General features: G+C 39.7%; 56 protein-coding genes, 2 tRNA genes, 1 other RNA gene and 3 pseudogenes (1 of these 62 only partly in view). 23 read left to right on the top strand and 39 right to left on the bottom strand.

From position 1 onward, the window contains the following. On the top strand, positions 1-110 hold the end of the coding sequence (locus Bra60_RS05510; RefSeq protein WP_078688854.1) for a M23 family metallopeptidase. Its footprint begins 1,879 nt before the window's first position; 110 of the gene's 1,989 nt are visible here — the last part of the coding sequence; the start codon falls outside the window, past its left edge; the stop codon is at positions 108-110. A 578-nt stretch (positions 111-688) separates the two neighbouring features. Here Bra60_RS05510 and Bra60_RS05515 read toward each other — a convergent pair. The 3 genes from Bra60_RS05515 to Bra60_RS05525 form a co-directional block, all read right to left on the bottom strand. Continuing rightward, positions 689-2,107: a sensor histidine kinase gene (locus tag Bra60_RS05515; RefSeq protein WP_078688855.1), complete on the bottom strand. Its 1,419-nt coding sequence runs from the start codon at positions 2,105-2,107 to the stop codon at positions 689-691. Positions 2,108-2,323: 216 nt separating this feature from the next. After that, positions 2,324-2,878 (bottom strand): sigma-70 family RNA polymerase sigma factor, encoded by a 555-nt coding sequence (locus tag Bra60_RS05520; RefSeq protein WP_078688856.1) that lies wholly within the window; start codon positions 2,876-2,878, stop codon positions 2,324-2,326. Further along, positions 2,875-3,090, bottom strand: coding sequence for a NepR family anti-sigma factor (locus Bra60_RS05525; protein ID WP_078698138.1), 216 nt, complete (start codon positions 3,088-3,090; stop codon positions 2,875-2,877). The genes Bra60_RS05520 and Bra60_RS05525 overlap by 4 nt, the downstream gene beginning before the upstream one ends. 162 nt (positions 3,091-3,252) lie before the next feature. Here Bra60_RS05525 and Bra60_RS05530 point away from each other — a divergent pair, with 162 nt between their 5' ends. From Bra60_RS05530 to Bra60_RS05545, 4 genes are all read left to right on the top strand, one after another. Beyond that, positions 3,253-4,047, top strand: coding sequence for a response regulator (locus Bra60_RS05530; protein ID WP_078688858.1), 795 nt, complete (start codon positions 3,253-3,255; stop codon positions 4,045-4,047). Between the two features lie 15 nt (positions 4,048-4,062). Then, a complete protein-coding gene (locus Bra60_RS05535; RefSeq protein WP_078688859.1) occupies positions 4,063-5,076 on the top strand; it encodes a PAS domain-containing sensor histidine kinase in 1,014 nt (337 codons plus the stop codon). A 342-nt stretch (positions 5,077-5,418) separates the two neighbouring features. Then, the gene (locus Bra60_RS05540) at positions 5,419-5,712 is read left to right on the top strand and encodes a hypothetical protein (protein ID WP_035006614.1); all 294 of its coding nucleotides are present in this window, start codon (positions 5,419-5,421) and stop codon (positions 5,710-5,712) included. Between the two features lie 126 nt (positions 5,713-5,838). Continuing rightward, positions 5,839-6,258 carry a hypothetical protein gene (locus Bra60_RS05545; RefSeq protein WP_078688861.1) on the top strand — a complete coding sequence of 140 codons (420 nt, stop codon included), beginning with the start codon at positions 5,839-5,841 and terminating at the stop codon, positions 6,256-6,258. 62 nt (positions 6,259-6,320) lie between these two features. Here the strand turns inward: Bra60_RS05545 and Bra60_RS05550 are convergent. Beyond that, positions 6,321-6,953: pseudogene (locus tag Bra60_RS05550) on the bottom strand (DUF4167 domain-containing protein); the annotation flags it as partial. A gap of 838 nt (positions 6,954-7,791) precedes the next feature. Here Bra60_RS05550 and Bra60_RS05560 point away from each other — a divergent pair. Then, entirely contained in the window at positions 7,792-8,709 is a 918-nt protein-coding gene (locus Bra60_RS05560; RefSeq protein ID WP_078688864.1) for a formate dehydrogenase accessory protein FdhE, read from the top strand. A 243-nt stretch (positions 8,710-8,952) separates the two neighbouring features. On the opposite strand, the gene Bra60_RS05565 is transcribed toward Bra60_RS05560, so the two are convergent. The 21 genes and pseudogenes from Bra60_RS05565 to infA all read right to left on the bottom strand — a co-directional run bounded on the left by Bra60_RS05565 (position 8,953) and on the right by infA (position 28,887). Continuing rightward, entirely contained in the window at positions 8,953-9,402 is a 450-nt protein-coding gene (locus tag Bra60_RS05565; protein WP_078698139.1) for a hypothetical protein, read from the bottom strand. Between the two features lie 469 nt (positions 9,403-9,871). Then, positions 9,872-10,123: a hypothetical protein gene (locus tag Bra60_RS05570; protein WP_035006609.1), complete on the bottom strand. Its 252-nt coding sequence runs from the start codon at positions 10,121-10,123 to the stop codon at positions 9,872-9,874. Next, entirely contained in the window at positions 10,120-10,782 is a 663-nt protein-coding gene (locus tag Bra60_RS05575) for a lysozyme (protein WP_078688866.1), read from the bottom strand. The genes Bra60_RS05570 and Bra60_RS05575 overlap by 4 nt, the downstream gene beginning before the upstream one ends. 101 nt (positions 10,783-10,883) lie before the next feature. Continuing rightward, entirely contained in the window at positions 10,884-11,147 is a 264-nt protein-coding gene (locus Bra60_RS05580) for a hypothetical protein (protein WP_035006607.1), read from the bottom strand. 552 nt (positions 11,148-11,699) lie between these two features. Beyond that, the gene (locus Bra60_RS05585; protein WP_035006606.1) at positions 11,700-12,689 is read right to left on the bottom strand and encodes a phage tail protein; all 990 of its coding nucleotides are present in this window, start codon (positions 12,687-12,689) and stop codon (positions 11,700-11,702) included. 5 nt (positions 12,690-12,694) lie between these two features. After that, entirely contained in the window at positions 12,695-13,810 is a 1,116-nt protein-coding gene (locus Bra60_RS05590) for a tail fiber domain-containing protein (protein ID WP_078688867.1), read from the bottom strand. Positions 13,811-13,814: 4 nt separating this feature from the next. Then, positions 13,815-14,291, bottom strand: a pseudogene (locus Bra60_RS05595) (hypothetical protein); the annotation flags it as partial. A 366-nt stretch (positions 14,292-14,657) separates the two neighbouring features. Next, positions 14,658-16,121 carry a hypothetical protein gene (locus Bra60_RS05600; protein WP_078688868.1) on the bottom strand — a complete coding sequence of 488 codons (1,464 nt, stop codon included), beginning with the start codon at positions 16,119-16,121 and terminating at the stop codon, positions 14,658-14,660. After that, positions 16,122-16,838: a phage adaptor protein gene (locus Bra60_RS05605; protein ID WP_236823914.1), complete on the bottom strand. Its 717-nt coding sequence runs from the start codon at positions 16,836-16,838 to the stop codon at positions 16,122-16,124. A gap of 68 nt (positions 16,839-16,906) precedes the next feature. Next, a complete protein-coding gene (locus tag Bra60_RS05610) occupies positions 16,907-18,037 on the bottom strand; it encodes a N4-gp56 family major capsid protein (RefSeq protein ID WP_035006602.1) in 1,131 nt (376 codons plus the stop codon). A gap of 126 nt (positions 18,038-18,163) precedes the next feature. After that, positions 18,164-19,033 carry a hypothetical protein gene (locus tag Bra60_RS05615; RefSeq protein ID WP_078698140.1) on the bottom strand — a complete coding sequence of 290 codons (870 nt, stop codon included), beginning with the start codon at positions 19,031-19,033 and terminating at the stop codon, positions 18,164-18,166. Positions 19,034-19,262: 229 nt separating this feature from the next. Beyond that, entirely contained in the window at positions 19,263-21,059 is a 1,797-nt protein-coding gene (locus Bra60_RS05620; RefSeq protein ID WP_078698141.1) for a portal protein, read from the bottom strand. Beyond that, a complete protein-coding gene (locus tag Bra60_RS05625) occupies positions 21,059-22,387 on the bottom strand; it encodes a PBSX family phage terminase large subunit (protein ID WP_078698142.1) in 1,329 nt (442 codons plus the stop codon). Before Bra60_RS05625 ends, Bra60_RS05620 begins: the two co-directional genes overlap by 1 nt. A gap of 678 nt (positions 22,388-23,065) precedes the next feature. Then, a complete protein-coding gene (locus Bra60_RS05630) occupies positions 23,066-23,383 on the bottom strand; it encodes a hypothetical protein (RefSeq protein ID WP_035006598.1) in 318 nt (105 codons plus the stop codon). A 542-nt stretch (positions 23,384-23,925) separates the two neighbouring features. Then, positions 23,926-26,526: an ATP-dependent chaperone ClpB gene (gene clpB, locus Bra60_RS05635; RefSeq protein ID WP_078688872.1), complete on the bottom strand. Its 2,601-nt coding sequence runs from the start codon at positions 26,524-26,526 to the stop codon at positions 23,926-23,928. A gap of 149 nt (positions 26,527-26,675) precedes the next feature. Continuing rightward, positions 26,676-26,840, bottom strand: coding sequence for a hypothetical protein (locus Bra60_RS05640; RefSeq protein ID WP_153300887.1), 165 nt, complete (start codon positions 26,838-26,840; stop codon positions 26,676-26,678). A 4-nt stretch (positions 26,841-26,844) separates the two neighbouring features. Then, positions 26,845-27,015, bottom strand: coding sequence for a hypothetical protein (locus Bra60_RS07155; protein WP_153300888.1), 171 nt, complete (start codon positions 27,013-27,015; stop codon positions 26,845-26,847). A gap of 21 nt (positions 27,016-27,036) precedes the next feature. Next, complete coding sequence (locus Bra60_RS07160) at positions 27,037-27,207, bottom strand: hypothetical protein (protein WP_153300888.1); 171 nt, start codon at positions 27,205-27,207, stop codon at positions 27,037-27,039. A 309-nt stretch (positions 27,208-27,516) separates the two neighbouring features. Beyond that, the gene (yacG, locus tag Bra60_RS05645) at positions 27,517-27,738 is read right to left on the bottom strand and encodes a DNA gyrase inhibitor YacG (protein ID WP_035006595.1); all 222 of its coding nucleotides are present in this window, start codon (positions 27,736-27,738) and stop codon (positions 27,517-27,519) included. Between the two features lie 73 nt (positions 27,739-27,811). Beyond that, the gene (locus Bra60_RS05650; protein ID WP_078688874.1) at positions 27,812-28,462 is read right to left on the bottom strand and encodes a Maf family nucleotide pyrophosphatase; all 651 of its coding nucleotides are present in this window, start codon (positions 28,460-28,462) and stop codon (positions 27,812-27,814) included. A 206-nt stretch (positions 28,463-28,668) separates the two neighbouring features. Continuing rightward, entirely contained in the window at positions 28,669-28,887 is a 219-nt protein-coding gene (gene infA, locus Bra60_RS05655; RefSeq protein ID WP_013545481.1) for a translation initiation factor IF-1, read from the bottom strand. Between the two features lie 482 nt (positions 28,888-29,369). Here infA and purE point away from each other — a divergent pair, with 482 nt between their 5' ends. The 7 genes from purE to Bra60_RS05690 all read left to right on the top strand — a co-directional run bounded on the left by purE (position 29,370) and on the right by Bra60_RS05690 (position 34,265). Next, positions 29,370-29,879: a 5-(carboxyamino)imidazole ribonucleotide mutase gene (gene purE / locus Bra60_RS05660; protein WP_078688875.1), complete on the top strand. Its 510-nt coding sequence runs from the start codon at positions 29,370-29,372 to the stop codon at positions 29,877-29,879. Between the two features lie 92 nt (positions 29,880-29,971). Further along, entirely contained in the window at positions 29,972-31,087 is a 1,116-nt protein-coding gene (locus Bra60_RS05665; protein WP_078698143.1) for a 5-(carboxyamino)imidazole ribonucleotide synthase, read from the top strand. Between the two features lie 399 nt (positions 31,088-31,486). Then, positions 31,487-31,612, top strand: a complete 126-nt coding sequence (gene ykgO, locus Bra60_RS05670) for a type B 50S ribosomal protein L36 (RefSeq protein WP_078689063.1) — start codon at positions 31,487-31,489, stop codon at positions 31,610-31,612. Continuing rightward, positions 31,612-32,469, top strand: coding sequence for a tetratricopeptide repeat protein (locus tag Bra60_RS05675; protein ID WP_153300889.1), 858 nt, complete (start codon positions 31,612-31,614; stop codon positions 32,467-32,469). Before ykgO ends, Bra60_RS05675 begins: the two co-directional genes overlap by 1 nt. 62 nt (positions 32,470-32,531) lie before the next feature. Further along, positions 32,532-32,692, top strand: a non-coding RNA gene (gene ssrS, locus Bra60_RS05680) — 6S RNA. A gap of 82 nt (positions 32,693-32,774) precedes the next feature. Continuing rightward, positions 32,775-33,383 (top strand): 5-formyltetrahydrofolate cyclo-ligase, encoded by a 609-nt coding sequence (locus Bra60_RS05685; RefSeq protein WP_078688877.1) that lies wholly within the window; start codon positions 32,775-32,777, stop codon positions 33,381-33,383. Positions 33,384-33,401: 18 nt separating this feature from the next. Continuing rightward, entirely contained in the window at positions 33,402-34,265 is an 864-nt protein-coding gene (locus Bra60_RS05690) for a TIGR00282 family metallophosphoesterase (protein WP_078689065.1), read from the top strand. Between the two features lie 612 nt (positions 34,266-34,877). Here the strand turns inward: Bra60_RS05690 and murA are convergent. Both murA and Bra60_RS07355 read right to left on the bottom strand, forming a co-directional pair. Next, positions 34,878-36,170 carry a UDP-N-acetylglucosamine 1-carboxyvinyltransferase gene (gene murA, locus Bra60_RS05695; protein WP_078688878.1) on the bottom strand — a complete coding sequence of 431 codons (1,293 nt, stop codon included), beginning with the start codon at positions 36,168-36,170 and terminating at the stop codon, positions 34,878-34,880. 171 nt (positions 36,171-36,341) lie between these two features. Then, positions 36,342-36,494 (bottom strand): hypothetical protein, encoded by a 153-nt coding sequence (locus Bra60_RS07355; RefSeq protein ID WP_167884996.1) that lies wholly within the window; start codon positions 36,492-36,494, stop codon positions 36,342-36,344. A 198-nt stretch (positions 36,495-36,692) separates the two neighbouring features. On the opposite strand from Bra60_RS07355, the gene Bra60_RS05700 reads away from it, so the two are divergent. Beyond that, a tRNA-Thr gene (locus Bra60_RS05700) sits at positions 36,693-36,767 on the top strand. A gap of 207 nt (positions 36,768-36,974) precedes the next feature. Here Bra60_RS05700 and Bra60_RS05705 read toward each other — a convergent pair. The 4 genes from Bra60_RS05705 to Bra60_RS05725 form a co-directional block, all read right to left on the bottom strand. Continuing rightward, positions 36,975-37,592, bottom strand: a complete 618-nt coding sequence (locus Bra60_RS05705) for a lambda exonuclease family protein (protein WP_078673983.1) — start codon at positions 37,590-37,592, stop codon at positions 36,975-36,977. Positions 37,593-38,082: 490 nt separating this feature from the next. Continuing rightward, positions 38,083-38,274 carry a hypothetical protein gene (locus Bra60_RS05715; RefSeq protein WP_078689066.1) on the bottom strand — a complete coding sequence of 64 codons (192 nt, stop codon included), beginning with the start codon at positions 38,272-38,274 and terminating at the stop codon, positions 38,083-38,085. A 10-nt stretch (positions 38,275-38,284) separates the two neighbouring features. Beyond that, a complete protein-coding gene (locus Bra60_RS05720; protein ID WP_078688880.1) occupies positions 38,285-38,674 on the bottom strand; it encodes a hypothetical protein in 390 nt (129 codons plus the stop codon). 304 nt (positions 38,675-38,978) lie between these two features. Next, positions 38,979-39,299, bottom strand: a complete 321-nt coding sequence (locus Bra60_RS05725; RefSeq protein ID WP_078688881.1) for a helix-turn-helix transcriptional regulator — start codon at positions 39,297-39,299, stop codon at positions 38,979-38,981. A 458-nt stretch (positions 39,300-39,757) separates the two neighbouring features. Here Bra60_RS05725 and Bra60_RS05730 point away from each other — a divergent pair, with 458 nt between their 5' ends. Beyond that, a complete protein-coding gene (locus tag Bra60_RS05730) occupies positions 39,758-40,885 on the top strand; it encodes a YdaU family protein (protein WP_078688882.1) in 1,128 nt (375 codons plus the stop codon). A gap of 22 nt (positions 40,886-40,907) precedes the next feature. Next, the gene (locus tag Bra60_RS05735; protein WP_236823915.1) at positions 40,908-42,947 is read left to right on the top strand and encodes a toprim domain-containing protein; all 2,040 of its coding nucleotides are present in this window, start codon (positions 40,908-40,910) and stop codon (positions 42,945-42,947) included. 82 nt (positions 42,948-43,029) lie between these two features. On the opposite strand, the gene Bra60_RS07690 is transcribed toward Bra60_RS05735, so the two are convergent. Both Bra60_RS07690 and Bra60_RS07620 read right to left on the bottom strand, forming a co-directional pair. Further along, the gene (locus Bra60_RS07690) at positions 43,030-43,158 is read right to left on the bottom strand and encodes a hypothetical protein (protein ID WP_256385653.1); all 129 of its coding nucleotides are present in this window, start codon (positions 43,156-43,158) and stop codon (positions 43,030-43,032) included. A gap of 120 nt (positions 43,159-43,278) precedes the next feature. Continuing rightward, the gene (locus tag Bra60_RS07620) at positions 43,279-43,419 is read right to left on the bottom strand and encodes a hypothetical protein (protein ID WP_236823984.1); all 141 of its coding nucleotides are present in this window, start codon (positions 43,417-43,419) and stop codon (positions 43,279-43,281) included. Here Bra60_RS07620 and Bra60_RS05740 point away from each other — a divergent pair. After that, positions 43,418-43,921 (top strand): hypothetical protein, encoded by a 504-nt coding sequence (locus Bra60_RS05740; protein WP_236823979.1) that lies wholly within the window; start codon positions 43,418-43,420, stop codon positions 43,919-43,921. The two genes, Bra60_RS07620 and Bra60_RS05740, sit on opposite strands and share 2 nt — an antisense overlap. 715 nt (positions 43,922-44,636) lie before the next feature. Here the strand turns inward: Bra60_RS05740 and Bra60_RS05745 are convergent. Continuing rightward, positions 44,637-44,721, bottom strand: a tRNA-Leu gene (locus Bra60_RS05745). 170 nt (positions 44,722-44,891) lie between these two features. Between Bra60_RS05745 and Bra60_RS05750 the strand changes: the two genes are divergently transcribed. The 4 genes from Bra60_RS05750 (at position 44,892) to dut (ending at position 48,510) form a co-directional block, all read left to right on the top strand. Further along, complete coding sequence (locus tag Bra60_RS05750; RefSeq protein ID WP_035006581.1) at positions 44,892-45,500, top strand: YqaA family protein; 609 nt, start codon at positions 44,892-44,894, stop codon at positions 45,498-45,500. Positions 45,501-45,512: 12 nt separating this feature from the next. Next, entirely contained in the window at positions 45,513-46,067 is a 555-nt protein-coding gene (locus Bra60_RS05755; RefSeq protein ID WP_078688884.1) for a disulfide bond formation protein B, read from the top strand. A 726-nt stretch (positions 46,068-46,793) separates the two neighbouring features. Beyond that, a complete protein-coding gene (locus Bra60_RS05760) occupies positions 46,794-47,591 on the top strand; it encodes a hypothetical protein (protein WP_078688885.1) in 798 nt (265 codons plus the stop codon). A 367-nt stretch (positions 47,592-47,958) separates the two neighbouring features. After that, positions 47,959-48,510 carry a dUTP diphosphatase gene (gene dut, locus Bra60_RS05765; RefSeq protein WP_035006576.1) on the top strand — a complete coding sequence of 184 codons (552 nt, stop codon included), beginning with the start codon at positions 47,959-47,961 and terminating at the stop codon, positions 48,508-48,510. A gap of 455 nt (positions 48,511-48,965) precedes the next feature. Here dut and Bra60_RS05770 read toward each other — a convergent pair whose 3' ends face one another. Continuing rightward, the gene (locus Bra60_RS05770) at positions 48,966-49,442 is read right to left on the bottom strand and encodes a biopolymer transporter ExbD (protein ID WP_078688886.1); all 477 of its coding nucleotides are present in this window, start codon (positions 49,440-49,442) and stop codon (positions 48,966-48,968) included. After that, positions 49,423-50,247 (bottom strand): tonB-system energizer ExbB, encoded by an 825-nt coding sequence (gene exbB / locus Bra60_RS05775; protein ID WP_078688887.1) that lies wholly within the window; start codon positions 50,245-50,247, stop codon positions 49,423-49,425. The genes Bra60_RS05770 and exbB overlap by 20 nt, the downstream gene beginning before the upstream one ends. A 459-nt stretch (positions 50,248-50,706) precedes the next feature. On the opposite strand from exbB, the gene Bra60_RS05780 reads away from it, so the two are divergent. Further along, positions 50,707-51,027, top strand: a complete 321-nt coding sequence (locus Bra60_RS05780) for a DUF883 family protein (RefSeq protein WP_035006790.1) — start codon at positions 50,707-50,709, stop codon at positions 51,025-51,027. 3 nt (positions 51,028-51,030) lie between these two features. After that, the gene (locus tag Bra60_RS05785) at positions 51,031-51,468 is read left to right on the top strand and encodes a phage holin family protein (protein ID WP_078688888.1); all 438 of its coding nucleotides are present in this window, start codon (positions 51,031-51,033) and stop codon (positions 51,466-51,468) included. A gap of 614 nt (positions 51,469-52,082) precedes the next feature. Here Bra60_RS05785 and glmM read toward each other — a convergent pair. The 3 genes and pseudogenes from glmM to tilS form a co-directional block, all read right to left on the bottom strand. Next, complete coding sequence (glmM, locus tag Bra60_RS05790) at positions 52,083-53,438, bottom strand: phosphoglucosamine mutase (RefSeq protein ID WP_078673995.1); 1,356 nt, start codon at positions 53,436-53,438, stop codon at positions 52,083-52,085. A 523-nt stretch (positions 53,439-53,961) separates the two neighbouring features. Further along, the gene (ftsH, locus tag Bra60_RS05795; protein WP_078688889.1) at positions 53,962-56,052 is read right to left on the bottom strand and encodes an ATP-dependent zinc metalloprotease FtsH; all 2,091 of its coding nucleotides are present in this window, start codon (positions 56,050-56,052) and stop codon (positions 53,962-53,964) included. A 151-nt stretch (positions 56,053-56,203) separates the two neighbouring features. Beyond that, positions 56,204-57,666, bottom strand: a pseudogene (gene tilS / locus Bra60_RS07625) (tRNA lysidine(34) synthetase TilS). Positions 57,667-57,671 lie beyond the last annotated feature (5 nt).

The following is a 57,671-nucleotide window of genomic DNA, read 5'->3' on the forward strand; positions in this document are numbered from 1 at the left end:
TGCCTGATAGTAAATCTTTAAAAGACAAAGATCTACAAGCATTTCTGAAAGAAAAGAAAAATATTGATTCCTTAATATACAGCGTAACACAGCCAGAAAATGCATCTTAATTGATTCATATATCAGGCAAACTACTGTTTTTCTACGAGAGGACATCACTGATATTGTTGTATCGATTAATCGTTTAAGTCAAAGATAAAGTTTTAAAAGATTAAATAAAGAAAATAGTATAGAAATATTCCTTTGAAGAATCTCAGTTCATTTTTTACGATAGAGATCCAACAGTTCATCATACCCCTATAGATCATAGTGAATTCTCCTGTATCATTGCGATTCAGTAGAAACATTTTTCACTTGCTCTCATGAGAAAAAAGAGAAGAAAGTAAAAACTGTATTTTGAAAAACGCTTTTCAAGATTTCTTTTCTCCTTCTCTTTGATCAAAGACAAATTCTGTAAAAGAGAGGACTAAAGAAATTTTTTGGGAGCAATTCAGTAAAACTCTTCTTGTACTCCTAACCTGTATATGAGAGCTTTAACGAATTGTTATGATTGCATACTGTCGATGGTTTGAGAACTTTTTTCGCCAAATTTTATCATGTTTTTTACAGAGAGTTTTATTGAGAAATTTCAATGCTTGTATCAATGAAAATTTTGATCAAAGAATATAATCTCTTTTAAAAGAGAGCATTAAAAACGCTCCGAACAGTTTCCTATGATCTTTGTCAAAGGAATGATCACCTTTGTTCCTCCTAAAGCAGATGTTTCAAACAGTGCTTTCTCACCAAATTGCATACAAAGCTGTTCTATAACCAAACGACCAAGTCCCGTTTTTAGCTCTGCATTTTGACTGCACATCCCCACGCCATCATCTTCAACGATCAGAGCCATTTTTCCATTCTTCTGAGGTCCACAAAAAATATAAATATTCCCATGGCGTTTATCAGGAAAAGCATGTTTTAAAGAATTTGTAAGCAATTCACCCAGAATAATTCCGAGCGTTGTAGCATCTCTTGAAGATAATCGGCAGTCTTTGAAATCCTTATGAAGAGTGATATTTTCACGTAATTCAAATGGTATAGCCAATTCAACATCATGCACAACCAAATTAAGAAAATCTGCCAATAATGTTGTCTCCATATCATCGCTCAAACGCAAACGACGATGCGCTGCTGATATTGTTTGGATGCGATCTCGTGCTGCTCCCAAAACAGAACGAACCTCTTCATTCTTGCTTCGATTTAATTGCAAACCAAGCAAAGAAGAAACCGTACCCAGGGAATTGCCAATGCGGTGGCTCGCGTCCTGTAACAACATTTCAACACGACAACGTTCTTTTTCCGCATAATTACGAGCCTTTTCCAACTCCTGTGTTCGTTCCTTGACACGAGCTTCAAGAGCTGCATTCTCACTATGAAGAAGTAACTGATAGGTTTTTAAAGACTGAATATCGGATCGAAAACGGTTAATCACAAAATAGGCAGAAATAAAAGTGCTCACAACAGACACAATAGCAGCCAGAGTCAAAGCAGCACGCATGAGCGCTATATCTTCACGTTTTTTTTGTCGTTCAATATCATCGCCATCGATAAAATTGGCCATTAATTGAACCAAACTTGTGACTTGAGTTGTCTTAACTTCAGGAAACGCCGAAGAATGAACGGATTGACCAGAAGATGCCTCAAGAGCAATCATATGGTCCTTCATAATTGCTGTACGTGCTTTGATCTCTTTTTTAAAAGCTGTAAACCAAGTATACCATTGTGAATGAGAATGAACAAGAAGGGCAATATAATTGAGAATATCATCAAGATGAAGAACCGCTGTTTCAAAGCGCACTTTATCTTCCACCCGACGATTTTTTTCATAGCTTCGATTTGCTGCAGCCATATCGATTAAACTAATAAGGGCTAAATCTGCTTGTTCACGCAATTCTGAGCTTGTATCCAACTGTGAAATTTCCTGATCAACAGCATTGGATAATAGAATAATAAAGGTCGAAGCCAAAAAAGCCATGAAAAGAGAAACAATAATTGCTCCCCACCGCCAACGTGATGTTGTTGAACCAGAAATGGGTATTTTAGAAGACAAATTCGCCTTTGTTATCATATACTTTCCATCAATGAATCCAAAAATCAGCACTCTTCAGTTTAGAAAAAAATTATTTTATTTCTTTAAGAGTTGAAGAAAGAGAGTTATTTTCCATATCCTCGTTTTTGCTCTTGTTCCTAGAAGGCGAGATAAAAGGCTCTGCGCATTCTCACAATTTTGATTTCTCTGTAGCGATAACAATAATAAACCATGTTCTCACCCATCATTATTTTCCTAATCACTAAAAGAACATAAGATGCTTCCAGCCGAACAAAGATCGGGACCATAATGAGTATCACCATCAACTTCGAGAAGCTTTTGCAAACGATTGCGTGCACGACTTACACGACTTTTAACTGTTCCAATAGCGCAATTGCAAATAGCTGCAGCATCTTCATAAGAAAAACCAGAGGCCCCAATTAAAATGATTGCCTCTCTTTGTTCAGCTGATAATGTGTTTAAGGCTTTTTTAAAGTCATGCAAATCGAGCGTCCCATATTGGGAAGGATGAACAGCTATATTTTGAGTGAAAACACCATCGCTATCTTGCACTTCTCTTCCTCTTTTCCGCATTTGACTATAAAATTCATTGCGCAAAATCGTAAAAAGCCATGCTTTTATATTGGTACCAATTTCAAAACTTTCTTGCTTAGCCCACGCCTTCATAAGGGTATCCTGTACCAAATCTTCAGCTCTATCATGCGTGCCACTTAAAGAAACAGCAAAAGCCCGTAAAGCTGGTAAAACAAAAAGCAATTCTTGTTTAAAATCTTTTGAGCTCTGCGTCATAAGGGATCAAACCTTTTTTCTTCAGAATGAAGACTATCTTGTTCTGCTTGTTCTAATTTGTCCAAAAGCTCCAGCAAACGTAGGGGAAGTGGCTCTTCTTGAATTTGCATATAAAATTGACGCAATTTTAGTGCTATTTCACTGTTTGTGCCGAGAAGATCATCTTCAAATGTAAAATAATCGGTGAGATTTTTTTCACCAAAGTTGTTCATTTTTTAGCCCCTTAACCTATATAGTAGTGAAAGAAGATTTTTCTCTTTAAAGTTGTAAATATAGTCCCTCCTAAAAAGTTCCAGACCGAAAGCAGGAACTTTTTTATCCATAAGGGATTGAAAAAATAAAAGTGCTTTCGCAAGCTGAAGGAGTTTTAAATCATGTCCCTATCACAACGCATCGCCCCTCATCTTCCTTATCTGAGACGATTTGCTCGATCCATCACAGGCAACCAAACTTCTGGTGATGCCTATGTCGCAGCCATGTTAGAAGCGCTCATTGTTGATTTTTCTATTTTCCCCCAAACGTCCAGTGATCGCATTGGAACGTATCAACTCTTTTGTCACCTTTTTGATCAAACGACGCCCAATATTGCTGAGCCATTGCCGCAATTCGGTTTTGAACAAAAAGCCAGCGCTCAATTATCTTATCTCACTCCCCGTGCACGACAAGCTTTCTTGCTCATTGCTGTTGAAGGATTTAATGAAAGTGAAGCAGGAGAAATCATGAAAATTGATAAACAAAAGTTTCATGAGCTCCTCAGCCAAGCCTCTTTTGATATTTCTCAACAAATTGCGACACAAGTTATGATTATTGAGGATGAACCTCTCATTGCCATGGATATTGAACAAATGGTGGAAAGCCTTGGACATCAAGTGATAGGAATCGCAAGAACCCATAATGAAGCTGTTGTCATGTATCATCAGAAAAAACCACGCCTCATTTTAGCTGATATTCAATTAGCCGATAACAGTTCTGGAATTGATGCAGTCAACGATATTTTAAAAAATGATTGTATCCCAGTGATCTTTATTACGGCTTTTCCTGAAAGATTGCTCACTGGAGAACGGCCAGAACCAACCTTTTTGGTCACCAAACCCTTTAATCCTAATATGGTAAAGGCCCTTATCTCACAAGCTTTATTTTTCCAAGAGAATGCGTCTAAAGCAGCCTAACAGAAGGGAATGATTATGTTCGTGCCCCCTGTTTCCACCACATCTATAGATAGATCACACCTCAGCGCTTTACTGCAAGCAATCCGTGGCGCTGATATTTGTGTTTTATATCAAACAACAAATCTGATCTATTTATGGGCAGAAAACCTGCCGCAACCTTTGAAAAAAAAATGGCGAGTTGGATGTCGTGACAGTGATTTTTTCTCAGTCGATCTTGCGGACAATATGGAGACCATCAAACTGCAAGTTTTATCAACAGGGAAAACACAGGCTATTGAAGCACGATTTGAAGATATGTCCAAACAAACCATTTGGTATAAATTTTCTATTGATTGCCACCGGAATGAAAATGGAAAAATCATTGGTATCATCACTACAGGCGTTGATATTTCAGGTCTACGCCGTCGCGAACAAGTGCTTAAAATATTACTACGGGAAGTCAGTCATCGTTCTAAAAATCTTTTAGCAATTATCCAAAGTATTGCAACCCAAACTGCCCGTTATACAGAATCGCTGCAAACCTTCTTACGAAAATTTCAGGGACGTCTTCATTCTCTTTCTCATTCTCAAGATCTGATTACCGACTCTGACTGGCGTGGTGCTCAATTTCATGAATTGGTAAAAACACAAATTTTAAACTATTTAGTAAAAGAAAAGGCGCGTTTTTCCATCAAGGGTATTGATCCTTATCTTTTTCCAAATGCAGTTTTGCATATTGGATTAGCTTTTCATGAATTAATTATTAATTCGCTCTCTTTTGGTGCTTTATCACAAGACGAAGGAACTGTTTCTATTACTTGCACAGTCAGCACAATAGCCCAAGGAAAAACACAACTTTTTATCACATGGAGTGAAGAATTTAAAAAGAAAATCTTTCTTCCTGCACATAAGAAAGCCTGTTTTGGAAATACCGTTTTAGACAAAATCGTTCCCATTGCAGTAGATGGTTCAGCTTTTTTAAAATTAACGGACGAAGGATTGATTTATTGTTTATCTGTTTCTAACAATTATTTTGATATTTTATCTTAGGTAAAGCAATCCGAGCATTGCAACTAAAAAATCAAGCGGTCGCGCATTGCGAATAAGAATAAAGTGATCCAAGTATCACGACTAAGAACAAAGCCATCCGAGCATTGCGACTAAAAAATCAAGCGGCCGAGCGTTACTGATAAGAATAAAGCCATTCAAGCAACAGGGAATTTATACCCCGAATTATCAAAGCTTGGCGCTTTTTAGCTTTTCTTTTCCTCCTACAACAGCAAGATAGAGTATTTCTTTGGAACGAAAATCCTTTGAAATTATTTAGAATCCAGAGGATCTACCTCTCACACAATTTCTCAATACTCTATATTTTATTCGGATAAGTACATTATGAATCCTGTTCTTGCTGTTCTTCTACTGGTTTCATGTACAGATGATTTTAACAGTTGTTATTCCAATAAAACTATGGTTAAAATTTATCCTACAGCACAAGCATGTGAGCAAAAAATTATACCCTCAATTAAAGAATTTACCTCTTATGGAGAACAAATCTTCGCTCAATGCACAAATATCTCTGCCAGCGTACCACAACAAGAAATAACCCTTATCTGGTCTGTAACAAACAAAGGCAATTTTTTCCTAAAAGAACAAAATACTGATGAGACCGTAAGCTCAGCATTGTAACGCAAATGGGCAAAACTATTCTCCTCTACCAGCATCTTCCCATTGAACGAAAACAATTAAAAGTATACATTTGGTTTAACGAGCAAAAATCAATATCAGCACTCAATAACAGTAAGGCATAAACCAATGTATGATTCCAAAGCTCAAAACAGTGAGCCCTGCGTTCTTTCACAAAACACACCATTAGATCCTGCCGTGGAACAGGTGAGAAAGAAATTGATGCGTTTGATGATCATCTCCATCTCTATCACACTTTTGTTAATTCTTGCTGTCTTTGCTGGAGTCGTTTATAAAATTATAAAACCTGAGACAACGCTAAAATCGGCACAGCCTTTATCTTCTTCAGTGCCTTATCATACTTTATCTTTACCTGCAAAAACGCAAATTTTATCGCAAAGTCTTTCCCAACAAAATATGATCTTGAGACTCTTAACACCAGAAGGACAAACGAAACTTATGATTTATAATTACCACACCGGTGAGCTTCTTTCGGTTTTTTCGGTCAACATCACAGAAAAAACAATGGATTCTGACTCTTCTTTATAATGAATCGAAGAAGAATAAATAAAAATATCACCTTCTAAAATGAATAAAACATCTTAAAATGTTTAAGTATTTTCTTCCACTGAAGAAGAAGATGTTGCCCGGCGCCGACGTGGTTTTTTCTGCTCCTTTTCGCTTAATAAAGGAAGAGGAACAATTTTTTCTGCCGATGTGATAACTTTTTCAGCACTGTCTGAAACAATCGTTGATTGTTTAGAGGATAAAGTTTCTGAAACACGAACCCTACGAGAACGTGAAAGACGCCGTGATGATTTGGAAGCTTCAGCTCCTTCTTCAGCAGTTTGTTGCTCTTGCTGCTCAGCTTTATCAGCTCGAAAATTCTCATCTAATGTATCAGATGTATACTTCCCTTTTCTTTGATTTTTTCGCCCATCACCATTCCTTGATGAATGCTCTTGCAAGGACGGTCTTTCGTTATTATTATCCTCTCTTGTACTTTCTTCAACGCTTGTGTCTTCGCATTCCTGCTCGTTATTTTCATCACGCTTATGAGAGTGAGACATTTGGTCATTAGCTGCTAAAATAATACGCAAATAGTGTTCAGCATGCTGCAAATAATTCTCAGACATAACACTATCACCCGCTCCTTGCGCATCACGTGCAAGACTTATGTATTTATCAGCGATCTGCTGAGCATTTCCACGAATTTTAACATCTGGCCCGTTGCTTTCATAATTACGAGATAACGGATTAGGACCGCGACGATTATTATTGCCATTGTTATTGCACCGCGTACGCGTCTATTCTGCTGTGGCCTCATATTTATCCCTTTTGGATTTTATTGCTCTTTAAATTTTCTCTTATTGCATTATTTTTTATAATGCTTATCACTTTCAAAATTTAGTTATTGAACCATCCCCGTTTCACTTAACCTAAACGATATTCCTTGGCTTCTTAATAAAGATATATATTTTGAAATATCACACAAAAACAGTACGGAATACTTAACCCAAAATTCCCTATCTCTCCGCTGACAAGCAGAAACCTAGAGATGTTCACAGAAAATGCCAAGTGTTTTTTTCAAATAAATCACAATTTCATTAAAAAAAATCATTTTATTGTCGAAAAACAACACAAAAACGCAAATATACACACATCTGTTGTGGATTTAAAAGAATATGTCTCCTTTTAAAATCCATTTTTCCGAATATAGACACTCCTTTATTTTTTAACATCATAAAAAGGCTTCCCCTCTCTATGAATTTAATTATAAAGGAAATTCGCAATGCTATTGCCGAGTTCCTGCTCAAGATCTCGTTCGTTTGAATCCTAATGCCGTTTAATAGACGAATGTGAAGCAAAATATCCTTTTCACAAGACACTTCACTCTTCATATTTTCGCACTCATTAATTTTCGTTCAAAAAATTCATACTGACAATCCCTAAAAGCGGAAAAAAGTTCCATACTACGCAGATCCGCACAGCAAAATAAATTAAAGTAATCTTAAAAATGAAAATTGTAAGCTTTTTATAAGAAAAAAAGGTTATAAGCAAAATACAAAAGAGGGATATCACATGCTACACCAAAAAGATTCAGAAGGATTAGACACTCCTTCTACAACACACACCCCATTTATGATAAAATTTCCTGAGAGTGAAGCTTTGTTTGCAAAACGAGCTCAGCGCTTTACATCTTTAGCCACCACTCACTCCGCTAAAGATACCCTTCTCTTTCTAGCTCATTTTTGCACAATCCAACAACAATCAGTCAAACGATTTAAAGATTTTTCTCGTGCACTTGCTCGTTTTAGCACCATGTCTACTCCTTTTATTGATCGATCAAAGATATTAGAATTGGGTTTTTATGAAAGCGTTGTGCATGATTTTTTAAACAATATGTCAACTTATGCACTCCCTATAAAACAAAAAGAAGCTTTAAGCAGAATGCATCTTCGACAAGATCAATGGCGCCTTCGGGGAAGCAATATACTCAATTGTGAAATTCCACTACAACAAGAAGGAGAGCACCTTTTTATTACTGGCGTTTTACAAATTATTTATTCTCTGGCAGCTTCACAGCTTAATACTGAAATCATAAAGATACAACAACAGAATCTTTGCCCTTCCTGTAGGGGAACCCATTCAGCCAGCATTGTTGTTGAGACAGGATTAGAAGAAGGCACACGACTTTGCTCTTGTCTTTATTGCGGCACCTTATGGCATTATCCACTTCTTCAATGCACCTTTTGCGAATCAATCCAAAACGTTTCTTCTTCTAATCTAGACAAGAGTTCAGGTGCTATTGTTGTTGAAACATGCCAGACATGTCAGCGTTCCTGCAACCGACTTGATCAATACAAAGATCCATCTTTGGATGTGTTTGCAGATGATATTGCCTATATACTAGATCACCTCTCACAATCCTCTCTGCCTTTAAAACTAGGAGCTTTTAATCCTTTTCTAGCAGTATATATAAATACGCAGAACAAATAGCACATACTATAGACAAGGCAGAAAGATTATAGAGAAAAAAGAGTCTGAGAGAGAACATGAATATAAATTGAGAAGCAATAAAATTAAGCAATTTGAGTAAGAATCTTATTCTCGACAATTCTTTTTTCTCTGAAAAGAAGAGTCACATCATTGAAAGAAACCTTCTGGTATCGGGCAACACTCGATACTCTTAAGGGCAATTTTTACTTTACATAAATGTCAAGAAATTTAAAAGTGGAGACCTTAAAAGTGATGATGCTCTTGGCTATTTCCTTCACCTTTTTCCTGCTCACCTAGAAGACAGTCACGCAGCAAAAAATAATTTCCATCTCCTGGACGAATAATTTTTATACATTTTTTCTTAGCATCATCGGAAACCTCTTCCCACATTTTGCGAATCGCAAAAAAAGCCTCACTTTCTAGATGAAAACAACGATGATAGACTTGTTGCACCATATCGGGCACAGCTAAAGCTGCAATTTCTTTACAATAAACACGAAAATCAAATGTTGGAATAGTTAATTTAACAGGTTCTTCTTGTACGATCTCTTGTTTGAAAAAAAAGTGACTGATAATTGTTTTCACCACAAAATAAAAAGTCAGTACACAAAAAAGAACGATACAAAAAAAAGTAATTTTTTTATATAATTTTTTGCGATAGGATTTTCGCCTGGCGCGGAGTCTTTTTTCCATGAACAGCGTATCCTTTACTCTACCAAGAACAGATCATACTTGAGAAGAAAGTTAAATAAAACAAAAAACTATTATCAATTGTCTTACATCAAAAAGCAATCTTTCGTTCATTTTAAGAAAAGAATCTTATTGTTTTTCCAAGGCTAAAATCTTTTTTTACAATACACTCATCTTGTTTCTTTTCTTTCTTTTTCTTCATTCAATTTGCACAATTTTTCATGAGTATAATCAATTAAAGAACACACACCATCATCCTTATGGTGTAATAAGATCAATAAAAGGGGCAAATGAGCGTGACTCAATATTTGTATCGTTATATTCTTCCCTCTTTTTCATTCTAGCCATTGGGCTTTTTTGAAAATCAAATTTATTTTATGTTCACCAGCATTTCTGCTTTTTTCCAAAGCGATCTGTTTCCACGATCCAGCGTGATAACAAAGGTTCTTGCTGAACTAAATGCGCTGGTTTATTAATGATTGGAGGCTTTTTCCATCCTATGCAAGAGAACGGCACATTCTTTTGGCATCCCTCCAAGAGCACGACAGAGGCTAAAAGGGGAAAGAGTAAAAGTTTCAGCATTAATTTTCTCACGATTTTGAAGAGCCGATATCGCTTGTATCAAGGACCTTGTCCGTTCAAAAGAACGTCCATAAAAAAAGCTACTCAAAGCAATGACAATAACCAAAAGGATAGCAAAACCCCATCGAAATAAAAAAATCACTTTTGTTCTTTCCTCACTGTATCAATATACAAGATAATGCCCACAATCACAGCCACAATCATAATACTAGCCAAAGCCCACTGTACAGGACCATGTCCCGTAACAAATCCTGTAAGACCTGAAAAAGATGCAATCAATGGTGCAAAAACTTCTGCTTTGAAAAAAGGCATGCTCTTCGTTGTTTCCACCTTTTGATAATTAGAAGAAACATAAGCCCCTTTAGCCCATAAACCAGCCTCTGCTGCACGTCGATGCACCAATCCCTGCACACGTTTTCCTCCTGCTCTTATCCATTTTTGCAATTCGGCTGGTACGGCTTCATAATCTCCTTTGTTCAGCTTTTTTAAGAGCGTGGAATTACAAAATGCCTCTGTTCCTATATTATAACAAAAGGATACAAGAGCTGCGAACTGTTCATCGGTTAAAAACTGAGTGACTTCGCGTTCCACAGTTTGTTCAAATTGTTTCAAATCTTGTCGAAGTATAGTCTCTGCTTCAACCTGTGTGATTTCCATGCCATCTTGTACAACAGGTTTTCCTGCTTGTTCTGTATGTCCATATCCAATTGTCCACACGCCAATAACATCTTGATAAGCCTTTAAGCGTAATCCTTCCCATTGTTTAATGAGTGCAAGCCCCTCTTTTGATATTTTCCGCATTTTCCTGATTCCATAAACCGCCTATAGGATGATTAAAATCAATGGTTTTCTCCTAATCATGCACTTTCCAGCTGACAATTCTCCAGCTGACAATTAAGTGCTCATTTTGGAAATCTTCCCGCTTTTTCTGATGAAAAGCTATGATCTTTTATTCCTGTTGTCAATTGTTCTTCCAAAGCCGTAATACGCTGTAAAAGTTGTATATAGTTTTTTTGGTGTTTTTTATCTTCACGCTTTCCTTCTTGCAGGATTTGCTTCAACAATGCATTTAAAGGGGCATGTCCCATTCTTCCACTCGCATAGAGAACAACACGAATATGACTAGGATCATCAATATCAGCAATTGAAAATGGAAAGAGTGCCATTTTATTTTTTCCTTTATTCTTGGATTTATCAACAGTCCATGAGGAAACTTTTCTATTCTCACCGATCAATTATCCTGTTTTCTTTTCATTATTGAGCAGCTGTCAGAGCCTCTATTTTCAATAATTTGAGATGAAATTCTCGTTATTCTTCCAATAAGTTATTCTTCCAATAATGCGTTGGAAAGAATAGAAAATGTAAGATAAAGAATCATTTTTATTGACGGAAAATATTTTATCTTTGCAAAAGCATTCTCTTCATGAAAGAAGAAAACTAAGCTAGCTCCTCATTTAAAAAGGTAGGATTCCTTGATCCTTTGCACAATTTTATTCTACCTCCACAATAACGATTGTAGATACATCGATGCTTTCCCTTATCCTACGAAGAAAGAAGAATAGACAAAAAAGCCTTTATGAAAGGCATCTTTAGCAAGAAAGAAACCTTTAAAAAGCGCATTTTTTCCATCATGGTGTTTCTCAAGAGACTGCAACCAATATTTTGCCCCTTCCCCATAGGAAAGCAGAAATTCTCTCTGTTTTTAGCACAGAAAGATTTTATATCTTAATGGCATAAATAACGGCCATATTTTGGGGACGTGTTTCATTTCCCCCTGTTTTATCGATGATTAATTTGTGAGTATGCTCTCCAGAATCAGCTGTATATCTTTGTTGTGTCCATCTACGTCTGAGAAGTCCTCCCCCTCCTAATGCATCATCTGCCGCTTCGTATCCTGTATATATGTGATCATGCAATCCTGATTTATCTGTTGTTCCTGTATGGTCATGAGATTTAAAAGAGTCTTTTTGCTCACTTCCTAAAATACGGTCCTTATCAATTCCTTTTCCACTATCCAATCCCCGTAAAAACATACCACGAAAATCGGGAACATTAAAAGTTGTTGTGCCATCTCCTTTCCCCCACACTTCTCCAATAGCCTCAAAAAGGCTTGCATATTCCCCTCGGGCATAGGCTTTACCATCACACAATAACCATTCATCCGGAATTTTTTCCGTTGCAAAAGAAGCAATAAAGCCTGAAGGAAAAACACTGACTTTAGGGAGAACAACAGCTGGATTGGTTAAATACCATCCTTCTTCTTTTTTTTCACCGATTTCCGAATAATAGATCAGTTCATAAAGCCCTTCTTTTTGCATCTCGCCACCGGTCAACGGTCGGAGTCCCTCCTGTGTTCCTTTATAAATTGGCTGAGAAGACAATTGATTTAAGACAACACTTGTGGCCCCGACATTCGTTTCTTGCGCTTTAAATCGAAGCACAATACCATTTTGATAAGCTGCATAAGGAGCCTTAGTTGTCAAATGAATAGAGGTTTTTTTCTTACTTTCTTCTTTCTCTTCAGCCGTTATAGTGAATTTAACCTCAACGGTTCCCCCGATATCGGATAAATATTCTTTGACGCGCTGCATCATTGCACGAGCACTATCATTCACTGAACTTGGAGGTTGTCCTTCAGCCCAGTTGATTATTTCATCGGCGCGAGCATTCTCAGCCGCAATAAGTGACCAATCATAAATTGAGCTCATAGGATTTATCCTTTTTTTGCAGACCACAACCAAGAAAAGAAAGAAGAAAAAAAGGCAAAGAATTTTTTCTTTGGTTTTTTGATCTTTTCCAATCCAAAGCCGAGCTTGTTATAATTCACATGCAATAAATGTGTTTTTATATTCATATAAACGGCATCGGGATTCAAACGAACGAGATCTTGAGCAAGAACCCCGCGATAGCGTTGCGAATTTCCTTTATAATTAAATTCATAGAGGGGATAGCCGTTCTTCTCCCCTACAAGAACGACATTTTCTTTAACGTTTACATCAGAAAGACCAATAATGCCTTTCAACAAGCCAAGCACGCGCTGCGCATCACGTAAGGGATCCTTTGTGATTGCAGGCATAGTTGTGGATTCTCCTGTTTTTGTTCCATAATTACCGGCTGCTTTGGTTCCAATTTGCAGCAATCTTTCCAATTGATTCCAGGCTTGATTATCCTGTTCGCGCCATTTTTCTCGCTCTACATCCAAAGCATGCTGCTTATTTGCATCTTGTACCATTCCGCCCTTCAAAGCATTATTTTGAGCATTGCTTTGTCCTTGATAGAAATTATTGGCTGTATTCACTTGATTTTGCATCGAACGATCAATCATCTGATTTGCGTTGAGCATATGATTAATATCTTGATTATATTGTTGTGCGGTTGCCTGAGTTGCCAATGCTCCCAATTCATCGGTAAGCACACCGGTATGGGCACCAGAGCCATAACGTCCTGCTCCTGCCATAGATTGATTAACAACATCGGATGTTTTATTCAGTGCTCTGCTAAGAGCATCATTAAATTTGCTATTATTGTCTATCCAATTTCCAGCTGCCATCTCAGAGAGATTTTGAGCACTTTTTGTAGGTTCTTTGAGCCACTCATTAAAGACTGAATTGTTATATTGATTGGCTGCATTTTCTAAACCCTTAAGAGCATTTTGTGTTGTTTCACTTAAATCAGCATGCCGTTCTCCTTGATAGACATTTCCCCCTATGCCTTTATTATACAAATTGAGAGCTTCAGCGCTTGCCTGTTTTAAGATATCCTCCGCCCACGAGGGTGGAGCGTTCGTTTGTGTCGTTGTTTGAACCTGAGGACTTGTCCGTCTTCTCATGCTTTAAAACCTTTCTATAATGAATAAAATTGATAGCATATCCGTGATGAACAAGCATTTTCGCCCACCCAGATCTTCCCAGTGTCAAAATTTCATCAGCCTTGATAGTTCGTGCCCATTGTTCGAGTTGATCAATCAATGAAACCAGTTTGATGCCTCCCTGGCCAGCAAGGTCTAAAATAACAACGCGTTTTTTTCCATCGTGCGTTTTTTCAATTTTGGTTATTACAAAAGCACTAAATTCAGTTCTATTTTTTAAAATCAACCACAGCTGCGCCTGCCCACCAATGATCTCTTCAGCCATATGTTTCAAACACACATCATGAGGAAATCGTTGAGCATATTTCCGCATAGCTGCATTCATAGCCTCTCGATAAAGAGCCATTTTTTCCCAAGACCACTGATGCGTACAATGAAGAGAATAAAAATCTTCATGATCTGAGCGTTGTGTTACAATTTTAGCTTTTTTCTTCCAGGGCATAGCATCCCAACTTCTTAACTTTGCTCTCGCCAGAAGTTTTTTTGTTGCTATACTCAATACATCCCTTATCCCCATAAAATCTCTCACCATTTATCTAGAGCATTCTCTTATCCACAAACATAATCCTGCCATTCAATCTGCCCTACCCATGGAAGAAACACGCGATACATCACCAAAAACAGCCGGAGAATCCTATTGTCACCCTCCATTGCGCTCATTTATACTGATACCTCCTGATTGAATAACCCACCGCATCAGCATCTTGCCAAAGCATACTCACCATATTAAGCTTTTACCCTAGCATCCTCACCATTCTAGTTTTGTGCCTTAGCAAACTCGACGCATGAGCCCTATTCTTTGGCATGCTTAACGCATGCCGGCAGGCCTCAACTCGACATCAAATCCAGTGACATGAGACCAATTGACTCCTTCTGGTATCCGAAGCTTAAAGCGATAAAACCGCGCCCTAGCACGAGAATGAATTTGTCCCGTATGCGTAGAAGGTTGTCTTTCTGGCAACCAAACAGTTTCTTCCTCAAAGGCTTGACGAAAGCGCATACCAACCGACAAATAAAATGTTTTACTATTCACCTGGGGCATAATATTTCTCACCCTGGTTATCATACCATTTGTCTGTCCCATTTCTTGTGAGGTTATGACACAAGCCATAGGGGATCCAGAAAATGATCCGAGTCTCCCTTCACGATCGAAAGCTCCCAGAATTGGTGTTTCATTTTGCCACACTTTACTATCGAGAGAAAAAGATAAATCATCCAGACTTTCTGAAACTCTATCAAGCCCTTCTAAGGTATATCCGGTTAGAAAAATGGGCAAAATCATTTTGATATTTACAATCGCTTTGGTCCACTTTTGCAATCCCCAATCATAGATCAGCAAGATCCGCTCTTCGATCGTTTCATCGGCATCGATAACCCAATAAACGCGGTTATACACGCCATCGATTGCAGCACTCAGAGTAGATAATTGATTTTCTGAGATTTTTGCTACCATAGTTCGATCGACTTTTTCGAATCCGATCGGAGAAATTCGCCCATCTGTAGTAATTTGATAGAATCCTCCCTCATCAGCAAAGAAAGCGAGATCTCCACGACAAACAATTGATTCAGGGTTTTTTGCACCACGTTTATCATGTATTTTCTGGAAACTGAAGATAATCTTAGATCCAGGAATAAAAGAGCCGGCATAAATTGCAGAACGCATAAAGATTAACGGATTTGTTGTTTCTGTTGCTCCTTGCACATATCCCCCATCGGGAAAATCTTGATAATCGCAGCTTTTTTTCCCTACAGTCCAGAACTCAGCATCATTCAACCCAGACCAATGAACGCGTCGTGGATGTTCGGGTAATTTCATGAGACAAACAAAATCGCCCCAAACGCGAACAATTCCTGCTTGTGGAGGATTTCCACCTAAATCTCTAAAATTTTCATCTTGATTAATATCGATAACTTGAGGCTTATCATTTGCATTAACAGCGATAACATAATCGCCAAATAACGCAAAAGACCAAGGTGCATCAACATTAGCAAAATAGGATTTATTTTTACGCGTAATATCTTTCCACTGCAAAGTTGTATTATTGAGCTGATAGATTTTTTTTTCTGTTCCAGCAATAATCGACACACCATTTTTTGTTTTGACAGCGATAGCGCCTAAAATAGTCCCCGGACAAGGCTCTGATAATGGACTAAAATTTGGCATTGGGATATAAGATCCATCTGCAGGAAGCACATTGACAAGTTCATCGGTAAAGAGACTATTGATATGAGCAACATCGGGACGATAATCCGCAAGAGGAAAAAAAGCCATTTAAAACCCCGTTGAAAGAATATGAGAGCATCCTTCGCGACGCGATGTTTCGTAACGCAAGAGTTGGAGCTGTTCTTGAAAATCGCTAAACGCGACAGCAGCACATTCAGCATCTTTGAGAATATTTTTATAGAGTTCGTACTTTGCCCGTGCTTTAATTAAATCGAAAGCATAAACAAACCAAGGGTTCTGATCTTGCAGAGCGAGACTATCAGAAAAATGCGCTGGTTTCCAGAAGAGGCGAACAGTTTCAACAGTATCAGGTGTTGGGAACAGTCCGATTTGTTGATCCAAAAAGGTGTAGAATACGGGTGTTCCTTGAACTGAATGACTTTTATATTCTTTTTGTGCTTTTTTCCCTGATTTATAAAGAAGGGGTATTCGCCTTGCTTCTTTTTTCTCAAGAACCAAAGATTCAATAACCATTTCTGTTTCAAGAAAAGCGGTATCTTCATATCCATACCATGTTTTTCCGCTTTGTGTTTTAAAGCGCATTTCCCGCATTTTATTGAAGAAAAAGGGCTCCTGTTCACACAAGCGAAGAGCAGTTACAATAGAATCTTGAATTTGAATAGAATATTCACCTGTTGTATCATCGACTTCATCCTGAATCAGCGCCACCATTTGCCCAAATGTTTTGGCATGATCGGAGATTTTTGAAACAAATGAATAAGATTGAGCAGAAGATTTTGTTAAAGAAGATCCAGGAATAGGCATGAGTGCTTCCTTTTTATTTTATTCCCTCCCAAAAGTTTAAAAATTGGCAGGGAATTTTATAATTTTTTTTAAGAAGAGAGAGCGTATGTTGAAATCACGATGGTTCCAAAATCCTGAGCTTTTTCACGCTCATTTTCCAAACTGAAGCGTGTTTTTTTCATGCCAATAATTGTTTTTGCAGCAACACCAAACTCACGTTCATAGTCAAAGAGCTCTTCCACCAATTTATAGCGTGTTGCTCCCCGATCCTTACCGAAAGCGATAACAGTACTTTGTGCCCCTAGCAAAACGGCACGACGCACATGAGGAAGCATAGGGATCGTCTTACCATCCTCAGATGCCGGTCCTACACCCTCTGTGACATGCTCTGCTTCTCGTAAGATAACTCCATTATACATACCCAGTGATCCATTATAGATGGGATTTTTCATACGGCTTCCACTGTAAATGGCCTTAGTGATATCAAGCCATTGCCCTGGCTCTGTATTGGATCGCAATTGTGTAACTTGTGTTGGATGGAGATAAAGGACATAAACATTTTCTCCATCGACACGCACAGGTCTAATTTTTGGGTTAGCAAGTTTAGCGCGTTCGACAGCTTTATCAATCAACTGAAGAGTAAAGATATCGCTTGATTTAAGATCTGCATCTTTTGTTTTTCCATTAGGGCGCAGTATCCGTTTGTCGGTTGGTTCAGTTGGTGGATTAAATCCGTAATGCACAGGTTTTACCGCCATGGTTCGTCCTTCAAAATTGATTTTATTTGCTGTAAAACCACAGACATGAAGAAAGAACATCAGACTCAAACGATCTGCATACCAATCGACAAGAGCATTTTTGGCTTCTGTCCGTAAATTATGTAAAGTTCTCTGTTGATCGATTGTGCCTTCATTTCTAACACGAACAGCATGAGAAAGTTCATTAATGACCAAGCGATCCGTCAGGAATTGTAAATCTTCTTCTTTTCCTGTAAGAAGGTCTTTTTCAGTAACCCCCTCACCGAACAATTGGACACGTAAACCAAAGCTAATAGAATCTCCATGCGCTTTATTGGTTTCATCTTTCAATTGAATAATACTATTGGAATCTCTTCCAATAAGTGGTGCAATAGAAATTGCTTTTGAGACTTCTTGATTCAGTAATTTTGACCATGTACGTACAGCCATTGGATGATTAAGTCCGATGTGAGTTGCAGCCATTTTTCCCCCTCATAATTTTTGATATAAAAAAACCGGTATTGTACCGGGCGTTTATTGTTTCCTATCCTAATGCTCAGAACAGAAAGTTATTTTTAGTGTCTTAATTTTTTAGTATTTTTCCTCTCTTTACAGCCCTCCCCCACTCATTAAATGGTTAAAAGCAGCTTTGTTTTTTGGGTTATCGATCCAAACATTAAATTCTCCTTCAGACATCTTATCGAGAAGATCCAAAGAAATTGGCCCATTGGCGCTCAAACCATTAGAAGCGACAAGGGTACGGGCAGAATTTTGCCTCTCCTGAAGAGCTTTCTCCTCCCATACACTTTCTTGTAGGCTTTTTGTTTCCTTCATTCCTTGTAAACTTTGCCCTTGATAATTTTGTAGAATTTCACCTTTATGATTTTGTGGTGTTGTATAGCCAATAGTCTGTGCGATTGTATAAATCATCTCGGCCGGATTTTTATTCTTTTCACGACAATCTTGCACAATCTTTTTCAACTCATCGCCGATCATAGCATCAATAACGTTCGGATCTGCTAGTTCAGGATAAAGAGAAGCACAAGCAGCCAATTGCTTTGCACGCATCTCATAAACAAAATCAGCAGCTTGATTAAAATCGCTATGTACTTTTTTGACAGTCTCCACAGACTGATGAAAAAAAGACTGCAACCGCTCTGCTTCTGAAGCCCCCTGCCCCTGCGAAGCAGTTTGTTGCACTTCTGATGTCTGCTGTTTATTTTGAAGCATTTGTCCAAGCCATTGCAGATAGCCCATAAAGTCTTTTTGCGGATCTGGTGGAGCTTGCATTGGCTCTTCACTCTGATCGCCTTCATTCTCCTGCTCCAGTGAGACTGTTTCATTTTCATCGTCCTCTTCTGCAAGGACATTACCTCCCTCTTCTCTCCCAGAATTTCCTTCCAAACTATCACTTGTTTCTTGCAAAGAATGCGTTTCCCATGCGTGCTGTTCTTCCAATGTTAAAGTTTCTTCATTCATTATGCTTTCCTCATTTGCCTAAAACAACAAAATGCCCCCATACCCACGCAGAGCACATATACAATAAATGCATCCCTCAAAATCCTGTAAAGCTTACGCAACACGGATACCTTCTGCTTCTTCTAGAAACAGAAGACGCATCCCTCAAAATCCTGTAGAGCTTGTGCAACACGAATACCTTCTGCTCCTTCTGGAAATAGTAAACTCATCCCACAAGGTTCTGTAGAGCTTACGCAACACGGATACCTTCTGCTCCTTCTGGGAATTGTTGGGGCCCTTGTTGCTCAGTAAGCACTTGACTGTTTTGCTGTGCTTTGAGTGTAATTTTATGGATAAGCGATGCAGGTAAAGGTGAATAGTGCAGAAAGTCGAGCATCATCTCTGGCGTTGCAAATTGTTGCATAAGCGGCAACAATTGCATAATAACGGAAAATGTCCGTTCTTTTTCATTTGTGCTTGTTGGTGCATCATCTACCACAATATCATATTCCAAACTTGTAACCATTTCCCGTGTAAGGGGCACATATTTAGCGTTATCTTCTCCAGCAATACGAATTAAACGGCCATCAGAGAGATAATTTTGGATAAGATAGAGAATTATTTTTCCCTGTCGTTGTCGATAGCGACGCAATCCATCAAAGAAAGCAGCCAAAAGATTGAGCGAAGATTGCCGGCGTTTTTCTTCGAGTATACCTGGTTGATTGACGGAGCGTGTTCCTACAAACTCGGGAGACAATCCTGTCACCTGAGAAATAGCACCCTTTGCTTCATTAAAGAGTTGAAAAAAGCCATTTGGAAACTGGGCGACAGGTTTTGGTTGGACTCTTCCAGCGGCTACAGCACCATTTTTCAGCCAAGTAATACTATCAGCTCTTGCCCAACTTTCTGTTGCTTGTCGATCATCATCGAAGGCATCCCGCTCTGCCATGATACCGCCTTTGGATTGGCTATTAAGCAAATGCATGACTTGACTAAAATATTTATTAGCCCAACGTTGAGGGTCTTTGGCTGGACGTACGATTCCATAGAATTGTCGACTTAATTTATCGAATGTCCCAGTAATACATTCCCACCCCAATTGATTAGAAGGGACCAATGGTTTATCGGGAGCCTCGAGCAATTTTTTTCCTAAGAAAGCGCGTTTGACAACTTTTTTTGTCATTTTTGTTGCGGGAAACAGAGGAAATTCTTTTTTAATCTGTTCAAAGTCCTGTTCAGAATACTCAGTAAACCGCCCAGTTTGAGGATTAAGCACCTTATAGATGACTTCACGTTCGAACCACCGGCATTCAGCCAGAGTAACCATTTTAGGGCTTTGCAGAATATTTTCACCTTCCCCGAAGCTTTCATTTTGGTAATCTCCATTCCCAACGCTATGCAAACTCATTCCCGTTTGCTGTTGCACCCAATCTGCATTGAGCTCACTCCAATGCACATTGGGGAACATTTCTTGTGCAATTTCCAGTGGTTTTTCATCGATATACCACACCCGCTGAGCATCAATAAGATTAGATTTAACGGCACTTGTATCCCACACCATTTTCATAGGATCGAGCCGTGCAATGACGGGTTTTCCTCTAGGATCTTCTTCATAATCGAGCCGAGTATCGGTCCATCCCATCCCACAAATAACCGTATCTTGAAAAGCATCGGAATCTTCATATTCACCATGCGCCTCATCACGAAACCATTCTGCTGCTCCAGTGAGGATTTGATTAGCGATAGCAGCGCCTTCTTGTCGTGGAATAAATTGAACATGGCGTTTATTATTGCGTTCGGTTCCAACGACAGCATTAATCAAGGGCGCAACACGATTGAATGTCATAACGGGTCTGTTTTGTTCCCGTAAAACAGCAAGATCTTGTTCATTCCACTGTCGCCCATTATAAAAATCGTAATCTTCTTGAGCATTTTTTCGCCATTGCTCGACATGAACAATATCCTCTTGATACCAGTTAACGAGCTTTTGAAAGAGCGCCTGATGTTCGAGGGTTTCAATTGAATTAGAAGCAGTCTGCATATTCATTAAAAAGCCATCCATGATGTTGTAGAAGAAGAGGGACGCGACCGATAAGCCTCTCGTTTTTTGTGAGCACTGGGTTGTTCATAGGCCACGCATAACAGCCCGAAGCTATCGGCACCATGGCTTGCCCAATCGTGTTCGGCTCCCAAACCGATATTACGTTGTTCATCGCGTTTTTCGTGATACCAGGCAAGGGCTTTTCGCCCAGCGGTTGTTGTCTCACGATTAAACCATATAGCGGGGAATAATCGTCTTACAGCTTCGATCCGCATTTTGACAGCACCGACACCTTGATTAGGGATAATTTGGGTACGAAAACCAGCTTGTTGGAGTGCACTTTCGAAACTGACATTATAGACACGATCTTTTGTAGCTCCATCATGAGGCAAAACCATCAGTGCTTTTTCATAGCCCTTTTGACAGACCCATCCGATATGCTCTGATAAGGGCTGTCCTTGTGCTTCATAATAATCGAGAACACGAATTTCGCGTCCGACAAATTGCGCCACCCATAGAGCGGTTGCATCGGCTTTAGCGCCGGTTCCGCCGATATCCCAAAAGATTTTGACCTGGATCAGAGGGTCACGCGGCACTGTAGTAATACGCCCTTCTTGTTCTGCTTCAAGCAGCAATTTTTGGTAATAAGCCCCTTGCATTGCCTGCAGATATTCCCCTTCCCAAATATGTTGATATTGTTCAGGCCTTTGTTCTAAATCAGCTTGTCGATCGCGATTAAGTTTCGCAGGAAATTTTGGATTGTCGCGCCAATTAATTTCAACGCCTTTGATATTAGGATCTTTGGTAAAACGGAACCGTTTTTCAACGGCAGCATTTTCTCGGCATGGGTTCCATGTCACCCATAATTCGGAATGCCACTCTTTTCCCTCTTCTCTGAGCGTTGGAATCAGGATTTGCCAAGCGGCATCGGTTACAGGCTCGGCCTCATCGACCCAACAGAGCAAAATACGCCCCATAGATTTAACGCTAGCGATATTGCGATCAAGACCAGCAAAAGCATAAACGATACAGCCGTCTTTTGATCTAATATATTTATCGCCAATTTCATAATAGTCGCTTAAAAAGGGATAGGCCTCGATAGCACGTTTAATTTCTTCGAGAGAACTTTCAGCCAATGAATTTTGGAATTGTCGCGCACAAAGGATAATGCCTCGTTCTCCGGCTTTTCCATGATGATAGCCAATCACAGCTGTCATCAAAGCAAAGGAGCGTGTTTTCCCTGATCCCCTCCCTCCCCAAGCAGCACGAACATCAGCTTTTCCAGTAAAAACAGGGATGAGCTTTGGAATCAAGGCAATCTGAACGGTTGTCATTGTGCGCTATAACCCTTGTTAACCGATAGAACTCTCTCTCATTGTGAAGCACTATATGACCCTATTCAAAGAATACACTTTTCAAAAATAGATATCTGCTCTCTGCGAGATCCTTGCCCTTAAGACTCTTGATCCAAAAATCATAAAACATCACCCATAACAAAAGTGATCCCGAAGAGTATAATTCCACTCCTCAACACAAAGAGTTAAGATCAAATAACGTCTTGACACATCGGTACTTGATTTTGGCACACCCAACCGCCACTTACAAAAATAATGATAAACGCAAGCCGAAGAACCCGACAAAAAATACGGAACGTCTAAAAATGAAAAACAAGCAGCTGATAAATAACGATTTAAAGATTACCTAAGCCATACCCTAAAATATAAATCACTCACAATTTCTTAAAAAACTCTTCGCATTTATGGGTTTTTTGTAGATATTCAAACATAAACCTGGAACATACACCACCTTCCTCAATCACTGAAAAGAAGAATTTCTATATTCCTTTAAAATCAGGGAATAGAGTATGGCTTAGGTAATCTTTAAATCGTTATTTATCAGCTGCTTGTTTTTCATTTTTAGACGTTCCGTATTTTTTGTCGGGTTCTTCGGCTTGCGTTTATCATTATTTTTGTAAGTGGCGGTTGGGTGTGCCAAAATCAAGTACCGATGTGTCAAGACGTTATTTGATCGTTTAGATCACCGATATTAGAAACCATCGGTACAATCTCAACACGCGAAATAACCTTGGTCTTTTCTTCATTTTCTCCCATCACATGCAAAGGCAAAACTTTTGCTAACAGAGAAAAGAAAGGAACAGGATTATTGATCGCATGATAACAAAGATAAGAAACCAAACCATCACGACCATACTGATTTCCCGCCTGTTCAGCTGCAGTAAGAAGTGCTTTTTTGAAAATCTTTGTTGTTTTATTCACCGTCCCTTTTGGCCGTCCTTTCCCCTTCAAAGAAAGAGAATTATCCTGTATCATCAGAGAGTTCCTTTTTCATATGCAAAACTTTAAAATTTGTCGAAAAAACGTTTTCACCAGACACGATCAATGACTCAATATCCTCAAGGACAGTGTGGGAAGCTGTGTTGCTCTGCAGAGTCTGGGCAGTAAAAAAAGTAATTAAGCAAATTTTAGCCTTTCATAAAGTTCAATGCGACAAAAGAGCCAATGAAACAGAGCTCTTTCTTTAGAGAAGTAGGTCTGTTCTATGGGAAGAAGGTTCTTCTTAAGAGAAAGAAACTTAATCTTGTGCATGAAGAGATTGTATTTTTTTCTTAAGAAATGCTTTTGAATAACGGAGATTTTCTTCCTGTGCTTTTTTAGAAAAGCTCCCCAACTACCATTTCTTAATCAGCTTCAATTGCCAAGATAAATTATAAACACAAACAAAAAACTTCTGCTGATTTCATACAACCAATGCAGAACACTTAAATAAAGACGAAATTGTGATTATGCCTTTATGATAGCTGTTTAGATTCACCTTGTCAAGTTTTATTGTATTTCTCTGTCATTTTACCCTTTCAAGCGTTTACTTTTTCGCTTTCTGTTTCAGGAGAAAAGATCAATTGCTCTCCTTCTTTTGTAATTGTCACGGTTGTATTATCATGGATTGTGCCCTTTAAAATACTTTCTGCGAGAGGGTCTTGAATTTCTCTTTGCATCATTCGCTTTAAGGGGCGCGCACCATAGAGAGGATCATAGCCTTTATGCGCGAGCAAAGTTCGTGCTTCTGGTTTGATCTGCAAGGTAATTTTGCGTTCACTGAGTAAATTTTGTAAGTGTTGGATTTGAAGATCAACGATTGCTTCGATATCTTTGCGCTGTAATCTTTGAAAGAGAATAATTTCATCGACGCGATTCAGAAATTCTGGACGGAAAGCAGCTTTTACCACTTGCATCACTTCATCTCTTGCTTGATGTGTTATTTGCCCTTCTGGCAATGCGGTCAAGATTTCGGCTCCGAGATTAGAAGTCATAATGAGGACAGTATTTCGAAAATCGACGGTTCGGCCCTGACTATCCGTCAAGCGTCCTTCATCAAGCACTTGAAGAAGCAAATTAAAAATATCGGGATGGGCTTTTTCAATTTCGTCAAAGAGAATAACCTGATAAGGTCTCCGTCTGACAGCTTCGGTGAGGATGCCTCCTTCTTCATATCCGATATATCCTGGAGGGGCACCGATCAGGCGTGCTCCGGCGTGTTTTTCCATATATTCGGACATATCAATCCGCAACATAGCCTGAGCATCTTGAAAAAGAAAAGCAGCGAGTGCTTTTGTGAGTTCGGTTTTTCCAACACCTGTTGGCCCTAGGAACATAAAGGACCCGATAGGACGATTAGGATCTTGCAATCCAGCGCGCGCGCGTCGTACAGCGCGTGCGATAGCATGTACAGCTTCAGCTTGTCCGACTACTCGTTTACCGATTTCGTCTTCCATGCGCAATAATCTTTCTCGTTCCCCTTCGAGCATTCGATCGACGGGAATTCCTGTCCACCGTGAAACGATTTGCGCAATATGTTCAGCTGTAACGATTTCTTCGACGAGATTATTTTGTTGATCATCATTTTCGGCAACATTGAGTTGTTTTTCGAGTTCAGGAATGACACTATAGGCCAATTCACCAGCGCGTTGGAACTGTCCATTTCGTTGTGCAATAGCCAAAGCATTTCGTGCTTCTTCGAGTTGTTTTTTCAGATCAGCAGCATACCCTAATTTTTGTTTTTCGGCCTGCCAAGCTTGTGTCATTTCTGCTGAATTTTTTTCCAGTGTTTCGAGTTCAGTCTGCACGATTTTCAAGCGTTCTTTTGCTGCGGGATCGACTTCTGTTTTTAAAGCTTCCTGTTCGATTTTCAACTGCATGATGCGCCGATCGATTGCATCGAGTTCTTCTGGTTTTGAATCGACCTGCATTCTCAAACGTGCGGCGGCTTCATCGATCAAATCGATTGCTTTATCGGGCAAGAAACGATCTGCAATATAGCGATGGGACAATCGTGCAGCGGCAATTAAAGCACTATCGGCCAAGCGTACTTTGTGGTGTTGTTCGTATTTTTCTTTGATTCCACGCAAGATAGAGATACTATCTTCCACGGTTGGCTCAGGAACAAAGACAGGTTGAAAACGTCGTGCTAGAGCAGCATCTTTTTCGACATATTTTCGATACTCATCGAGCGTTGTTGCGCCTACACAATGGAGCTCACCGCGAGCAAGAGCAGGTTTAAGCAAATTGGAAGCATCCATAGGCCCATCGGATTTTCCGGCTCCTACGAGATTATGCAATTCATCGATGAAGAGAATAATTTGTCCATTTTCGGCTTGAACATCTGAGAGCACAGCCTTTAAACGTTCTTCAAACTCGCCTCGATATTTTGCCCCAGCGATCAGGGCTCCCATATCGAGAGCATAGAGTTGTTTATCCCGCAATGTTTCGGGGACATCACCATTGACAATACGGAGAGCTAGTCCTTCAACAATAGCGGTTTTTCCGACTCCTGGTTCTCCTATCAACACGGGATTATTTTTGGTCCGTCTCGATAAGACTTGAACAGTTCTTCTGATTTCTTCTTCTCGTCCAATTACGGGATCGAGTTTTCCCTCTCGTGCTTCTTTTGTCAAATCACGTGCATATTTTTCCAACGCTTCATATTGGCTTTCAGCATGACGACTTGTTGCTGTTTTTCCTTTTCGCATTGTCTTGATGGCTTCATCAAGAGCCTGCGCTGTGACTCCTCCTGTTGTCAAAATATCGGCTGTTTTTGCATTTTTTTCGAGAAGCAAAGCTTGTAGAGCACGTTCTACTGTTACAAATTGATCCCCTTCTTTTTGAGCAATTTCTTCTGCTTTTGCGAAAACTTTTGCCATAGGCTGAGACATATAGAGCTGCCCATTTCCGCCTTGTACTTTTGGCATAGCATCGAGCGCTTCTTTGAGCTCTTTTTGAATAGCTGGCAAATTGCCTCCTGCCTTCTGGATCAAAGAAACGGCCAACCCTTGGCTATCTTCTAAAAGCGCTTTCAAGAAATGTTCAGGCATAAACTGTTGATGATCAGAAGAAAGAGCACTGCTTTGCGCTGCTTGTAAAAAACCTTGAAGCCGTTCGCTATATTTTTCCAAATTCATTTTTTCTTTCTCTCTGCCTTCACAGGCTCTTTGTTTTCACGAGCTTGTACTTTACCGCTAAGCACTTTTTCAAGCGTCTTCACGATCTTCCACACACCCATAAACAATAATTTACTTTAACAATAAAGAAATATGGGAACATCCTCTTCCTATAGCAAGAGGGAAATAAAACCTCTTTTGAAAAAGAAAACCTTTTTCCTCCACAGCCCTTCTCCTACAACCTCTCTCAACATTCCCTGATATTCCTGCCCCATAGCCTCCCCCATAGCGCCTTCCCATACAGTAAGATTTGTCCATTCCTCCCCATCAGGCACGCTCTTACAGCCCTTTTTCAAAAGCATCATAAGGCTCAATTAAAGAGAAGAATGATACTGTAACATCTGCTTTGCCTTTCCACAGCCCTTCTCTTAAAACTTCTCTCAACATTCCCTGATATTCTGCTCCATAACCTCCCCCATGGCGCCTTCCCATACAGTAAGATTTGTCCATTCCTCCCCATCAGGCACGCTCTTACAGCCCTTTTTCAAAAGCATCATAAGGCTCAATTAAAGAGAAGAATGATACTGTAACATCTGCTTTGCCTTTCCACAGCCCTTCTCTTAAAACTTCTCTCAACATTCCCTGATATTCTGCTCCATAACCTCCCCCATGGCGCCTTCCCATACAGTAAGATTTGTCCATTCTTCCCCATCAGGCACGCTCTTACAACTCTTTTTCAAGAGTATCATTATGTCATGCTCTAAACATTTTACCAGAACCTCTTAAACCTGATATCAAGCGAGTTTGTGCTCTTTTTGTTTTGGTACAGATAAAGGAAGAAGATAAAAGAACAAACACCGACATATATTTTGAAAAAACCAACGCAAATAGCACGGATAAAAGCATTCACGTTAAACATAAATCATATGTTAAAAAAATTCTAACAGCATTTCATTTTAACCACAAAGACAAAGATGGCACTTTTTCCTTTTGAAGCATTTTATTTTTCGTTCACTCTTCCTCATCGGTTTTTTGAGGAGGTGGAGGCAAAACATATGCCCCAGACAGCCAACGGTTCAGATCGATTGCACGACACCGTGATGAACAAAAAGGGTAAGAATCCTGCTGAGACATTTTTCCACATTCTGGACAGGGGCGCGATGGACGCAAATTATTTTGTAAGGGCGGCTGATATATTTCTGCTTTTTTTCCGTCTTTTTTGCGCTGTTTCATTGTTTTTCAAGGTACCTTTTTCTATAAAGTCTTGTTTTTTTCCTTTACCCATTAAATTTTCGCCCACTTTGTCTTATTCACCTTCACTGAAATTTTCGCACCAATGATTAAGCAATGGATACTGATAAGTCATTAAGAGATCCATTGTTTCAGCCAAAGGGAGTCCTACAACATTGGAATAAGACCCTATTATATTTGTCACGAAAGCCCCGGCTTTTCCTTGAATTGCGTACCCTCCGGCTTTTCCTTGCCATTCTCCAGAAGCCACATAAGCCTCTATCATTGTTTTGGTTAACCGTTTAAACCGCACAGAACTTTCAACTAACTTGATCTTTTTTTTTCCACACTCATTCAAGAGACAGATAGCACTATATACCTTATGGGCTCTCCCTGAAAGAAAACGCAAACATTCGTATGCCTCATCTTCTCCCTCTGCTTTAGGGAAAATGACACGCCCCACTGCCACTACTGTATCTGCAGCTAAAATTAAATATTTTTTTGATGACGGTTCTTTTGCATTATTTTTCTGATCTCTTAACCAATTTTCCTGTGCTGCGAGGGCTTTTGTTTTTGCGAGACGCTTTGCTAAATTTGCTGGATGCTCTCTTGATTTTGGTGTTTCATCAACATTGGTTGCATAAACAAATTCTGGTTCAACACCTATTTGTGCGAGAAGCATTAAACGCCGCGGAGAAGCAGAAGCAAGAACCAAATTGATATCCATAATAGAACCCCTTTCGCCAATTTTGAGTGCATGCACTTTTGTCCCAACGTCCCCGTTTTATTTAAATTATTTTTTTCACACCTCTATATTTTGTAGTGCACTTGAAGCGTTTTTTCTTTGACCTTATTTTTCACAAGCATTCACTTCTGCAATAACGCTTCCCAATTTTGGGTTAATTTTTGATACAGAATTTTTCCTTTTGATGGTTATTTATAGCGATATGTAATTCGTCCTTTTGATAAATCATAAGGGGTCATTTCCACCATAATTTTATCGCCGACTAAGACACGAATACGATTTTTTCGCATTCTTCCAGCGGTATGGGCAATAATTTCATGATCATTTTCTAATTTCACCCGAAACATTGCATTTGGTAAAAGTTCTGTAACAATTCCAGAAAATTCCAGTACTTCTTCTTTAGACATAAAGAGCGATTTCCTTTTATAGTATATGTCGTTGATTTTATATGATAAGTTAACGTTCTTTTTCCATATCTTATTTTTTTGATTTTGTGAACAAGGATTTAAGAGAGAAAGAGAGATTTTCTTTATATACTGTTTGTGAGCGTATTTTCACTCTTTATTTTTTCTTCTCTTGATTTTTCCTTCATTTCATATGATCACCCGTTCATAAAAAACAAAAACCGGTTCTGAGATAATCACTGTACTTTTTTGTGATTTTTCTTCTCAACGAAGCCAGTATTTTATGCTTTATTTTATGTTTTTTTCTTTAAAGATTGAACTTAAAAATTTATTTTCTCATCTTAAGGAGAGTAAAATTGACTCATTAACTTTGCAAAAAAGCAACAAAACTTTTAAAAGCAATTGAATCGCCCTTTGATAATATCAAAAGACAAAGCGCCCAGTGAGAGAGAATGAAGCCTCTTGCAGAATGAAAAGGATATTAAATGGCTGAAAAATTGTATGACGTAGCACTTTTAATGGGCAGCCAATCAGATTGGCATACCATGCGCCATAGCTCAGATATTTTAACTCACCTTGGCATTTCTCATCTGACGCAGATTATTTCGGCGCATCGCACTCCTGAGCGACTTTATCAATTTGCGAGAGGAGCAAAAGTTTCTGGCTTTAAAGTTCTAATTGCTGGCGCTGGGGGAGCAGCGCATCTTCCTGGTATGTTAGCGTCTCTTACTCCTTTACCTGTTTTTGGTGTTCCGATTCACTCTCAAGCTTTATCGGGTCAAGATTCTTTGCTTTCGATTGTACAAATGCCAGCGGGTGTACCGGTTGGTACTTTAGCAATTGGCAAAGCAGGAGCGATTAATGCCGCTCTTTTATCCGCAGCAGTCCTTGCGGTTCATGATGATGCTTTATCCGAACGTTTACAGCACTGGCGCAAAGAACAAACAACCAGCGTAGCAATAACGCCAGCGATGGAAAGTGAGGATATCTCATGATAATACTCTTTTATCCGAACATTTACAGCAACAACACTGACGCAAAGAACAAACAGCCAGCGAAGCAATAACTTTAACGATGGAAAGTAAAGATGTCTCATCATTCTGAAGACTTATGTTCTGACAAAACTATTGGCCTTCTTGGAGGCGGCCAATTAGCACGAATGTTAGCAATTGCAGCAGCAGAATTTGGCTTTAAAACACTTGTTCTGAGTCCTGAGATTGATTGTCCAGCATCTCATATTAGCACAGAGCATATTCTTGCTTCGTATGACGATCAAACGGCATTAACGCATCTTCTCTCTGTTTGCAATGTGATAACCTATGAGTTTGAAAATCTTCCTTTGCAAACAGCACAATATATTGAACAAAAAAGTTATCTTTATCCCTCTTCTCAAATTTTGGCGATTTCGCAAGATCGCGTTCTTGAGAAACAATTTCTGAACACCCATGGAATTCAAACGGCTAAATGGTATGCGGTTCATGACCGAAATTCTCTTATTGAGGGTTTATCAACCTTGGGAGGAAGTGGTCTTTTGAAGACACGCTGTTTTGGTTATGATGGCAAGCATCAAATTGGTCTTCATCATCCGAGTGAAGAAATCATCGATAAGGCGTTAATTGCACTTAATCATCAACCTCTCATTTTAGAAGAGATTGTCCCCTTTTTATTTGAAATATCTGTTGTATCAGCATCAAATCCTCAAAAAGAATATGCTTTTTATGATTGCTGTGAAAATCAGCATAAGAGTGGCATTCTTTATAAAACCTTAGTACCTTCACAAGCTTCACCACTGCTTCAAAAAACAGCACAAGAGATTAACTCTAAGATTATGGACATTCTTGATTATGTTGGTGTTCTTTGTGTTGAATTTTTTGTTTTAGCCGATGGAAGTCTTTTGGTTAACGAATTAGCGCCTCGTGTACATAATTCGGGTCACTGGACACAAAAAGCATGCATCACTTCACAATTTGAACAGCATATCCGTGCTATTTGTTCTCTTCCTTTGGGGGATACCTCACGCCATAGCAATTGTGAAATGACAAATCTTCTTGGTACGAATTTGAAAGATTATCAAAATTTTTTACAGCAAAAATCAACGTCAGTCCATTTATATGGCAAAACTCTTGTCAAACCAGAACGCAAAATGGGCCATGTCATTCAATTAACGGGACCAGCAACAAAAACTTCCCACGCAAAAGAATAAAGAACTCAACAGGTTCCCTTCAGAAAAGAAAGAGTGTACTTTTAAAACCTCTCTCTTCCCCTACCACAACACTCTCCTGCTCCTAAGAACTCTCCGCACGCAACACCTCACTTTCCCGCTTTCTCCATTTTAGGCCCTTCTTCCTTTATCAAAGGGCATCAATCCTGAAGAAGCATTCCCTCCCCCTATCAAACATATCGCTAAAGGAAAGTGTACTTGACAAAAAGAGGACTTCCTGCTATGAATCCACCGTTTTCATTTACCCATTATGGTGGAAAATTTCAGTATTTTTCACGATAGAAGTGGGAATGTTTTTATAATATCTTATGTCTCGAGAGCAGAGTTTTCTTATCTTAAGAAAGCGGTTTTTACTTGAATTATATATAAACGGTGATGATGATGAAGATTAAAAATTCGCTCAAAGCACTCAAAGAACGTCACCGTAGCAATCGGTTGGTTCGCCGTAAAGGTCGTGTTTATATTTTGAATAAAACAAATCCGCGTTTTAGAGCTCGTCAGGGGTAATGGATTTAAAAGACAGGTTTCTGATTTCTGCTGTTTTTGTGTGGGCATTTATTTGTTATGTTCATTTAAGGTCTTTTGTTTTTTTAAAAGGTTTTGTTTTTTTCTGTTCAAATTTTTTAAGACAGCAGAGTATATTCCTTTTATTTTTCAGCGTTTTTTTTTCTCTCTCTCCCAGTTATGGACAAAACCCTCCTTCTTCCCCGTTTGAAGAAGCACCTTCTCCACAATCTCTTTTGCCTTTAGAGGATATAATTCCTGATTTTCCTTCGGAACGGTCTGACAGTTCTCCCTTGTCAAATCCTCACTCGGGGACAATTCTTCTTGAAGATTATGCATTGCCGCCTCATGCACATCAATCTCTTGCGAGTGATCGTAAAGAACAAGAGATTGTACGCCTTCTCAAAGAATTGAAATATTGTTCTAATGTTAAGGAAGCGAAGAATCTTAGTCGTCAACTTCAGCGTTTATGGTCACGCTCGGGCAGTGAAACTATTGACCTTTTAATGATCTGGGCCGAACAAAGCATTGTAGCATCAGATTATAACGCTGCTCTTGATAGGATTGATTCTGTGATTGCTCTTGCTCCGACCTATGCTGAACCTTGGGTAAAACGTGCTTGGCTTCATATTCAATTGAGTGATTTTAAGCTTGCGATGTTTGATTTATTCCAGGCTCTCACGCTTGAACCTCGGCATTACATAGCCTTTATTGAGCTTGGCATCATTATGGAAGAGACGGATCGTCCTCATCTTGCGATCAAGGCTTATGAAACAGCTCTTTCTTTTTATCCACAAATGGAGTTTCTTCATCAGCGCCTTGATTTTCTTGTATCCCAACACGCAGATCAAGAAGTTTAGAGATTTATGAGAAATCATTTTTTCTCTAGCCGAAAAGCTAAAACTCTTTTATAATGGTTGAAGGTGTTCTGCACTTCGCGACAGGAAATAACATATTCCTGAGGCCTTATTGATTTCCAAGGGAGCTGTCCCTGAAAGAGCTCGTGGGCTTTTTCACACGGTGCCCACCTAGTATACTAGGCACTCGGAATCAACTTTTTCCATCGGTTGTTGCGGTTCACCTTTTTGTATTTGTTTGCGCTTCGGCTATTGTTTAACTTGATTGACACAATTCTCTAACCCCTCTCTAACCCCATTGATGAGCAATGCCCTATTTTCCTGAAAGCACCTCTTCTTCTTTATCGGTTCGCAATTCTTTGCGCCACTGGGGTTTATCACAACGGGAGCATTTATCCTTACAGGACCGTTCTATTTTTTCGCATCGCGCCTGTTCTCATGCAGCAGAGTATCTTGACAAAAAAGTGAATAATCTTTCAGGGATTATTTTTGCTGGTTATTGGCCTATTCGTTCGGAGATTGATCCTCGTCCCTTGTTTGATTTTATCACATCACGAGGGGGTCATTTGGCTTTACCGTCAATTATTGATCATACGACGATGGTTTTTCGCCGTTTTTCGCATGAAAGTGAATTAGAGCGGATGCATTTTGGCATTCTTTGCCCGAGTTCTAAACAGGCTGTTGTTTTGCCACATTTTATTTTTGTTCCTCTTTCTGCTTTTGACCATCAAGGTCATCGACTTGGGTATGGAGCAGGCTACTATGACCGGATTGTTGAAAATTTCTGCACCCAAGATCACCCTGTCCATTTATTTGGTTTTGGTTTTTCGTGCCAAGAAGCTGCTTTTATTCCTCCGAGAACAGAGGATCTTCTTTTGCAGGGTATTTTTACAGAAAAGGGTTTTCTTGCATTTTAAAGTGTGATTAAAACGCGTATGCGTTTTTTATTTTTAGGTGATATTGTTGGAGAAACGGGATGCAGAGTTGTTTCCCAGATTCTTCCTTGTTTGATTGAACACTGGCACCTTGATTTTGTTGTTGTTAATGGTGAAAATGCCTCCAATGGTTTTGGCATTACCGAGGCAATTTACCAAGATTTTTTAGCTTTGAACGTTGATGTTGTCACAACGGGCAATCATGCATTTAGATGTAAAGAGACTTTGAGCTATGCCTCTTATAGCGATCGTTTTTTACGTCCAGCGAATTTTGTTGAAGGCACTCCTGGAAAAGGTTCTGGTTTATGGACAGCGAAGAATGGTGCTCGTGTTCTTGTTGCGAATGTGATGGGCACTGTTTTTATGCCCTGCACAGTAGATGACCCTTTTCACACTGCAGATAAGATTCTCGCAGCCTGTCCTCTGCGTGAACAAGCGGACGCGATTATTTTTGACTTTCATGCGGAAGCAACGAGTGAGAAACAGTGTTTTGGTCACTTTCTTGATGGACGTGTCAGTGTTATTGTCGGCACGCATACACATATTCCGACGGCTGATGCACAAATTTTAGAGGGCGGAAGCGCTTACTTATCGGATGCAGGCATGTGCGGTGATTATAATTCCTCTTTAGGAATGGATAAAGAAGAACCTCTTTACCGTTTTCTTTATAAAAAGAAGTTTAAATTTTATGAGCCTGCGAAAGGACCAGCAACGCTTTGTGGTTTAGCGGTTGAGCTTTCTGACCGTACTGGCCTTGCTGAAAAAGTTTCCGCTGTCCGCATTGGGCCCCATTTAAAGCCTGAAATTCCAGATTTTTGGGGTTCCTTCTCCCTTTCAGAGCTCACGACTTCAGCCTCCTCTTAAGGAAACACGCACCCACACACGCCATCGTTCTTTGCGCACACAGCAACGCCTGTGAACCTGATGATCCTTTGCAGAGCATATAGGCTCTTACCCTTTTACAGTCCTCTCTCTGTCCTGTCCATGCGCTGTTTGCTGAAAAGGTGAAAAAATCTTAAGTCCAGAAAGAAGACACTACTCTCTTTCTCTACAGCTTGTCCTCAGCTTTTCCAGAGCTTTGTCCACACAAAATTCTCCCTGAGGACCCCACTCACCCACACACGCCATCGTTCTTTGCGCATACAGCAATGCCTGTGAACCTGATGATCCTTTGCAAAGCATATAGGCTCTTACCCTTTTACAGTCCTCTCTCTGTCCTGTCCATGCACTGCTTGCTGAAAAAGTGAAAAAATCTTAAGTCCAGAAAGAAGACACTACTCTCTTTCTCTACAGCTTGTCCTCAGCTTTTCCAGAGATTTGTCTACAAAAGATTCCTCTTAAGGAAACACGCACCCACACATGCCATCGTTCTTTGCGCATAAGCTATCATTGTTTCCGTCTCTGGAGCTTTTTCTTAAGGAGACCTCAGACTTCCTCTCTTCAGGAACGACTTTCCACAAACATAGATATATTTTCTCAACCTGTGACGCGTTGAATATTTGCACCACATTGCGCCAACTTTTCCTCCAGCCGTTCAAAGCCTCGATCAAGGTGATAAACGCGACTAACGATTGTCTTTCCCTGTGCAGCAAGTGCGGCAATAACAAGAGAGACGGAAGCGCGTAAATCTGTTGCCATCACTTGTGCACCTTGCAGATTCTCTGTTCCACAGACAAGAGCTGTCTGTCCATTGAGTGTAATTTGTGCTCCCAAACGTATTAATTCCTGTACATGCATAAAACGATTTTCGAAGACTGTTTCGGTGATATGAGCATTTCCCTGCGCCCGTGTCATAAGAGCCATGAACTGTGCTTGTAGATCTGTCGGAAAAGCTGGAAAAGGACCTGTTTTGATATCCACTGGCATAATTTTCTGCTCTGGATTTCGTCTTACATTGATCCCTTCTGGTTTTATTTCGATTTCGAGGCCTGTTTTTTTGAGGCATTCGAGAACTTCGGTGAGATGATGAGGGTTTGCATTTTTCAGAAAGACGTCTCCACCGATCATTGCCACGGCCATAGCATAAGTTCCTGCTTCGATTCGATCCGGAATCACTTGGACTTTGGCACTATGCAGTTTTTCCACTCCATGAATGGTCAGGGTTTGTGTTCCTTCTCCAGAGATGCGCGCGCCCATAGCTTTTAGGGTTTGAATAAGATTTGTCACTTCTGGTTCACAAGCAGCATTATCAAGAACCGTTGTTCCTTTTGCCATGACGGCTGCCATCAAGAGCACATGTGTTCCCCCAACGGTTACTTTAGGGAATCGATACCGCCCTCCTTGAAGACCTTCTGGTGCTTTTGCATGAACATAGCCCTGTTCGATAACGATGTGTGCGCCTAGACTTTTGAGACCTTCCAGAATAAAATCAACGGGTCTTGTTCCGATAGCACACCCTCCAGGTAAGGAAACGTAAGCTTCTCTACATCGTGCGAGAAGCGGACCGATCACCCAAAAGCTTGCACGCATTTTTGTGACCAATTCGTAAGGAGCATGTACTGTTGTTATTTTTTTTGCTGTAAAGTGAATTGTCCTTGAATACCCGCTTTCCTGATGTGCTGTTCGCCCCTCTACAGCATAACCGATCCCATGGTGATTGAGAATTCTCAATAAGAGTTCGACATCAACGAGATGCGGAATATACTTCAAAGTAAGTGTCTCCTCAGTGAGCAAGGCAGCAACCATAAGAGGAAGTGCAGCATTTTTAGCTCCTGAAATAGGAATAACACCATTAAGAGGATTTCCACCAATAATGTGAATAGAATCCATAATGTTTGACCCTTTTTACCCACGCCAAAGTGCCCCTTAGAAAGGATCCTTTGAAGAGTTTCCTTTCAAACAAGTGAATACCTTGAAGCGTCTTTTTTCTGACTTTGAAACGAATCATTAAGAGGTTTGGTTGCAAAAATGCCGTAAAAATACCTTAATCGGAAGTCTTTTTTAGGAATTATCCTGAAATCGTTTTCGATTTTGCTCTTTTCGACGTCTTAAATTAGCGCGCAATTGCTGGGCTAGCCTTTCTTGGCGTTGCTTTTTTTTCTCATCTTTGTATTTTTTATTATCGTCTTGTTTTTGTTGATCCATTTGTGTCATGATACATTTTTTTGAACAATTTCACTTTTTTGATAACCGAGAGCCCATTCAATACACACTCTATCTCCCCTTTATCTTTTTGCTTCTTATATCACCTTTTTTGTCATGACATAAGATAGACTGACTTGCAAGAATGGATCAATGTTCTCTTGCCTATTTTGTAACAATATGGCACAAGGCGGCACGAAGATTCAAAGTGCTGCGGTAGCTCAGTGGCAGAGCACTCCCTTGGTAAGGGAGAGGTCGAGAGTTCAATCCTCTCTCGCAGCACCATATGTGTAGAACCCCCTTTTTTGACGATGCTTTCTTGATTCACGCAGAAACCTCTCTTTTTATTTTCTGCATGTGGACTCGTTTTTTTATTTTTTCTGCCTTTTCTCCTCAAATTTGCACTCTCTATCTCCCTAAAATTTTTCGTAGAATTCATGGCTTTTTCTTTCCTAACTGCTGTAATTTTACAACATCCTTTTCCACCATTGTTTATAAAGAAATCGTTTGCAGACGATGGACCATCACTGCCAAAGCCTCATTAAATCGGTTAATTTCTATTTCAAGCCTTCGAATATAAGCCTCATCGCGATAAGCACGTTTAATCAAAGGCGGCATATCCGGCCAATAGATCATTAAATCAATCCATTCACGTTGTGCAATCCATAACCCTCCTTGACATTGCGCTTTATGTTCAAGAGGAAAATTCCTTTGCGTATAATAAGGGATTAAAATTTCAGGTTTTTTTGTTTTGATTTCCAACATCCCATTTGTCCCGATCAAAGCATCTGGAGAAGCTCCTTTCAAACGATCATCGGCCAAAATAAAACCAACGCATTCAGGTTCTGTCTGTGTAAGAGTTCCATAAAGCTGACGTGCCTGTGGTTCTAATTCTATGCCGCGCCGCATAGGCAACGTTGTTCCCTCTTCGATAGGCTTTCCTGTTATTCTTTCTCCAGCAAGCCTCATCATTAAAGAAGTATATTTTTGCGTTTTTTTTCCATCTTGTTTTTGTGCAAGGACCATCTCGAACAAAGAAGCAGTAATTAAACCATTCCGTGCTTGGCGCCATTCGTCTGTTCCTTGAACACAATCAATAATCGTTGGCATTTTCAATATTCTCCCTTTTTCCCGCTCTTGTCTCTCTTTGAAAACCTTTCAAATCCAGCATTGCACAACACATAGCTCCAACAAAACAACACAACAGAACTGCACACACCCAGCATTGCGCAACACACAGTTCCAACAAAACAACACCGCAGAACTGTACACACCCAGCATTGCGCAACACACAGCTCCAACAAAACAACACCGCAGAACTGTACACACCCAGCATCGCGCAACACACAGCTCCAACAAAACAACACCGCAGAACTGTATACACCCAGCATTGCGCAACACACAGCTCCAACAAAACAACACCGCAGAACTGTACACACCCAGCATCGCGCAACACACAGCTCCAACAAAACAACACCACAGAACTGCACACACCCAGCATCGTGCAACTGGACTCACTTTTTCTTGTTGCTTACGGTTCTTTATTTTCTGGAATTAATTTTGTACGATCATGAGCATAAAGAAATGAGGAAATGCATTCCTATTTTTGCACTATATAAAAATCATCACGCTGATACTGAAGCGCTAATTTCCGTGCTACTGCCTCTGCTTCATAGTGTGAAATAAAAGAACAAGCATTTTTTTGTTGTGGTTCCAATTTGATGATATTGTGTGCATATCCGGCATAATAGAGTGGTAATCCATAAGAGAATGTTTTGAGGTAAGTTTTCATTATTTTCCCCTCAATATTCATTCAACACATCAGACCAACGCAAACGATGCTGTTTTTCATAAGATCCATAGAGATTGTCTTCATATTCTTGGGCAATTTTTTGATCTAAATAAACATGATAAGCATCACTATTAAAAATGAAAGGAGCTACTTGTTCATCTTGGTCATAGCCATCACGAATTTTCATATTCATATATAATTCGGCGATTTGTTCGCTTACATCATCGGCATGTAATGACCTTAAATCAAGCCGTAAAAGTCGAACCACATCATCATATTTATTCTCGACCAGTTCGATCACTTCTTCTCGTTCAAGAGGACCATCATACGTATCGTTGATTTCATCTTCACAGAGAATGATAAGAATTTCATCCTCTTTAACGAATGGAATATTTTTCATGAATATTTCTCCCTTAGACAGTTGATAAAGCTAAGCTCTGTCTTGACATGATCAAATATAGCGTTAGTCTTATATCCTCTATGGAAGATATGTCAATTATTTTATCCTTAATAAAAGATATATTATGACTTTTAACAATGCTCAAATGAAAACAAGAACGAAAATGACTGCTCTCTTGTTCCCATCTTGCTCTGCATTGTTTCCGATTATTCTAAATCTATATATTTTCAACAGACGGGGGCTGAAATGCGTGATTTCGAACTATTGCAATCTTGGACAAAACTTGACCGAAAAACACAACAGATTATTTTGTTTCGTCTCCGTCAAGCGATCGACGCAAAAGAGTTAAAATGGCCTTCCGCTCCTCAGGAGAAACCTGCAAAACGAGATCAATAAACTCTTGATCTTCAGGCATTGTCTCTTGTCCGTAGAGAATATAACTCATACTCACATTAATTGCGTGACAGACACGATAGAGGGATTCAATCGTCGGCTCTTTTCCTTCAGAGAGAATGGAGTGCAAATATCCAGCTCCTTTCCCTGCAGAGAGTGAGATAGACCTTTTTGACCGTCCACTTTTTTGAAGTGCTTCCTGCAATCTTTGACGCCAACCATCAATACTCATAGTCTCACCCTATAGCCTATCTTAAAAAAAATCTGTTTGTAATAAAATTGACTTGCTTTATCTTCTAAAGAGGATAAAATTAACGGAAATTTTCACTTATTGGAGGATTCATCATTTTTTATTAAAAAACAACACCCCAAGTCAAAGTTTAAGAATTAGACAGTCATTTTTCAAAAACCCGTATATTGTTATTTTGCCCTCTTCAATTTCCATCTTTTATACAACCTCAAATTGTAAAATTGCAACTCTCTAAATTCTGCATAATTGATGAGTCAATTTTAAGGAAATACACAAAAAAATGATCGTCTACCAGAACAAAGCGAAACAACACAAAAATGAAACAGCAATATTTTTCAAAATAATAAATGTAACCAATATAGTTTTTGGGAGACATAAAAATATATTTTTTGCTTTTTACCCCTTCATATCAGACGAAAAAGAAGAAAGTTTATTTCCCTATGAAACAAGTTCTACACTCAGAAGCTCCGCATTATGAATCCTCGATACTTCCTTATGTCTGTTGGTACCAGAATGATTTCCTTGGTGGAGTCCGTGGAATGCGGGCACATGAAATTGGCATTTATACAATTTTACTGAATGAAATGTACGCGCGAGGGCGCCCTTTAAATTTATCAATAGAACGTTTAGCGCGTCTTTGTGGTTGTGACAAGCGAACTTTTGAAAGCGTTTTAGAGATGTTAATAACGGAAGGGAAAATATTACAGCTCGCCAGTGGTCTTTGGAACACACGGTGTGAAATTGTCTTTCATGAACGCGCAAAATTACTTGAGCAAAAATCCTCTGCGGGACGCTCTTCAGCAAAAAAACGCAAGAAAATCAACGAACAATTTCAGCATCTGCTCAACGCCTCTCCTTTAGATGTTGAACGTAACTCAGAAGCTCAGAAGACAGAAGAAAAAGAAACACCTACTGGTGTTTCACAAAAGAAACCATCTGCGGTTGTTTCTTCTGCCTCTTTTTGTGATAGTCCTTCTCCCAAAGAAGACGTCAAAGGGTGTCAACTTTCCCCTGATCAGAAAACAGAAGAAAAAGAAACACCTAACGGTCTTTCACAAAAGAAACCGTCTGCGGTTGTTTCTTCTGCCTCTTTTTGTGATAGTCCTTCTCCCAAAGAAGACGTCAAAGGGTGTCAACTTTCCCCTGATCAGAAAACAGAAGAAAAAGAAACACCTAACGGTCTTTCACAAAAGAAACCGTCTGCGATTGTTTCTTCTGCCTCTTTTTGTGACAGTCTTTCTCCCAAAAAAGACGTCAAAGGATGTCGACTTCCCCCTGAGTGGCGTGCTGACATTGCAGCAGCAATTTCAGAAGGGCTCAATGAAGAACAAGCCCTTTGGCAAGAAAAAAAGTTTCGTGATTATTGGCAAGCGAAAAGTGGCAAAGATGCAAAAAAAGTTGATTGGGCAGCCACCTGGCGTAATTGGTACCGCCGTGAAATTGAGCGTTTACAAGAAAATGATAAACGACTTGCTGCTTTGTCCTCTATCGCTCTTTCGGCCCACTCTGCATCTGCCCTAAGCAACGACCACGAAGAAAGGCTTTATAGCGGCCTTATCAATTATTAAGTTTCTTAACACATCGATAACAATGAGCACACTTTTTGAAATTAAACAAAGACTTACCGCCCAAGCGGGCTCCATAGCAGAAATGCTGCTTCCACAAGGGAAAAAGCGCGGCAATTCTTGGGTTGTAGGCAATATCCATGGCGAAGCAGGACAAAGCCTATCGATCAGCTTAAGCGGCAAAAAAGCAGGGCTTTGGTATGATTTTGCTGAAGGCAATGGCGGAGATCTTCTTGACCTGTGGTGTAGTGTTAAAGGGATTAGTCTTCCTGAGGCGCTTGATGAAGCACGCGCTTATCTCAATCTTTCTCGTCCAAAACCTTTTATGGCTCCTCGCCATCATTATCGTGCTCCTCCTCTTCCGAAAGCAAATATTCCGCAACAGCGGGTTAAAACATACTTGCACAAAGAGCGTTGCATTCCCCTTGAAATTTTACAGCAATACCGGATTGGCGAAGAGGGCAATAAGATTATTTTTCCTTTTTATAAACCAGATGGTACCCTCGCCTTAGTGAAAGAGCGCTTAGCCGAAAACGGTGCAACAGCAAAACCAACAGCCTCTCAATGTGAACCGATTTTATTTGGCTGGCAAGCTTTGTCATTCAAAGACTGTGCTTCAACGGACCGAACTCTTGTGATCACTGAAGGAGAAATTGATGCGCTTTCTTTAGCAGCCTATGGATATCCAGCTGTTTCTGTTCCCTTTGGCGGCGGGAAAGGAGGCAAACAAAATTGGATTGAGAATGAATTTGATCGTTTAGAGTCTTTTGAAACTATTTTTCTTGCTACGGATATGGATACACCGGGGGAAGAAGCAGCATTTGAGATTGCCCATCGCCTTGGTCGCCATCGATGTTATCGCGTCCGCCTTCCTGGCAAAGATGCGAATGCGTGTTTACAAGCAGGTGTTGACGCTTCCATCATCCACGAAGCTTTTTTGCAAGCTCAAAGTTTTACCCCCAAGGGGTTACGCCATGTTTTGGATTATAAGGAGCAAGTTATAAACTTATTTTATCCTTCTGCAAAACAGCATCTTGGCTATACAGTTCCCTATTCAAAACTGAATGGTAAACTTTATTTTCGCCCTGCGGAATTGACCCTTTGGAGTGGAGCCAGTGGTGCTGGCAAAAGCCAACTTTTATCGGATTGCATTCCCCATTGGATTGCGCAAAAAAGCCGTCTTTGCTTAGCTTCTCTTGAAATGAAAGGAGAACAATCTTTACGTCGTTTAACGAAACAAACTGGCGGAACGGACCAACCAACGAAAGAAATGATTGAACGCGTTCTTCATTTTTTAGATGCAGGTCTTATTTTGTACGAGCATGTAGGCAAATCAAGCGTTGATGCCCTCTTAGATATTTTTGACTATTGCCGTGCCAAATATGGCTGTGACCAGTTTATTATAGACAGTTTGATGCGCCTTGGGATCGCCTCCGATGACTATGCAAGACAAGAACAAGCTGTTTATAAAATAGTTGATTGGGCAGTTTTAAACGCTGTTCACATTCATCTTGTAACACATACACGCAAAAGTGGTTTAGAAAAGGATGTCCCAGGCACAGAAGATATTAAAGGCGCCTCAGAAATTGGTGCCAATGCTTTTAACATCATCACCATTTGGCGGAACCGTTCTTTAGAAGACAAAATTTTGTCTACCCATAAACCAGAAGAAAAAGCGCACTTAGCACAACGCCCAGGTGTTATTATCAATATTGCCAAACAACGCTCTGGGGATTTTGAAGGAAAAATTGGGCTCTGGTTTGATCCTAAAACTTACCGTTATCGTTGTTCTTCTTCTGCTCCATTAACGCCCCGATGCTATATTGAACAGAACCAAAATAGCTCTTTGGACTCAAAGCAAAGCCCCATCATCTCTCCCACAGTCAACTGTTTTTCTACACCTCCTCTTCCACAAGAATCTTCTTCTTTTTCTCCTTTATCTTCCCTCGCTACACAAATTCCACCATTCCCTCCAGCAAAAAACAGCAATCCTCCCATCCCTGTCTCTCCCCCTGCTCTCGCCGCACAGAAAAACCCTGCAATACAAAAGAATAATTCTCTTTAAGAACAATCCATCAACCAACCCAAATTCCTTCAATCATCCAACATTCATACCCCTTAAAGCTTTTACTTCAGTGCTTTTCCTCTCAAATAACACCACCACTCTCTTCAGAAGGAAACATCGTGACCCATTCACAAAAAATAGATTCCACCATTCCCTCCAGCAAAAAACAAAAATCCTCCCATCCCTGTCTCTCCCCCTGCTCTCGCCGCACAGAAAAACCCTGCAATACAAAAGAATAATTCTCTTTAAGAACAATCCATCAACCAACCCAAATTCCTTCAATCATCCAACATTCATACCCCTTAAAGCTTTTACTTCAGTGCTTTTCCTCTCAAATAACACCACCACTCTCTTCAGAAGGAAACATCGTGACCCATTCACAAAAAATAGATTCCACCATTCCCTCCAGCAAAAAACAAAAATCCTCCCATCCCTGTCTCTCCTCCTGCTCTCGCTGTAAAAAGAAATCCATTGGTCACCTAAAAACTCGAGAAGTGATCATCGAAACGAGTAATCCTGCCTTTCAACCTACATCTCCAATCAGCACAAAAAACCCACGCACCACTCTTGCTTTTATTGATGCCCACAACCGTCCCATTGCCCTTTTATATAAGAAAGGACATATCAACCAAGCGCAATACAAAGCAGCGGAACGCTTTTATGTTTATTGGCGTCAATGCCAAGGTGATGCACAAATGAGTCTTGATTTGACCATTCAAAAAGTGGATAGCGATCAGCGATATACCCACCCAATAGAAGCCCAAACAAATGCCCTCAAACAATTACAAACAGTCAAAATCGAATTAGGGACTCTTGGGTATCGACTGGTTGAACAAGTGGTCGGTTATGATCAAGCATTTAAAGAATTAAGTCCCTCCAAACGCAAACAAAATTCTCTTGCTGATCATTTACGCGACTGTTTAGACTTGCTTGCTGTTCATTGGGGCTACGCAAATCGCACAAAGATATCTTAAACATGTCTTAACTTCTTGAAAAGAGACTGGCTTGCTGCTCACTGCCGCACTGCAAATCGCACAAAGACATCTAAACTTTTTGAAAAAAGCACGAATCACCTCTTTCATCACCATGTTCTAACACACACCTTTGGAGTCCCCACCCATTGCTTCTACCCTTATACTTCTTCTTGTCTCTTCATTTTCTCTGTATGTGCCTCTTTATATGCTCTCTTTTTTATATGCTCTCTTTTTTACAAAAAACTCTTTTAGCACATCTTTTTGACTTCCCTCCGAAGAGAATCCGGCAAAGAGAAGCCGTTCAACAAATCTTTCAAAGAAGCTCTGCATAAGCACCAGAAAGATCGGAGAGACGCTGTCTCTCCACGAGCTGTATTGGAAACAAACGGCGCCTTATTAGCTTGGTTTTTTGCTTTTATTGAAAGTTTTATTTTTTATCCCAAGGGACGTTTTGTATATTCCCATCACACTTGTTGGCCCTCAAAAGACGCTCTATGCCTTTATTGGCGGTACGGGAGGTTTTGGCTCAACAAGACAAGAATAACACTCTCACCACTCTTCTTCAGAGCAACAATATTTCCCTCGCACACCTCTCCATATAGACAAGTACAGAGACTGCCTCTGCCCCAGATACCACAGTATCCTCTGATAAGATTTTGATCTATTTTTGGAGGGAAAGATCTTATACTTTAAATTAAGAGAATATGAAATAAAGTGGTGCGGGTGGTCGGACTCGAACCGACACTCCTCTCGGAACCAGATTTTGAGTCTGGCGCGTCTACCAGTTCCACCACACCCGCACGACATCTGATAAGGAACACACTTGTCCCCTCTTTTTTTGCACTATATAAAGAACAGAAGATTCGTCAACACTAGATTTTTTTTTGCAAAAATTGGCTATTTTTGTCTCATTCAGGCTTCCTAAGATTTTTTTGATCTTCTTTGCCTCTTTGAATTGTCGGAAGAAATAATGATCTTGAACTCAGTAAAGCTTTGGACAATTTCACTGGCGAAGCGCCGTACAGCGCCTTATTGGCTTGGTTTTATTGCTTTTATTGAAAGTTTTATTTTTTTTATTCCAGCGGATGTTTTGTATATTCCCATCGCGCTTGTCCGCCCTAAGAAGGCGTATTTTTATGCCTTTATTGCAACATTTTTTTCTGTTTTTGGGGGTATTGTTGGATGGTGTCTTGGCTATTTTGCCTTTGACGCGATTGTTAAGCCTCTGTTAGAATTGACCGATCAATATGAAAATTTTCAAATATTATACAATGATACAACGCAAGAATTTTTAGCAGTTTTACTGACTGTTTCAGGTCTCACCCATCTTCCTCCCATCAAAATAACCACCCTTCTTGCAGGCGTTACCCATTTTAATCTTTGGCTTTTTATTCTTCTCTGTATCCTTTCCCGTGGGACACGTTTTTATCTTTTTGCTTGGCTGATTCAACGTTTTGGCTCTCAAGCGACTGACTGGCTTTCCCATCACTTTAAATGGTTTATGCCCCTTTGTTTTCTTTTGCTTTTATTCATTTATGGATTATACATTCTTTTTCTCAAATCATATTTTTCTCTTTAAGGTGTTCATACAGTGATCTTTTCTGACTATTCTTTTAGCCAACATCTTCACTGTACACTGAAGAGCAAAGAGCAAAAATTATGGATTTTTATTCTTGCTATCCTTTTATTGATTCCGATTGGCATTGCCCTTGTGTTCGAATATATTGGTGGCATTCTTCCCTGCAAGTTGTGCATCATTGAACGCTTTCCTTATTATGGCTCTCTGATATTTTTGAGTATTGCTGCCTTATCAACACGATTTTTCCCCTCCTCTGCTTGGATACGCTCTTTGTTCTGGGGTATTTTTATCCTCATGGTCATCAGCCTTATCTTAGCAATCTACCACGCAGGCGCTGAATATCGCTTTTGGGACGCACCGAATAATTGCACATCACACTCTACCATGATCATAACGGATGCCTCTCACCTTTTAAATCAATTAAACGCTATTCAATCTCCCTCTTGTAATCAAGCAGCGGGATATTTTTTGTTTCTTTCCTTTGCTGGCTGGAATGCTGTTGCTAGTTTAGTTCTGATGCTTATCAGCCTCTTTGTTGCTTCAAAAGGACTCTTGAAAAAACAGTAAAAACCATAAAAAATACAAACAACAGCCCATAATACGAACAAAATCCTCCTCTTTTCAATTGTTCTCTTCACCTTTCAAAAGCATTTTTCCTCAAGACGATGTTTTCTATTTTTTCTTTCTTCAGGAAGTAACGAGAAGCACTGCCTGCTTCGTGTTTTTTCTTGCACCTTATCCATTATTTTCAATGATTTCTTGCCAGAAAGAAGAACGGTACACTTTTCAAAAATGTTTCAGATGAAATCCCTTTCTCAAAGAGTTCGCTTTCTTTTTTCCAAAGACAAGAGAACATACCTTCCTTTCGTGCCATCACTTAAGTAGCATACCTCTCACTGTACAAAATCGATTTTCCATTCACCTCCACCAATTCCTCATCATCCTCCCCACCATACTCCAGAAGAAAGCAAAGAGCTCTTTTCGTTCTTTTTTATCCAAAATCTATAGATTCCTCTATCAAAGAGACGATACTCTTCTTTTGACGTTTTAAGAGTCCCCTTATTTCCTCGAACAGCAAACATCTCCGAGCGTTTTCATTCTCTATAAAGTGCATCTAAGGATTGTCATCCTACAGGATATTTTATTGGTATTCTTTACCGACTTAGCGGAATTTTTTCGACAAAGGAAATTTCCTCTTCCACAATTTTACTTTGATCAGAAAGTTTTCGAATTGACTTTCATTATTTTCGTTTTATATTTTAGAATAATTCTAAAACTAATCATATGAGTCCAATGCCTAAGCATTTCTTTTCATCAACACCCCAGAAGGTTTGTTCTTCCTGCACAGCACAAGAAATTGTCGCTCATGCCACCCAATTAAAAAAAGACCATGCTGCATTGTATTTAAAATACGCACGAGCACTCAAATCATCTTGTCCCACTCAAGCTTTGATTCTTGCAACCATGAGTCATAATGAGCTCCAACACCACAAACAATTACTGAACCTTTCTTGCCATATAAATGAAGGAACCTTAGATTCATCGCCTGAAATCTCTGATTTTTCATTCTTTTCTGCTGCTGAGTCCTCCTCTGTAGAGACAGAACAATCGACCCTTACTCCTCATCAAAAGAAAACTCTTCTAACGTGGATTCAACCTGGCCTTGCGGGATTAATGGATGGTTCCATTTCCACCCTTGCTCCTATTTTTGCAGCAGCTTTTGCTACGGGTGACACATACAAAACTTTTTTAGTGGGCCTTTCTGCTTCTATTGGTGCTGGTCTTTCAATGGGATTTACAGAAGCTCTCCATGATGATGGTAAATTATCTGGCCGTGGCTCACCTATAAAAAGAGGGATTGCTTGCGGTCTGATGACAATGCTTGGTGGTCTAGGACATACGATTCCTTATTTGATTGACTCTTTTTTCTTAGCAACGCTTATTGCTTTCATTATTGTCATTTTTGAGTTAGGAGCCATTGTTTGGATCCAAAATAAATTCATGTCTACCCCCTTACGACGCGCTTCTCTTCAGATTATCCTCGGTGGCGCTTTAGTTTTTGCGACAGGGATTTTGATTGGCACAAGCTGAACCCAAAAAGGGGAGCGCTTGTTAATGAAATCATATAAATTCACATCCACCCCCTCATGACAAGCTTCTCTTCAGATTATCCTCGGTGGCGCTTTAGTTTTTGCAACAGCGATTTTGATTGGCACAAGCTGAGCCCAAAAAGGGGAGTGCTTGTTAATGAAATCATATAAATTCACATCCACCCCCTTATGACGCGCTTCTCTTCAGATTATCCTCGGTGGCGCTTTAGTTTTTGCAACAGCGATTTTGATTAGCACAAGCTGAGCCCAAAAAGGGGAGTGCTTGTTAATGAAATCATATCTGCTTGTTTTGTAGGAAGGCTTTTGTTAGGATATAAACTTGATTTATCTTTTGGAAATTCCTTGCAATGCCTCATTCTTCAAATACTCCCCCTTCGACACCTCAAAAAGACACTTTTTCTCACCTGGTACAAAAACTTCCTCTGCGGATTCAGCGTCTTGATCACGGACAGGGGCTTGAGCTTCCCCATTATGCAACGGCAGGATCTGCAGGTCTTGATCTGCGGGCTGCTCTTGCCCCAGAAGAAACTGTGAATCTCGTCCCAGGACAGCGTATTCTCATACCCACTGGTTTTATCTTTCATCTTCTTCCAGGGTACGAAGCACAAATACGTCCACGATCTGGCCTTGCTTTAAAACATGGCATCACTTGCCTAAACACTCCTGGAACAATTGATAGCGATTACCGTGGTGAAGTTAAAGTCCTTCTCATTAATTTAGGGCAAGAAGATTTCTCCATCCACCGTGGAATGCGCATTGCACAAACGGTTATTGCCCCAGTTACCCAAGTTGATGTTTGCGAATTTGATCCTCATCAAGCGGATCCCCTTTCTGCTTCTTTCCAAGCCATTCCAAACGAACGCGGCACGGGAGGCTTTGGCTCAACAGGACAAGAATAACACTCTCACCTCTCTTCTTCAGGGCCGCAATATTTCCCTCACACACCTCTCCATATAGACAGAGCACAGAGACTGCCTCTACCCCAGATGCTACAGTCTCCTCTGAACAGAAGTTTCACATTCCCAAATAGCCCACAACACAGAGAGGCCGGCACAGATTCTAGAACAGCAAATGCCCCCGCACACCTCTCCATATAGACAAAGCACAGAGACTGCCTCTACCCCAGATGCTACAGTCTCCTCTGAACAGAAGTTCCACACTCCTAAATAGCCTACAACACAGATTCTAGAACAGAAAATGCCCTCGCACACCTCTCCATATAAACAAAGCACAGAGACTGCCTCTGCCCCAGATGCCACAGTGTCCTCTGAACAAAAGTTCCATACTCCCAAATAGCCCACAACACAGAGAGGACAACACAGATTCTAGAAGGAGCAAATACTCTAGAATATATTCAGTCATCATCTTCAATAGGATCATTTACCGCAAAATTAGGAGCAGTTATTGCAGCTTTATGGAGCCCTACAAGACCAATTTTAGTATATCCAGCACTTCGGATTTGATTAAGGAGATCCACAACAGCTCCATAATCGATTTCGCTATCTGCTCGAATAAAAATCTTTGTTTCGAAATTACGTTGCGTTTTCTGTAACAAAAGATCAATCAACTCTGTTTTGCTGGTGTGATTTTTTCCAATATAAAGAGCATGATCCTTTTTCAAGGTAATATAAATGGGCTCATCGGTCTGAGCAACAATAGGGGTTTGCGTAAGAGTAGGCAACTGAACAGGAAGAACAGACGTTGCTAAAGGCGCAGCGACCATAAAAACAATCAACAGCACTAAGATGACGTCAATGAAAGGCGTTATATTAATCTCACTATGGAGGCCTTCTTCATTGTTTTCCCAATTATCATATTGATCTATTTTCATGGCTGAGCTGATAATTTTTATTCTGTTGTTGTCTATCGAATTCACGACTTATAAGTCTTTCGATTGCCGCTGCGATATCGGCTAAATCATTTCGATATCCATTCAAAAAACGTATAAAACCATTATAGAGAATAACAGCAGGAATTGCGACAAAGAGCCCTATAGCTGTTGCCAGCAAAGCTTCAGCAATTCCAGGTGCGACGACATCCAACCGTGTTGTTTGGGATTTTGCGATTCCAATAAAGGCATTCATGATCCCCCACACGGTTGCAAAAAGACCAACAAAGGGCGCCACAGATCCAATCGTCGCGAGAACGGCACTTCCACAAGCGATACGCCGCATTGCAGCAAACAAGGAGCGTGATAAAAGCGAATGAACACGTTCTTTCACTCCATCGATATTTCCACAAGAAAGGATATCATAAGGAAAAACTTCGCTTTGGTTTTGGTGCAAATCTTTGGATTTCATAAGACAAAGCTGTTGAGACGACAGACGTATTTCTTTGAGAACTTCTTCCAAAAAGAAGACAGAAGTTCCTTTAATCTTTTGAAAGTTTGCTATGAGTTCTGCAAATGTTTGAGCATCATTCGTTAATTGAAAGACGCGCCGTGCTTTATATTTTGCAACAGTAAATTCAACAATTTTAAAAAAAGCAATGGTCCAGGAAAGAAGAGAAGCCAACAATAAAGCGATAATAACAGCTTGCACAACCCAATCAGCAGCCATAAACATTGAAAAAGGAGAGAAATCATGCATGGGTAATGCATTTGTATTGTTTTCTAAAGGAACTGTATGAGATGTCATATTCTATTCAAAATCCTTATATTTAAATTTTTATTCCCCCTTTATACTTCCCGACTCTTCTTTATATTCGCTTTTTAAAGGTATAAATTTGCAAAAAACAAGTCAATCATTCTTTATTACTTACGATTAATCTTTTTTATCATCAAGAAGATTTTTTAAGATGTTATTTATATTTCTTTTTTTCTAACTTATAAAGAAAATCTCACATTATTAGGACCGATTACATCAGTCTATTTATCGAAGATGTCCCTTGTTTTTGTAGAGCACTCTTCTTTACAGTGTTGTAAGAAGCAAATCCCCCTATTTTTGTTAGAATTGTCATCTAAAAAGACTGTTCCTTAATAGATCAGGGAACCAAGAAGATTTTATGACGTTACAAAGCATGACGAGGAAATTTTTATTTCAGTCAAATGATATCAATACTATGTGCAACATCAGTCAATAGAAAGAACAATGACTATGGCAAATAATAAAACAAACAACAAAACAGAGACAGAAAAAAAACTAAAGAAACAATTGGATCAATTACGCAATGAAATTGCAAGCATCACCTCGACCGTCAGTGACTTTAGTTCCAACAAAATGAACGAAGCAAAAAACAAAGCCGAACAACTTTACAGTTCAGCGAAAGAAAATAGTGAGGAACTCTTATCACAAGCGAAAAGCAAGTACAGTGATTTAGAAAAAACAGTCAATCAACAAGTTCGAGAGCACCCTGGCAAAGCGCTTCTCATTGCAACAGGCATTGGTTTTATTCTTTCTCACTTATTGCGCCGTTAACCAATGTATAAAATGATTACTCCCCTTTTGAACCACCTTGTTGGTAGAGGAATCCAAAGTACTGTGAAGAAGATTCAAATCCAAACATTTTGCTATGGAATTATTGGACTTGCATTATTTATAGCTCTTATCTTTTTATGCATCATAGGTTTTCTCGCATTCTGTTTGGTGATGACTCCTCTTGCGGCAGCAAGTACATTATTTTTGATTTGGCTTTTTATCGCAGGACTTAGCGCTGTTCTTTGCAAGCTTTTAAAATCGTATCACCGTCGCGATCACCAGAAGCAGTGGGAAAAACAGCGTCATGAGCTTATAACAGCTTCAGCCCTTTCCAGTCTTACGCTCCTGAACAAACATTTACCTCTTGTTAAATTAGGAGGACCTCTTCTTGGGTTTATCACTTATTTTCTTTTGAAAAAAAATAAAAAAGACCACCCCTAGAAATAGGGGGAGCGTCTCATGCATCTAAAAGAGGTTTGCTCTTCACGCAAAACTCTCTTCGAGAGGCTTTCTTTTCAAGGTAAAGCTTTTAAAAAGGCCTCTTATTTTCAGAAGAACGCACCCTGTAATGACTTTCATATTGTTTATAACGAGAGTTAAACGCATCCAACAAATATAATATTTTCCTCATTCCCATGACACATTCTCTTCTGCTTGATCTCACAAAGCAAATTTGCCCACAAGCGCATCACTGCTTTTGATCCATCAATTTCTTCAAAGACAGCAAGAGAATAATCTTCACCTCAAAATATCTGTTTCTCTTATGGAGTCTTCTCAACGATTTCTCATATCCAATGCCTATAAAAGAAAGCATTTATATTGAGTGATTATTGTCATCTCTTCCCTTTGCTGATCATAAGAACCGAATTGATAGAACAACTATAGCCGCTCTTCATCCTGTAAAAAGAGTGAGAGATTTCTTTCCACAAAAGAAAAAAAAAGAAGAAGTTTTCCCTTCCTCTTATATAAATTTAGGGAATCAAACAGAGAAATTCACAGCAACAAACACTGGGAAGCCGATCATTTTCTCAAAAGTTGTCCGCTATTTTATACACTTATGCCTGAATGCTATCATACTGGACAAGAACAGTGCTAATCTCTGCAACACCATCTTCAATGACTTTTTGATCATCTCCTTCAGCCATAACGCGAATGAAGGGTTCAGTTCCAGAGGGCCGAATTACCAACCGGACTTCTTTTCCTAAACGTTTCTGGACTTGATCAATTGCAGTTTTGACTTTAGAGTTCTGTAAGATCTTTTTATTTTTAATGGATATATTTTTTAAAATCTGTGGAACAGTTTCAAAACGCTGACATAACTGACTCATAGGAATCTGACTTTCCTGCATACAAGCGAGAATTTGCAAGGCAGCGACCAATCCATCACCAGTCGTTCCAAAATCACTTAAGACAATATGCCCAGAAGACTCCCCACCCACATTGTATCCTTTTTGACGCATAGCATCTACAACGTAGCGATCTCCGACATTTGTACGAATGAGTTCCAATCCTTTGTTGTTTAAGAAACGCTCAAGCCCCAAATTTGACATAATCGATGCAACAACTCCATTTCTCTGCAACCGTTCGGTTTTATACCAATGCTCAGCAATAACAGCAATGATTTGATCCCCATCGATAGTTTGCGCTTTTTCATCAACCATGATCACCCGATCACCATCGCCATCAAGAGCAATTCCGACATCGGCACGCACTTCATGTACTTTCCTTTTTAAAGAGGTGAGATCGGTTGATCCGCATTTCTGGTTAATATTAAGACCTGTTGGCTCATTATTAATCGCAAAGACTTCTGCTCCTAATTCCCATAATGCCCGTGGCGCTGCTTTATAAGTAGCACCATTGGCACAATCGACAACAATACGCAAAGAATCCAGTCGTACATCACGTGGCAAAGTTCGTTTAGCATATTCTATATAGCGATAAATATCCCCTTCCACACGTTTAGCACGACCGATTTCTGAAGCTTCTGCTAAAGAATGTACAAGATCTTTCTCAACCAATTGTTCAATTTTGATTTCTATTTCATCGGAAAGTTTAAAACCATCGGGACCAAAAAGTTTAATACCATTGTCATAAAAAGGATTATGGGAAGCGGAAATCATCACGCCTAAATCAGCCCGTAAGGAACGGCATAACATAGCAACAGCAGGGGTTGGCACCGGTCCTAATAAGAAAGCATCCATTCCAGCAGCGGTCAATCCTGAAACCAAAGCATTTTCTAACATATACCCAGATAAACGTGTGTCCTTTCCAATAACCACACGATGTGACTGTTCTTTTGTGCGAAATAAAACACCCACGGCCATTCCTATTTTCATGGCAAAATCTGGTGTCATAGGAAAAAGATTGGCTTTCCCTCGAATTCCATCTGTACCGAAATATTTTCGTGCCATTTTTTTTCCTTTTACATATCCGTTTCTCTGACAGCCCCCACATACTGCATTTATTATGTTTTGATTATTTTTCTCAATTTTGCACAAACCCCGAGTCTCTTGATGCATAGATCAGTTGAAATCACCCTCTGATCTATCATTTTCTCACCTCACTTTTGCACTTGAAGAGTTACAGTTTTAAGCCCACCATTCTCAACTTTTTGAACAAACTCAGAAGAAGAAGGAAATCTCTTATTAAGACAATATTTTCCCATCCTCCTCAGAAGAGGATATAGAACACACCGCTCAGAGTTCTATACTCTCCGTCAATAATTTTATCTTTCAAGAATCTTAATTTTTGTCCAGCTTTCACTGCACCCTCCTTTGCAAGACCTCTCTTTTTTCTGAATTGATTTTTTAAATCCCACCTTCGCACCTTTCACCCTCCTAGACACTATCCTTTCTGCCCTTAAAATCCTCTAAAGAATTTTAATAGATTTTTGCGTTGATAACGCACAGAGCTATTAAGGATAATAGGTTTTAGTTAAGCATCATTAGCAGGAGTTTGTTTTTTCTTTCGTTCAGAAGTCTGAGACTTTTCTGACGTTTTTTCTTTACTTCTGGAAACATCTCCTGTTTCAGCTTTATCAGATTTATTGGCCTCGGTTTTATTTTTTGTGCTTCGTGATTTTGTTTCAGCATCACTGGCCTCACCCTCGTGATTGGAACTGTCTTTTTCAAGATGAGACGTATCGTGTTTTCCTTTTTTCCCCGTTTTAGGTACAACAGAGGTTCGCGGATTCTGATCTTCACTTGCTTGTGCACGAACAGGAGGTTTGCCCTGAATGATATGATTAATTTCTTGACCTGTTAAGGTTTCATATTCCAACAAACCTTGAGCAATAGCCCACCACTGTTTCTTTTTTTCTTTCAAAATTTTTGTTGCACTTTTGTAAGCATCATCAATCAGCTTACGGACCTCAGCATCGATCATACGGGCTGTCTCTTCAGAGATATTTTGTGTTCTTGCTACGGAATGACCTAAAAAAACCTCATCTTGATTATCACCATAAGCAACATTTCCGAGAATATCGGAAAATCCCCATCGTGTGATCATTGCTCTGGCCAACTTTGTTGCTTGTTCAATATCAGAAGCTGCTCCAGAGGTGATATTTTCTTTTCCAAATTTCAATTCTTCGGCAACCCTTCCCCCCATCATAATAGCCAAACGTGAAATCATCCACCGATAGCTCATAGAATAACGGTCCCCTTCTGGCAATTGCATGACCATACCCAGAGCCCTTCCTCTTGGTACAATTGTTGCTTTATGAACAGGGTCAGCAACGGGAACACTCAAAGCGACAATCGCATGTCCTGCTTCGTGGTAAGCTGTCAGTTCTTTTTCCTCTTGTGTCATAGCAGTTGAACGCCGTTCAGCCCCCATCATCACTTTATCTTTGGCATCTTCGAACTCTTGCATTGTGACCACTCTTTTATTCCGGCTTGCAGCCATTAAAGCAGCTTCATTGACAAGATTCATTAAATCAGCTCCGGAAAATCCCGGCGTTCCTCTTGCTAATATTTTCAGATCAACATTAGGAGCCAGAGGCACATTCCGCACATGAACTTTTAAGATTTGTTCCCGTCCAGATACGTCGGGATTGGGCACAACAACTTGTCGATCGAAACGTCCAGGTCTTAATAAAGCAGGATCGAGAACATCAGGACGATTTGTTGCAGCAATTAAAATAATGCTTTCATTGGGTTCAAATCCATCCATTTCAACCAACAGCTGATTCAATGTTTGTTCGCGTTCATCATTTCCTCCGCCCAATCCTGCACCACGATGACGGCCTACAGCATCAATTTCATCGATAAAGATAATACAAGGAGCATTTTTTTTGGCTTGTTCAAACATATCACGAACACGGCTTGCTCCAACTCCGACGAACATTTCTACAAAATCGGATCCAGAAATGGTAAAAAAGGGCACATTCGCTTCCCCTGCAACAGAACGAGCAAGCAAAGTTTTCCCCGTTCCTGGAGGTCCTACGAGCAAAACGCCCCGTGGAATACGTCCACCTAAGCGTTGAAATTTTTGTGGTTCCCGCAAAAAATCAACAATTTCTTGTAAATCCTGCTTAGCCTCTTCAACACCAGCAACATCTTGAAAAGTGACTCTTCCATGAGCTTCTGTCAGCAATTTTGCTTTTGATTTCCCAAAACCCATCGCACCGCGTGATCCATTTTGCATTTGTCGCATAAAGAAAACCCACGCGCCCACGATAATAATAACAGGAAGCAACGAAAATAATAAATTAAGAAAGATATTATTCCCAGAATTTTCTGGAATCGCTTTAACATTGACTTTTTTGTTTTCCAATTTTTGCACCAACCCTGGATCTCTTGGTGCATAGGTTGAAACCACCCTCTGATCTGTCGTTTTTCCTACTAATTTTTGCCCTTGAATAGTGACAGTTTTAAGCTCGCCATTCTCAACTTTTTGTAAAAACTCAGAATAGGATACTTCGCCATTTCCAGAACGCTGACTGTCTCCATTAAAAAGAGAAAACAACACGATTAAAACAACGGCGATGATCCCCCAAATCAAGAGGGAACGATAATTGGAATTCATATTAAGCCCATTTATTTAAATAGAGTTTCTTAAGAGTCGTGTTCAACATATAATCTTGTTTCTTCCTTGCCAAGATACAAGAGCTATTTATTCTGTTTTAAAATGATTTTTCTTCATCCTTTTTCCCCTTTTTTCTGTAAATTTTCATTTTTTATTCATGATTAAAATTAAAAAAAGGTCCTACAACACTGACAATCGCTGCATCCTCCTGTGATAATAACCAATGAAATGGTGCCATAATTCGTTTTATTATAATATTGTGTTGACAATAAAAATGAGGTGTTAATTCTGGAATATCAACCCCCTTTTCATGAGAAATCATCACCAACGATTGCAAAGAGGGGAAATGAGGGGATTCGAGATCACTTTTTCCTTGATCGAGAAAAGCTTTCAGATGAAGCAAATCCGCAGGCCCCACACGTATGGCTGACGTATCATGATTGATAATTTGATAGCGCTGATCCCATATAAAGATTTCTCCCGGAGCAATCATTGCTTCTTGAATATGACGTGCTTCGCGCCATATAGCAATTCCTTTTCGGCTATATTCAATAACCGCCCCAGCTAGAGTAAACCGTTTTTTTTCTGGATCATGCAAAGATAATTTTTGGTCCAGAACAGCTAATTTTTGAGAAGACAGCAAATACGAACTTCCCCCCATGAGAACAATAAAAAGCCCGACAACAAAGGGAAAAGCATGATGTTTCTGTAAAAAGGAAGGAGGTTGTCCGATAAAACAGCGCCCATACTCCACAGTAATATCCAAGGCTAAGATCAAATCTGCAACTTTTTGCGCTTGAACCCGACGTTGCAATGCAGCTTTATGAACCTTTTGAGCAATTTCCGTCAGCTTTTTTTGATGAAGAACATGACGCACACGCACACGTTCAAATTTTAAATCCTCATTTGTTGGATCATCAATCCATTTTGATTCCTGCAAAGATAAATAAGCACGCAGCGTTTTACGCCTTACCCCAAGTAACGGCCGAATCAAACGTACTTTGCCATACAACAAAGCTTCCCTTGGCATACAAGATAAACCGCGCTCATATCTTTCTTCATCATTTTCAGCAGATCTTTTTGACTCTTTTCCTTTAAGATCTGCATTTCTTCATTTGCAGATTCCCTCTCTTTTCCCTTCTCTTCCCAAAGTATTTCTGGAATTTCTTGTTGTGCACCATCTGTTTTCTTTTGACTTCGTTGAACACGCATTTGGTAAGTTTCAGCCTGATCATTGAGCGTATGCCCTGTCATGATCAGTGTTGCACCTTGTTTTTGTGCTTCTTTGAACAGTAAATCATACCGTGCAATCCGCGCTTTTTCGCTTATTTGTGTCCTCGGCTTTTTACCTTCCCACCGTACAACGATATGCTTTATCTGCAAGGCATGGCAAATCTTTGCAACACTTTCTGCTTCATACGCTGATTCCTCACGTAATTGATGATCAATGGTTACAACAATCACCTCTGGAGCAAGAGGCACTATTTTTAAATGCTCTTTGACCAAAAACAATAAAGCTAACGAATCGCCTCCTCCAGAAACCCCTAAAATCAATTTCTGACAATGAGCAAAGTCTGTTTTTTTAAAAAGATTTTTTGCTAATTTAATAGACACTGAGA

Source organism: Bartonella sp. Raccoon60 (genome assembly GCF_002022585.1).
GTDB classification, from domain to species: Bacteria; Pseudomonadota; Alphaproteobacteria; order Rhizobiales; family Rhizobiaceae; genus Bartonella; species Bartonella rochalimae.

Coding starts and splice junctions, on each gene's coding strand:
- Bra60_RS05515 (WP_078688855.1), bottom strand. CDS start 2,107: ATGATAACAAAGGCGAATTTGTCTTCTAAAATACCCATTTCTGGTTCA.
- Bra60_RS05520 (WP_078688856.1), bottom strand. CDS start 2,878: ATGACGCAGAGCTCAAAAGATTTTAAACAAGAATTGCTTTTTGTTTTA.
- Bra60_RS05525 (WP_078698138.1), bottom strand. CDS start 3,090: ATGAACAACTTTGGTGAAAAAAATCTCACCGATTATTTTACATTTGAA.
- Bra60_RS05530 (WP_078688858.1), top strand. CDS start 3,253: ATGTCCCTATCACAACGCATCGCCCCTCATCTTCCTTATCTGAGACGA.
- Bra60_RS05535 (WP_078688859.1), top strand. CDS start 4,063: ATGTTCGTGCCCCCTGTTTCCACCACATCTATAGATAGATCACACCTC.
- Bra60_RS05540 (WP_035006614.1), top strand. CDS start 5,419: ATGAATCCTGTTCTTGCTGTTCTTCTACTGGTTTCATGTACAGATGAT.
- Bra60_RS05545 (WP_078688861.1), top strand. CDS start 5,839: ATGTATGATTCCAAAGCTCAAAACAGTGAGCCCTGCGTTCTTTCACAA.
- Bra60_RS05560 (WP_078688864.1), top strand. CDS start 7,792: ATGCTACACCAAAAAGATTCAGAAGGATTAGACACTCCTTCTACAACA.
- Bra60_RS05565 (WP_078698139.1), bottom strand. CDS start 9,402: ATGGAAAAAAGACTCCGCGCCAGGCGAAAATCCTATCGCAAAAAATTA.
- Bra60_RS05575 (WP_078688866.1), bottom strand. CDS start 10,782: ATGCGGAAAATATCAAAAGAGGGGCTTGCACTCATTAAACAATGGGAA.
- Bra60_RS05580 (WP_035006607.1), bottom strand. CDS start 11,147: ATGGCACTCTTTCCATTTTCAATTGCTGATATTGATGATCCTAGTCAT.
- Bra60_RS05585 (WP_035006606.1), bottom strand. CDS start 12,689: ATGAGCTCAATTTATGATTGGTCACTTATTGCGGCTGAGAATGCTCGC.
- Bra60_RS05590 (WP_078688867.1), bottom strand. CDS start 13,810: ATGAGAAGACGGACAAGTCCTCAGGTTCAAACAACGACACAAACGAAC.
- Bra60_RS05600 (WP_078688868.1), bottom strand. CDS start 16,121: ATGGCTTTTTTTCCTCTTGCGGATTATCGTCCCGATGTTGCTCATATC.
- Bra60_RS05605 (WP_236823914.1), bottom strand. CDS start 16,838: ATGCCTATTCCTGGATCTTCTTTAACAAAATCTTCTGCTCAATCTTAT.
- Bra60_RS05610 (WP_035006602.1), bottom strand. CDS start 18,037: ATGGCTGCAACTCACATCGGACTTAATCATCCAATGGCTGTACGTACA.
- Bra60_RS05615 (WP_078698140.1), bottom strand. CDS start 19,033: ATGAATGAAGAAACTTTAACATTGGAAGAACAGCACGCATGGGAAACG.
- Bra60_RS05620 (WP_078698141.1), bottom strand. CDS start 21,059: ATGAATATGCAGACTGCTTCTAATTCAATTGAAACCCTCGAACATCAG.
- Bra60_RS05625 (WP_078698142.1), bottom strand. CDS start 22,387: ATGACAACCGTTCAGATTGCCTTGATTCCAAAGCTCATCCCTGTTTTT.
- Bra60_RS05630 (WP_035006598.1), bottom strand. CDS start 23,383: ATGATACAGGATAATTCTCTTTCTTTGAAGGGGAAAGGACGGCCAAAA.
- clpB (WP_078688872.1), bottom strand. CDS start 26,526: ATGAATTTGGAAAAATATAGCGAACGGCTTCAAGGTTTTTTACAAGCA.
- Bra60_RS07155 (WP_153300888.1), bottom strand. CDS start 27,015: ATGGACAAATCTTACTGTATGGGAAGGCGCCATGGGGGAGGTTATGGA.
- Bra60_RS07160 (WP_153300888.1), bottom strand. CDS start 27,207: ATGGACAAATCTTACTGTATGGGAAGGCGCCATGGGGGAGGTTATGGA.
- yacG (WP_035006595.1), bottom strand. CDS start 27,738: ATGAAACAGCGCAAAAAAGACGGAAAAAAAGCAGAAATATATCAGCCG.
- Bra60_RS05650 (WP_078688874.1), bottom strand. CDS start 28,462: ATGGATATCAATTTGGTTCTTGCTTCTGCTTCTCCGCGGCGTTTAATG.
- infA (WP_013545481.1), bottom strand. CDS start 28,887: ATGTCTAAAGAAGAAGTACTGGAATTTTCTGGAATTGTTACAGAACTT.
- purE (WP_078688875.1), top strand. CDS start 29,370: ATGGCTGAAAAATTGTATGACGTAGCACTTTTAATGGGCAGCCAATCA.
- Bra60_RS05665 (WP_078698143.1), top strand. CDS start 29,972: ATGTCTCATCATTCTGAAGACTTATGTTCTGACAAAACTATTGGCCTT.
- ykgO (WP_078689063.1), top strand. CDS start 31,487: ATGAAGATTAAAAATTCGCTCAAAGCACTCAAAGAACGTCACCGTAGC.
- Bra60_RS05675 (WP_153300889.1), top strand. CDS start 31,612: ATGGATTTAAAAGACAGGTTTCTGATTTCTGCTGTTTTTGTGTGGGCA.
- Bra60_RS05685 (WP_078688877.1), top strand. CDS start 32,775: ATGCCCTATTTTCCTGAAAGCACCTCTTCTTCTTTATCGGTTCGCAAT.
- Bra60_RS05690 (WP_078689065.1), top strand. CDS start 33,402: ATGCGTTTTTTATTTTTAGGTGATATTGTTGGAGAAACGGGATGCAGA.
- murA (WP_078688878.1), bottom strand. CDS start 36,170: ATGGATTCTATTCACATTATTGGTGGAAATCCTCTTAATGGTGTTATT.
- Bra60_RS07355 (WP_167884996.1), bottom strand. CDS start 36,494: ATGACACAAATGGATCAACAAAAACAAGACGATAATAAAAAATACAAA.
- Bra60_RS05705 (WP_078673983.1), bottom strand. CDS start 37,592: ATGCCAACGATTATTGATTGTGTTCAAGGAACAGACGAATGGCGCCAA.
- Bra60_RS05715 (WP_078689066.1), bottom strand. CDS start 38,274: ATGAAAACTTACCTCAAAACATTCTCTTATGGATTACCACTCTATTAT.
- Bra60_RS05720 (WP_078688880.1), bottom strand. CDS start 38,674: ATGAAAAATATTCCATTCGTTAAAGAGGATGAAATTCTTATCATTCTC.
- Bra60_RS05725 (WP_078688881.1), bottom strand. CDS start 39,299: ATGAGTATTGATGGTTGGCGTCAAAGATTGCAGGAAGCACTTCAAAAA.
- Bra60_RS05730 (WP_078688882.1), top strand. CDS start 39,758: ATGAAACAAGTTCTACACTCAGAAGCTCCGCATTATGAATCCTCGATA.
- Bra60_RS05735 (WP_236823915.1), top strand. CDS start 40,908: ATGAGCACACTTTTTGAAATTAAACAAAGACTTACCGCCCAAGCGGGC.
- Bra60_RS07620 (WP_236823984.1), bottom strand. CDS start 43,419: ATGGATTTCTTTTTACAGCGAGAGCAGGAGGAGAGACAGGGATGGGAG.
- Bra60_RS05750 (WP_035006581.1), top strand. CDS start 44,892: ATGATCTTGAACTCAGTAAAGCTTTGGACAATTTCACTGGCGAAGCGC.
- Bra60_RS05760 (WP_078688885.1), top strand. CDS start 46,794: ATGCCTAAGCATTTCTTTTCATCAACACCCCAGAAGGTTTGTTCTTCC.
- dut (WP_035006576.1), top strand. CDS start 47,959: ATGCCTCATTCTTCAAATACTCCCCCTTCGACACCTCAAAAAGACACT.
- Bra60_RS05770 (WP_078688886.1), bottom strand. CDS start 49,442: ATGAAAATAGATCAATATGATAATTGGGAAAACAATGAAGAAGGCCTC.
- exbB (WP_078688887.1), bottom strand. CDS start 50,247: ATGACATCTCATACAGTTCCTTTAGAAAACAATACAAATGCATTACCC.
- Bra60_RS05780 (WP_035006790.1), top strand. CDS start 50,707: ATGGCAAATAATAAAACAAACAACAAAACAGAGACAGAAAAAAAACTA.
- Bra60_RS05785 (WP_078688888.1), top strand. CDS start 51,031: ATGTATAAAATGATTACTCCCCTTTTGAACCACCTTGTTGGTAGAGGA.
- glmM (WP_078673995.1), bottom strand. CDS start 53,438: ATGGCACGAAAATATTTCGGTACAGATGGAATTCGAGGGAAAGCCAAT.
- ftsH (WP_078688889.1), bottom strand. CDS start 56,052: ATGAATTCCAATTATCGTTCCCTCTTGATTTGGGGGATCATCGCCGTT.